46 protein-coding genes, 2 tRNA genes and 2 pseudogenes (1 of these 50 running past the window's edge) are annotated in these 57,671 nt (G+C 66.9%); 17 read left to right on the plus strand and 33 right to left on the minus strand.

What is annotated here, in order from left to right; translation table 11 throughout:
* Positions 1-669, plus strand: a pseudogene (locus tag BUC15_RS04280) (conjugal transfer protein TrbL); the annotation flags it as partial.
* Between the two features lie 3 nt (positions 670-672).
* The gene (locus BUC15_RS04285; protein ID WP_026926266.1) at positions 673-2,142 is read left to right on the plus strand and encodes a PrgI family protein; all 1,470 of its coding nucleotides are present in this window, start codon (positions 673-675) and stop codon (positions 2,140-2,142) included.
* 2 nt (positions 2,143-2,144) lie between these two features.
* Here the strand turns inward: BUC15_RS04285 and BUC15_RS04290 are convergent, their stop codons facing one another.
* Positions 2,145-3,206 carry a CHAT domain-containing protein gene (locus BUC15_RS04290; RefSeq protein ID WP_026926265.1) on the minus strand — a complete coding sequence of 354 codons (1,062 nt, stop codon included), beginning with the start codon at positions 3,204-3,206 and terminating at the stop codon, positions 2,145-2,147.
* Between the two features lie 115 nt (positions 3,207-3,321).
* Between BUC15_RS04290 and BUC15_RS04295 the strand changes: the two genes are divergently transcribed.
* The 8 genes from BUC15_RS04295 (at position 3,322) to BUC15_RS04330 (ending at position 11,114) form a co-directional block, all read left to right on the plus strand.
* Positions 3,322-4,152 (plus strand): hypothetical protein, encoded by an 831-nt coding sequence (locus BUC15_RS04295; RefSeq protein ID WP_026926264.1) that lies wholly within the window; start codon positions 3,322-3,324, stop codon positions 4,150-4,152.
* Positions 4,149-5,633, plus strand: a complete 1,485-nt coding sequence (locus tag BUC15_RS04300) for an ATP-binding protein (RefSeq protein WP_026926263.1) — start codon at positions 4,149-4,151, stop codon at positions 5,631-5,633. The genes BUC15_RS04295 and BUC15_RS04300 overlap by 4 nt, the downstream gene beginning before the upstream one ends.
* Positions 5,630-6,178 carry a hypothetical protein gene (locus BUC15_RS04305; RefSeq protein WP_026926262.1) on the plus strand — a complete coding sequence of 183 codons (549 nt, stop codon included), beginning with the start codon at positions 5,630-5,632 and terminating at the stop codon, positions 6,176-6,178. Before BUC15_RS04300 ends, BUC15_RS04305 begins: the two co-directional genes overlap by 4 nt.
* Positions 6,175-7,953 (plus strand): type IV secretory system conjugative DNA transfer family protein, encoded by a 1,779-nt coding sequence (locus tag BUC15_RS04310; RefSeq protein ID WP_026926261.1) that lies wholly within the window; start codon positions 6,175-6,177, stop codon positions 7,951-7,953. Before BUC15_RS04305 ends, BUC15_RS04310 begins: the two co-directional genes overlap by 4 nt.
* An 82-nt stretch (positions 7,954-8,035) precedes the next feature.
* Positions 8,036-8,473, plus strand: coding sequence for a single-stranded DNA-binding protein (locus BUC15_RS04315; RefSeq protein ID WP_026926260.1), 438 nt, complete (start codon positions 8,036-8,038; stop codon positions 8,471-8,473).
* A complete protein-coding gene (locus BUC15_RS04320) occupies positions 8,470-9,048 on the plus strand; it encodes a hypothetical protein (RefSeq protein WP_026926259.1) in 579 nt (192 codons plus the stop codon). Before BUC15_RS04315 ends, BUC15_RS04320 begins: the two co-directional genes overlap by 4 nt.
* A 3-nt stretch (positions 9,049-9,051) precedes the next feature.
* Entirely contained in the window at positions 9,052-9,258 is a 207-nt protein-coding gene (locus BUC15_RS04325; RefSeq protein ID WP_026926258.1) for a hypothetical protein, read from the plus strand.
* A 176-nt stretch (positions 9,259-9,434) separates the two neighbouring features.
* Positions 9,435-11,114: a recombinase family protein gene (locus BUC15_RS04330; RefSeq protein ID WP_073186318.1), complete on the plus strand. Its 1,680-nt coding sequence runs from the start codon at positions 9,435-9,437 to the stop codon at positions 11,112-11,114.
* On the opposite strand, the gene BUC15_RS04335 is transcribed toward BUC15_RS04330, so the two are convergent.
* The 3 genes from BUC15_RS04335 to BUC15_RS04345 all read right to left on the minus strand — a co-directional run bounded on the left by BUC15_RS04335 (position 11,107) and on the right by BUC15_RS04345 (position 13,567).
* Positions 11,107-11,182 (minus strand) — tRNA-His (locus tag BUC15_RS04335). The genes BUC15_RS04330 and BUC15_RS04335 overlap by 8 nt on opposite strands.
* A gap of 61 nt (positions 11,183-11,243) precedes the next feature.
* A complete protein-coding gene (orn, locus tag BUC15_RS04340; RefSeq protein WP_073186319.1) occupies positions 11,244-11,885 on the minus strand; it encodes an oligoribonuclease in 642 nt (213 codons plus the stop codon).
* A 44-nt stretch (positions 11,886-11,929) separates the two neighbouring features.
* Entirely contained in the window at positions 11,930-13,567 is a 1,638-nt protein-coding gene (locus BUC15_RS04345) for a DUF222 domain-containing protein (protein WP_073186320.1), read from the minus strand.
* Positions 13,568-13,693: 126 nt separating this feature from the next.
* On the opposite strand from BUC15_RS04345, the gene BUC15_RS04350 reads away from it, so the two are divergent.
* Positions 13,694-13,766: transfer RNA gene (locus BUC15_RS04350), tRNA-Arg, on the plus strand.
* A gap of 559 nt (positions 13,767-14,325) precedes the next feature.
* Here BUC15_RS04350 and BUC15_RS21195 read toward each other — a convergent pair.
* The 25 genes and pseudogenes from BUC15_RS21195 to BUC15_RS04485 form a co-directional block, all read right to left on the minus strand.
* Positions 14,326-15,462 (minus strand): annotated as a pseudogene (locus BUC15_RS21195) (recombinase family protein); the annotation flags it as partial.
* Between the two features lie 38 nt (positions 15,463-15,500).
* A complete protein-coding gene (locus BUC15_RS04370; RefSeq protein ID WP_073186321.1) occupies positions 15,501-15,920 on the minus strand; it encodes a sulfate permease in 420 nt (139 codons plus the stop codon).
* Positions 15,921-16,130: 210 nt separating this feature from the next.
* A complete protein-coding gene (locus tag BUC15_RS04375) occupies positions 16,131-16,733 on the minus strand; it encodes a hypothetical protein (protein WP_073186322.1) in 603 nt (200 codons plus the stop codon).
* Positions 16,734-16,746: 13 nt separating this feature from the next.
* On the minus strand, positions 16,747-17,205 hold the full coding sequence (locus BUC15_RS04380; protein ID WP_073186323.1) for a single-stranded DNA-binding protein: 459 nt from the start codon (positions 17,203-17,205) through the stop codon (positions 16,747-16,749).
* 62 nt (positions 17,206-17,267) lie between these two features.
* Positions 17,268-22,283 carry a helicase gene (locus BUC15_RS04385; RefSeq protein WP_217652110.1) on the minus strand — a complete coding sequence of 1,672 codons (5,016 nt, stop codon included), beginning with the start codon at positions 22,281-22,283 and terminating at the stop codon, positions 17,268-17,270.
* 59 nt (positions 22,284-22,342) lie between these two features.
* Positions 22,343-22,876: a hypothetical protein gene (locus BUC15_RS04390; protein ID WP_245787885.1), complete on the minus strand. Its 534-nt coding sequence runs from the start codon at positions 22,874-22,876 to the stop codon at positions 22,343-22,345.
* A gap of 239 nt (positions 22,877-23,115) precedes the next feature.
* Positions 23,116-24,906 carry a TraM recognition domain-containing protein gene (locus BUC15_RS04395; RefSeq protein ID WP_073186325.1) on the minus strand — a complete coding sequence of 597 codons (1,791 nt, stop codon included), beginning with the start codon at positions 24,904-24,906 and terminating at the stop codon, positions 23,116-23,118.
* On the minus strand, positions 24,903-25,373 hold the full coding sequence (locus BUC15_RS04400) for a hypothetical protein (RefSeq protein ID WP_245787886.1): 471 nt from the start codon (positions 25,371-25,373) through the stop codon (positions 24,903-24,905). The genes BUC15_RS04395 and BUC15_RS04400 overlap by 4 nt, the downstream gene beginning before the upstream one ends.
* A gap of 88 nt (positions 25,374-25,461) precedes the next feature.
* The gene (locus BUC15_RS04405) at positions 25,462-25,737 is read right to left on the minus strand and encodes a hypothetical protein (protein ID WP_073186327.1); all 276 of its coding nucleotides are present in this window, start codon (positions 25,735-25,737) and stop codon (positions 25,462-25,464) included.
* Positions 25,734-27,233 carry an ATP-binding protein gene (locus BUC15_RS04410; protein ID WP_073186328.1) on the minus strand — a complete coding sequence of 500 codons (1,500 nt, stop codon included), beginning with the start codon at positions 27,231-27,233 and terminating at the stop codon, positions 25,734-25,736. The genes BUC15_RS04405 and BUC15_RS04410 overlap by 4 nt, the downstream gene beginning before the upstream one ends.
* The gene (locus BUC15_RS04415; protein WP_073186329.1) at positions 27,230-27,727 is read right to left on the minus strand and encodes a hypothetical protein; all 498 of its coding nucleotides are present in this window, start codon (positions 27,725-27,727) and stop codon (positions 27,230-27,232) included. The genes BUC15_RS04410 and BUC15_RS04415 overlap by 4 nt, the downstream gene beginning before the upstream one ends.
* A 66-nt stretch (positions 27,728-27,793) precedes the next feature.
* Positions 27,794-29,266 carry an SCO6880 family protein gene (locus BUC15_RS04420; RefSeq protein ID WP_073186330.1) on the minus strand — a complete coding sequence of 491 codons (1,473 nt, stop codon included), beginning with the start codon at positions 29,264-29,266 and terminating at the stop codon, positions 27,794-27,796.
* Positions 29,267-29,272: 6 nt separating this feature from the next.
* A complete protein-coding gene (locus tag BUC15_RS04425) occupies positions 29,273-30,634 on the minus strand; it encodes a conjugal transfer protein TrbL (RefSeq protein ID WP_073186331.1) in 1,362 nt (453 codons plus the stop codon).
* 38 nt (positions 30,635-30,672) lie between these two features.
* The gene (locus tag BUC15_RS04430; RefSeq protein ID WP_061942653.1) at positions 30,673-30,942 is read right to left on the minus strand and encodes a DUF6112 family protein; all 270 of its coding nucleotides are present in this window, start codon (positions 30,940-30,942) and stop codon (positions 30,673-30,675) included.
* A gap of 109 nt (positions 30,943-31,051) precedes the next feature.
* Positions 31,052-31,318: a DUF6112 family protein gene (locus BUC15_RS04435; RefSeq protein ID WP_073186332.1), complete on the minus strand. Its 267-nt coding sequence runs from the start codon at positions 31,316-31,318 to the stop codon at positions 31,052-31,054.
* Positions 31,319-31,328: 10 nt separating this feature from the next.
* The gene (locus BUC15_RS04440; protein ID WP_245787887.1) at positions 31,329-32,960 is read right to left on the minus strand and encodes a M23 family metallopeptidase; all 1,632 of its coding nucleotides are present in this window, start codon (positions 32,958-32,960) and stop codon (positions 31,329-31,331) included.
* A 13-nt stretch (positions 32,961-32,973) separates the two neighbouring features.
* Positions 32,974-33,699, minus strand: a complete 726-nt coding sequence (locus BUC15_RS04445) for a hypothetical protein (RefSeq protein ID WP_073186334.1) — start codon at positions 33,697-33,699, stop codon at positions 32,974-32,976.
* A gap of 36 nt (positions 33,700-33,735) precedes the next feature.
* The gene (locus BUC15_RS04450; protein WP_073186335.1) at positions 33,736-34,713 is read right to left on the minus strand and encodes a ParB N-terminal domain-containing protein; all 978 of its coding nucleotides are present in this window, start codon (positions 34,711-34,713) and stop codon (positions 33,736-33,738) included.
* Entirely contained in the window at positions 34,710-35,558 is an 849-nt protein-coding gene (locus tag BUC15_RS04455; RefSeq protein WP_073186336.1) for a hypothetical protein, read from the minus strand. Before BUC15_RS04455 ends, BUC15_RS04450 begins: the two co-directional genes overlap by 4 nt.
* A gap of 91 nt (positions 35,559-35,649) precedes the next feature.
* Entirely contained in the window at positions 35,650-36,111 is a 462-nt protein-coding gene (locus BUC15_RS04460) for a hypothetical protein (RefSeq protein ID WP_073186337.1), read from the minus strand.
* On the minus strand, positions 36,108-36,785 hold the full coding sequence (locus BUC15_RS04465) for a DUF2637 domain-containing protein (protein WP_073186338.1): 678 nt from the start codon (positions 36,783-36,785) through the stop codon (positions 36,108-36,110). Before BUC15_RS04465 ends, BUC15_RS04460 begins: the two co-directional genes overlap by 4 nt.
* Positions 36,785-37,750, minus strand: a complete 966-nt coding sequence (locus tag BUC15_RS04470; protein ID WP_073186339.1) for a bifunctional DNA primase/polymerase — start codon at positions 37,748-37,750, stop codon at positions 36,785-36,787. The genes BUC15_RS04465 and BUC15_RS04470 overlap by 1 nt, the downstream gene beginning before the upstream one ends.
* Before the next feature lie 232 nt (positions 37,751-37,982).
* Complete coding sequence (locus BUC15_RS04475) at positions 37,983-38,843, minus strand: helix-turn-helix transcriptional regulator (RefSeq protein WP_073186340.1); 861 nt, start codon at positions 38,841-38,843, stop codon at positions 37,983-37,985.
* Between the two features lie 128 nt (positions 38,844-38,971).
* Entirely contained in the window at positions 38,972-40,240 is a 1,269-nt protein-coding gene (locus tag BUC15_RS04480) for an MFS transporter (protein WP_073186341.1), read from the minus strand.
* A complete protein-coding gene (locus tag BUC15_RS04485; RefSeq protein WP_073186342.1) occupies positions 40,237-41,892 on the minus strand; it encodes an ABC-F family ATP-binding cassette domain-containing protein in 1,656 nt (551 codons plus the stop codon). The genes BUC15_RS04480 and BUC15_RS04485 overlap by 4 nt, the downstream gene beginning before the upstream one ends.
* Before the next feature lie 460 nt (positions 41,893-42,352).
* Here BUC15_RS04485 and mobF point away from each other — a divergent pair, with 460 nt between their 5' ends.
* A complete protein-coding gene (gene mobF, locus BUC15_RS04490; RefSeq protein WP_245787888.1) occupies positions 42,353-45,916 on the plus strand; it encodes a MobF family relaxase in 3,564 nt (1,187 codons plus the stop codon).
* Positions 45,917-45,962: 46 nt separating this feature from the next.
* On the opposite strand, the gene BUC15_RS04495 is transcribed toward mobF, so the two are convergent.
* From BUC15_RS04495 to BUC15_RS21200, 3 genes are all read right to left on the minus strand, one after another.
* Positions 45,963-48,524: a DEAD/DEAH box helicase gene (locus tag BUC15_RS04495; protein WP_073186344.1), complete on the minus strand. Its 2,562-nt coding sequence runs from the start codon at positions 48,522-48,524 to the stop codon at positions 45,963-45,965.
* The gene (locus BUC15_RS04500) at positions 48,517-49,497 is read right to left on the minus strand and encodes a HamA C-terminal domain-containing protein (protein ID WP_073186345.1); all 981 of its coding nucleotides are present in this window, start codon (positions 49,495-49,497) and stop codon (positions 48,517-48,519) included. Before BUC15_RS04500 ends, BUC15_RS04495 begins: the two co-directional genes overlap by 8 nt.
* Before the next feature lie 326 nt (positions 49,498-49,823).
* On the minus strand, positions 49,824-50,201 hold the full coding sequence (locus BUC15_RS21200) for a helix-turn-helix domain-containing protein (RefSeq protein ID WP_425443330.1): 378 nt from the start codon (positions 50,199-50,201) through the stop codon (positions 49,824-49,826).
* On the opposite strand from BUC15_RS21200, the gene BUC15_RS04510 reads away from it, so the two are divergent.
* Positions 50,160-52,007 carry a M48 family metalloprotease gene (locus tag BUC15_RS04510; protein WP_139280087.1) on the plus strand — a complete coding sequence of 616 codons (1,848 nt, stop codon included), beginning with the start codon at positions 50,160-50,162 and terminating at the stop codon, positions 52,005-52,007. The genes BUC15_RS21200 and BUC15_RS04510 overlap by 42 nt on opposite strands.
* Here the strand turns inward: BUC15_RS04510 and BUC15_RS04515 are convergent.
* Complete coding sequence (locus BUC15_RS04515) at positions 51,994-52,593, minus strand: 2'-5' RNA ligase family protein (protein ID WP_073186348.1); 600 nt, start codon at positions 52,591-52,593, stop codon at positions 51,994-51,996. The genes BUC15_RS04510 and BUC15_RS04515 overlap by 14 nt on opposite strands.
* 56 nt (positions 52,594-52,649) lie before the next feature.
* On the opposite strand from BUC15_RS04515, the gene BUC15_RS04520 reads away from it, so the two are divergent.
* The 4 genes from BUC15_RS04520 to ettA form a co-directional block, all read left to right on the plus strand.
* The gene (locus tag BUC15_RS04520; protein ID WP_084189357.1) at positions 52,650-54,215 is read left to right on the plus strand and encodes a PrsW family intramembrane metalloprotease; all 1,566 of its coding nucleotides are present in this window, start codon (positions 52,650-52,652) and stop codon (positions 54,213-54,215) included.
* A 5-nt stretch (positions 54,216-54,220) separates the two neighbouring features.
* Positions 54,221-55,936 carry a GTPase family protein gene (locus BUC15_RS04525; RefSeq protein WP_139280088.1) on the plus strand — a complete coding sequence of 572 codons (1,716 nt, stop codon included), beginning with the start codon at positions 54,221-54,223 and terminating at the stop codon, positions 55,934-55,936.
* Complete coding sequence (locus tag BUC15_RS04530) at positions 55,933-57,531, plus strand: GTPase (protein ID WP_073186351.1); 1,599 nt, start codon at positions 55,933-55,935, stop codon at positions 57,529-57,531. Before BUC15_RS04525 ends, BUC15_RS04530 begins: the two co-directional genes overlap by 4 nt.
* Positions 57,532-57,598: 67 nt before the next feature.
* Positions 57,599-57,671: the 5' end (the start) of an energy-dependent translational throttle protein EttA gene (gene ettA, locus BUC15_RS04535; protein WP_073186352.1), read on the plus strand. It continues 1,607 nt past the right edge of the window; only the first 73 of its 1,680 coding nucleotides appear in the window; the start codon lies at positions 57,599-57,601; its stop codon lies off the right edge, out of view.

Here is a 57,671-nt window from a genome sequence, read left to right on the forward strand (position 1 = left end):
AAGCTCGTGCTCGTCGTGATGTTCCTCGTCGCGATCACCCAGGTCTCCGCACCGATCGACGCCGACCTCGCCTCGGTCAGCGATCCCATCGCGGGGATCGTGCTGATGGCGATGGCCGCGTTCGCCCCGTATCTCACGTACAAGTTCATCGCGTTCGTCGGGTTCGACATGTACCACGCGATCGGCTCCGAGCAGGACGCCAAGAGCGCACTCAACCGCCCGATCCCCGTCCCGACCAAGCCGCAAGGAGGCGGCGATCGGAAGAAGGTGCTCGACGGGAGCAGCAGTGGCGGCGGGAACGCGGGCGGAGGCTCCGGTGGAGGAAGTAGCACACCGCCACCGCCGAAGACCCCGGCACCGGCACCCGCCGCGGGTGGTGGAGGTGCCGCCGCAGGCGGGGGCGGCGCGGCCGCGGCCGGCCCCGTGGCCGCAGGGGTGGTGGTCGGGGCGAGTGTCGCCAAGGGTGCCGCGACCGCCGGGCCGAAGGCCGGAACGGCGCTGGGAACCCAGGGCGAGCACGCCGCCGACGCAGCCGCGCAGACAACGCCACCGCCCGCCGCCTCACCTGCGGCACCGCCGTCAATCTCGGCACCACGACCGCCGAGCACCGACCCGTCACCGCCGCCGAAGCAGCCCCCGCCGCCCGCGCCACGCCCACCAAAGGAGTAGATGATGAGCAGCACGAACCAGGACCGGCCCACTGCGGGTGAACTCGTGCCGGTGAAGTTCTCCCGCCTCACCCGCCGCGGCGTCCTCCTCGGCCTGTCGCTGACCCAGCTCATCACACTCGCCATCGGCGGAGCCACACTCATCGGCGCGTTCTACGCCGGAGGTGGGATGCTGCTCGCCTACAGTGCCCCGATCTGGGTACTCGCCGCCGCGCTGACTTGGATACCGATCGCGGGCCGGCCGATCGTGGAGTGGCTGCCCATCGCCTGCTGGTGGCTGTGGCGTACCACCGGCGGACAACTGCTGTACCGGCGCAGGATCGTCGTCCCGCGCCCCGTCGGCACCCTCGCACTGCCCGGCGACATGGCGCGACTGCGCGAGTACACCGACCCCGACACCGGAGCGGGGATGATCCACGACCCCCACGCCGCCACGTTGACCGTGGTGTGCGAGGTCACCCATCCCGCGTTCGTGCTCCTCGATCCCGGCGAGCAGGAACGCCGCGTCAGCTCCTGGGGCCGGGTGCTGGCCACCGTCTGCCGCTCCGGGCGGATCGCGACTCTTCAGGTCTTGGAGCGGACTCTGCCGGACTCCGGCACCGGACTGGCCGAATGGTGGGCCACCCACGGCACCCCGGACGGATCATGGGCGGCCGACACCTACGCAGAACTCATCGACCGTGCCGGACCCGCCGGCGAACGCCACGCCACCACCCTCTCGCTGTCACTGGACATGAAGACCAGCGCTCGGCAGATCAGGACCGCGGGCGCCGGGATGCGCGGTGCTGCCGCCGTGCTGCGCCAAGAGATGAACACTCTCATCGCGGCGCTTCGCTCCGCCGACCTCTCGCCGTCGGGATGGCTGACACCAGGGCACATCGCGGTGATGCTGCGTTCCGCCTACGACCCAGCGATCGCCGCCACGCTGGAACGGCACGGCAGGCTCGGCCAGTCCCTCGCGACCGCAGGGCCGGTTGCGGTCACCGAGACCTGGGGCAAGCTGCGCACCGACTCCGCCCACCACGCGGTGCTCTGGGTCAGCGAGTGGCCCAGGTCGCTCGTCTATCCGGGATTCCTGTCGCCCGTGCTGCTGTCCACCGGCATCCAGCGGTCGTTCTCGCTGATCTGCACCCCGATGCGCTCCGATGCCGCTGCTCGCGACATCCGCAGGAAGAAGGTCGAGCACATCTCCGACCAGGCCCAGCGCGCGAAGATCGGCCAGATCGAGGACGCCTCGCAGACCGCCGAGTATCACGACGTGCTCCAGCAAGAAGCCGACCTCACCGCCGGCCACGGCATCCTCCGCTACACCGGCCTCATCGCCGTCTCTGCGCCCACCGGCGAAGAGCTCGATGCCGCCGTCGCCGCGATCGAGCAGGCCGCGATCCAAGCCTCCTGTGAGACGCGGCTGCTCGTCGGCCAGCAAGCCGCCGCCTTCACCGCCGCCGCGCTCCCGCTCTGCCGGCGGGTCTGAGTTCAGCCTTCAGGGCTGACGAGGATCGTGGCTGATGGATCGACATCGGGTGCCCAAGCAAGGGTCGGCAGGTCAGCGCTTTCCAGTCCCGCGAGTTCGAGCGCAGCCTGTCCCGACAGATGCGAAGAGATGATGGACTGCCCGTTTGCGACTGCCGCGTAGAACTGTGCGGCGTAGTTGATCGCATCGGCGTCTTCGATGCTGTCGGCCATCCCGATCGCGAACGGCACGACTCGAGCCACCAGGTCGTCGATCTGGGCTGCGGAGCGACACGAGTTCAGCAGGACGAGGAGCGGAGGATCGTCGGTTGCGCTGATCGCGCGTGCGAAGGCTAGCGCCGTCACGATCACTCCCTCGTGGGGTTCGTCTGCTTCATCCTCAAAGACGATCAGGTCGTCGTTGCTGTGGCCCGAGAAGTGGACCACGTGAGGACGGAACTTCGTGATGCCGTCCAGTAGGTCAGCCGTAGTTGCTGCTGGCCGCACATCGAGTTCGATCTGGTCACGGTGCAAAGCCGACTCGACCGCTGCCCGGATGCGCTTCTGCTCCCTTCCAACGCGGAGGTCACCTTCGGCCGAAGCACCCAGCATGAGCACTCGGAGCTTCTCCGGCTTGGGCGCTGGGAGCTGACGCAGCGCGTGACTGACGGCTACCTCGGCACCGCTGATCCGCGATTCAAGCTGGGCACGTTCAGCCGCCGCCCGCCGGTCGGCACGCTGCTGCTCGCTCTTTCGGCGTCTCTCGGCGGCATCGGCCTCCGACTGTTCGGCACGGGAGAGCTTGGTCTGTAGCGCGGCCTCGTCCTTCGCGTAGCCGGCTGCCCGGGTCTGCCAGCGGCTGGCCTCCTTGCCCGCAGTCTCCGCTTCCTTCTCGCGGCGCTCGGCGTCCCGCAACTTGCTGCTGCGGGTGGAACTGCTCGTCGTCTTTGCGGCAGCCTGCCGCGCCTTGGCGGCATCGGCTCGCTTCGAGGACTCCTTCGACCGGTACTCACCCGCCTTCTTGTCCGCGTCGATCCGCTGTTTGCGCTTGCGGTCAAGCTGTCCTCGGTACTGACTTGCGCTCACTCTGTCGGGCTCCTGCCTCGTTTGCCCTCGTGTCATCTACAACGCTAGGCCGCACCACCGACATTTTCCGTTCGCTGGTGCGCACCTCCCCGTCATACGGCACCAGGAGGTCACCATGCCTACGTTCTTCGATTCGACTGCCGACGCCGCCGAGGCGTCCGAAGCCTTGCGCGGCCTCGCGCACGCGAGCCGGGGCTTCGATCAGCCCGCCGAGATGTACGGGGTGATCGGTGATCTGTCCTCGGGCATGCGCTCGCTGCGGCAGGCGCTCGACCAGATCGCCGATGTTCACGAGCGCAAGGCCGCGCACGCGTTCAACGACGCCGGAAGCCACGAGGCAGGCGTGCGGGAGGCGCTCGCTGCTGCGGAAGAGTTGCGTCAGGCCGCGAACCTCGTCGACCGGGCCCACGACCGGCTCGCGGAAGGCTTCATCGCCGCGGGGCGGATCGCCTGGCACCCCGAGCCCGCCGTCGAGGAGGTCATGCCGTCGCGGTGGGTCAGCGTGGTGTTCCTCCAGGGCGAGGAGGCCGACCGGCCGTTGCACATCCTGGGCGAGCTGGGACACGTGGATGCGGTGGACTTCCTCGCGCAGTGGGACTACGGCGACGAGACCACGCAGGCCGCGCTGGAGAACGGGTATGTCTACGACAAGCCCGGCGAGGGCACCAACGATCGGGTTGCGCTCTCGGGCGACTACGCGCTGGTCGTCAACCCGCATATCGGCTACGTCTCGCTGCTGCGCCGCTACACCGAACCAGAGGCCGAGCCCCAGGATGCCGAGCTGGTCGAACCGGCTCCGGTGCAGCCGGGGCCGGAGCTTCTGGTGTCGTACTCGTCGCCGGGCGCTCCGAAGCGAGCCGACCCGCCGACCCCGAAGCGGGATGGGTCGTGGTTCGAGCCGGCCAAGATCACGGCGGTCAAGCAGTCGCGGGGGCTGGTGCGGTGACCGAGGATCGCGCGCGGCTGCATACCGCTGTCCTGGTGGCACCGTCGAAGGAGCGGCGGAAGCTCCGCAAGCAGCGCCGCAAGGCCGAGGCCCGACTCCACGCCGAGCAGCGAAGGACCGCGCTCGCCGCCGCGAAGGCAAAGGCCGAGGAGGAGCGTGCCGAGCGCCGCGCGACGGTCTACCTGCCGAAGGCAGGCGAGTCCGGCGCTGCGCGGCTGCGCACTCCGGGCCGGTTCCATCTGACGCGGCATCAGGACACGTCGGCGACGCTGGCGGGTGCGTACCCGTTCGTCGCCGAGGGCGGTCTCGGCGCCGATGGCGTGTTCGTCGGCCAAGACCTCTACTCGGGCGGGAGTTTCGTCTACGACCCGTGGGTGCTCTACGCACGCGGCATCATCACCGCACCCAACGTGGTGCTGGCCGGGATCGTCGGCTCCGGCAAGTCATCGCTGGCCAAGTCCCTCTACACGCGCTCGCTACCGTTCGGACGGCGCGTATACGTGCCCGGCGACCCGAAGGGCGAACACACCGCCGTCGCCAACGCCGTCGGTGGACGTGCCATCGTCCTCGGTCACGGACTCAACACTCGCCTGAATCCGCTCGATGAAGGCCACCGGCCCAGCGGTCTCTCGGATGAGCAATGGGCGTCCACTGTCGCAGCCCGACGGCGTGACCTGATCGGCGCACTCGCGGAGACCGTGCTCGCGCGGGGATTGTCGCCGTTGGAGCACACCGCGATCGACATCGCCCTGACCCAGACCGTGCGGGAGAACGATGTGCCGATCCTGCCGATGGTCGTTGACCGCATCCTCGCCCCGAGCGCGGATGCCGACGGCCGGTTGGCCGAGGACGGCAGGCTCGTCGGCCACGCGCTGCGCCGTCTCGTGGCCGGCGACCTGGCCGGACTGTTCGACGGGCCTTCGACGGTCGCGTTCGACCCGTCGCTGCCGATGATCTCGCTCGACCTCTCGCGCGTCACCGAGAACTCGACGCTCATTTCGGTGTTGATGACGTGCTCGTCGGCGTGGATGGAGTCCGCGCTGCTCGACCCGAACGGTGGACAGCGGTGGGTGATCTACGACGAGGCCTGGCGGCTCATGTCCCATCCAGCGCTGCTGCGGCGGATGGATGCGCACTGGCGACTCGCGCGGCACTACGGGATCGCGAACATGCTGATCTTCCACAAGCTCACCGACCTCGACAACGTGGGCGACCAAGGCTCAGCCATGCGCTCCCTGGCGAACTCACTACTCGCGAACGCGGAAACGCGGATCGTGTACCGGCAGGAGTCCGACCAGCTCGGACCGACCGCGACCGCCCTCGGTCTGACCGGCACGGAGCAGCAGCTCTTGCCGAACCTTGGCGTCGGCCAAGGGCTGTGGCGGATCAAGGCCAGGAGCTTCGTCTGCCAGCACCAACTCCACCCCGACGAACTCGCCCTGTTCGACACCAGCAGCCGCGCCGCAGGAGGACACCGATGAACCTCACCGGCCCGCGCCGATCCACCCCGAACGAAGACGATGCCACGGCTCCCGTCGAGCTGCCGCACGTCCTCGTCACCGTCGCTGCAGACGGCACCCTCACCGCCACGGTCGATGGAACACCGTTCGCGTCGCCGGACGCGGGCGACTGGACGCGCGCGACGTTCGGGCCGCTCATGGATGCCATCACCAACGACCGCACCATCGCAGTCCGAGTCGAGGTGCGCGAGAACGACGGCAGCGTCTTCACCGACATCCTCCGCACCCGCAAACCCCGACGCGCAGTCGCACCGTCCGAGACCCCTGCGCCGGAAACTCGTCGAAGTCGCCACGCCCGACGGGTGCCGCGCTTGGCTGAGGTCACCGCGGGCGGGTTCGTGCCTGGCGAGGATGTCGCTGTCGCGACGATCGTCTCCCACACCGACGCTACCGGGACCGGCGAAGCCCGGACGCTCATCGACCTCGACGACCTACCCGACGGCACACACGAGGTGATCCTGTTCGGGCGCATCTCGGGCACGCTCGCGGTGCGGCGGCTGACATGAACCAGCGGCAGGCCGGGGGCATGGGCGACGAACTCACCAATGCCGCCCTCATTGGGCTGATCGGCATGTTCGGGATCGCCCTCGTTCTCCGCGCCGGTGGCAGTGTCGCCGCGTTCCTCACCGGCACACCCCAGCCAGACGCCGGCGCAGCGGCGGGACTCGCCGTGCTGTTCAACCCCGGCGACCCGGCAACCGCGCTCGGTGCCGACGGTCTCAACCCGGTCGCCTACTGGCTCGTCAGCGCGGCACTGCTCGGCGGACTCGCCACCGGGATCGTCTGGGTGTGGATCGTGCTGCGCCGCCACACGCGGAAGACCGAGACCGACCCGCACCGCCTTGCCGGGATCGCGACCAGCCATGAAGTCAAGACCGCAGCATCCGCGAAGGCACTGCTGCACCGCGCGGCCACACTGCGCCCCTCCTTGGAATCACCAGCCCCGCAGGATGTCGGCTACCTCCTCGGTGCCAGTCGCGGGACGGAGGTCTGGGCATCTGTCGAAGACTCGATCCTGCTGATCGGCCCACCCCGCTCAGGCAAGGGCCTACATGTCGTCATCAACGCGATCCTCGACGCACCCGGAGCGGTCGTCACCACCAGCACCAGGCCCGACAACCTCACCGCGACCCTCCGCGCCCGACGCCGCAGGGGCGGACCGGTCGCGGTGTTCGACCCGCAACACCTCGCCGAAGGCATCCCCGCCGGGCTGCGCTGGTCGCCCATTCGCGGCTGTGACGATCCGCTGACCGCGATGATCCGCGCTAACGGCCTCGCAGCCGCCACAGGACTCAGCGCCGGAGGGGTCGAGTCCGGCGGGTTCTGGGAAGGCAAAACCCGCACCGCACTCCAAAGCCTGCTGCATGCCGCCGCGCTCGACGGCCGCCAGCCAGCCGAGCTGTTCAGATGGACCCTCGACCCCAGCGCCGCGTCCGAAGCCGTCGCCATCCTCAACTCACACCCGAACGCGGCGATGGGCTGGGACGACTCCCTGGCCGCGATGATCGACGCCGACCCCAAGACCCGCGACAGCATCTGGCAAGGCGTCTCCCTCGCACTGGCCGCACTGGCCGACCCGCGCGTGCTCGATGCCGTCACGCCAGGCCCGCACGAGCACTTCGACCCCGAGACCTTCCTCACCGAACAAGGCACCCTGTACCTGCTCGCCACCGGAGCAGGAGCAGGAGCCTCGGCATCGCTGGTCGCGGCGTTCGTCGAAGACCTCATCGAAACCGCCCGCCGACTTGCCGCCCGCTCGCCCGGAGCACGGCTCGACCCGCCGCTACTGCTCGCGCTCGACGAGATCGGGAATCTCGCACCGCTGCCGTCACTGCCGACGCTCATGGCCGAAGGCGGTGGCACCGGGATCACGACCATGCCGGTCTTGCAGTCCCTCGCACAGGCTCGCGACAGGTGGAGTGAACACCAGGCCGGCGCGATCTGGGACGCTAGCATCGTCAAGATCATCCTCGGCGGCGCATCCAACAGCCGCGACCTCCAAGACCTCTCCACGCTCATCGGAGAGCGCGACGAGTACACCGACAGCGTGACACTCGGCGACCACGGCACCCGCTCCAACCAGCGCTCGATCCGCCGCGTCCCGATCCTGCCGCCAGACCGCATCCGCACCCTGCCATTCGGCACCGGCATTGCGATGCTGCGCTCCGCGCCGCCCATCGTCACCGACCTCCGCGCCTGGCCGACTCGCCCCGATGCCGCGCAACTCCGCAGCGACCGCGACGAACTCGAAACACTGCTGCGCCACCGCCCCGTCACCTGACGCTGCGTCTGGGTGCCGAAGCGCACCTGCCTGACACAGCGGCCACACACGGCTGGTCGCCCGAGTTCAGGAGGACGCCATCATGGCCATTCGTACCCACCAGTCCATCTCCGGCTTTGTCGCCTCGGACCCGCAGCTCAGCTACACCGACCGCGGCGACGCACGGCTCTACATGAAGGTCGGCATCGAGCATTACCGCAAGGAGCCCGACAACTCCTTCACGCAACTGGAGACGACGTTCCACGACCTCATTGCGTATCGCGGTGCTGCCGAGCAGGGAGCCGAGCGGCTCGCCAAGGGCGACAACATCATCGCCGACGGACGGGTGCGCGACTACTCCTACGAGCGCAACGGCCAGCGGTACGAGGGCGAGGAGTTCATCGCGACGCGCATCGGACACGACCTCGCCCGCACCCGCTACGAGGTGGATCGCAGCGAACGCACTTCCGGCCGAGACGCCGCGGCGTTCACCGGACCTCAGCAGGCCGCGCCGTCCACCGCGGCTGCCATCGGAATGTGAGCGATCCCGCCATGAGCGATCAGTTCCACCCTGAGCACGACGACATGCCACCCGAGGCAGGTCTCGCGTCCCCGCGTTTCGACGTGCCCGAGCCGCCGCATCCGGTCAACTGGAATCTGCTGACCGCCAACGATCTCGAAGCCGAGTTGCTCGAACTGAACCGTTGGGTGGACTGGCTTCGCCACACCTACGGACTTCCGGCCAGCGTCGTTCCGCCCTACTGGCACCGTCACCCCGAGCTCCTCTGGGAACTGTCGGCGCTGCACCTGCACTGGCTGTGCGCATACGACCCCGAGCAGAATGGGTCGGCACCGCTCGGCTGGCACCGCGACTTCGCCGATGCCCGTGCCCGCCTTCGTGATTGGGTGTCGGCCTGCGGTACGCGGCTCGACCGAGACCGCCCGACTCGCCAGACGAGCTGGCCCGGTGAAGACCCCACTCAGCCCATCGAGGACTCACCGATCACGGATCGCGACGAAGACTTCGTTCGGTTCGTGATCGACATGGTGGATGCGCGCCAGGAAGCAGAGGATGCCTTCTTCGCGGGCATCGACCCGGAGACGGGCGAGGTGTGAATCGTGGCGCGCCGCTATGAACGGAAGACCGGGCAGCGTCAACAGAGCGAGCGCGAGCTGACGATCCGCGCCGAGTTCCACGAGCCGCCCGACCTGGACAAGCTCTGCGAGCTGCTGATCCGCCTGGCGCTCCAACAGTCGGGAGCGTGCCGTTCGGAGGGATCGACGCGACCGAAGCGCCCTCGTGCCTCCGCGAGCGCGTCGTCGTAGAATGGAGGCATCCGTCGCGGATGGCGGATGTTGTGGTCCTAGCGCTTCGCCGCCACGGCGAGGCAAAGTAAACGTGGCCGACTCGGCCTAGTCCTACAGCCTTCGGGCTCTTCTCACGATCAACATCCGCTCTCACAAGTCCGCGTCGGCAGGACCAGTGACTGTGGAGAAGAGCCATGACGATCATCGACGCGGACCGAACCGCGATAGACAGCCTCGTAGCGCCCACCCCGTTCCCCGGATCATTCGCCGTCTCCTACCTACGGGTCTCCACGAAGGAGCAGGCGGAGAAGGGCGGCCAGGCGGAGGGCTTCTCGATCCCGGCCCAGCGCGAGGCGAACCAGCGCAAGGCCGACCAGCTCGGAGCAACGATCATCGAGGAGTTCGTCGACGCGGGCGAGTCCGCGCGCAAGGCCGACCGGCCCGAACTGATGCGGATGATCCAGTACGTCGCGAAGCACAAGACGAACTACTGCATCGTCCACAAGGTCGACCGGCTCGCCCGCAACCGAGCCGACGACGTGACCATCCACCTCGCCCTCAAGGACGCCGGCGTCACGCTGGTGTCGGCCACGGAGAACATCGACGAGACCCCGTCCGGGATGCTGCTGCACGGCATCATGTCCTCGATCGCGGAGTTCTACTCCCGCAACCTCGCCACCGAGGTCGTCAAGGGTCTGTCGCAGAAGGCCGCGCAGGGCGGCACCGTGACGAAGGCACCCATCGGCTACCGCAACGTCGGCGTGCGCGACGAGTTCGGGCGGGAAGTACGCACCGTCGAGATCGACGAGGAGCGAGCCCCGTTGGTGCGGTGGGCGTTCCAGGTGTTCGCATCCGGCGACTGGACGACGAGCCAGCTTCACCAGGAGCTCGTAGCGCGCGGGCTCACGACAGCGGCGTCGCCGCGGCGACCGTCCCGACCCATCGGGAAGTCGTCGGTGCATCGGATGCTGACGAACCCGTACTACAAGGGCAGCGTCCGCTACCAGGGCGTGACCTATGCCGGAGCGCACGAGGCCATCGTCCCCAACGAGGTGTGGGACCAGGTGCAGACCGTGCTCGGCACGCACCGCTCGGCAGCAGATGCAACGCAAGTCCACGAGCACTACTTGAAGGGGACGGTGTTCTGCGGCCAGTGCGGCTCGCGGCTACTGGTGTGCAACGCCAAGAGCAGCCAGGGCACGATCTACCCGTACTTCGTGTGCGCGAGCAGGCATGGTGGCAGAGGCGACTGCACCCGGCAGGCGATGCTCATCGAGCAGGTCGAACGGCTCATCGAGCGCTTCTATGCCAAGGTGCAGCTCGATCCCGAGACGACGCAGGCGGTCTCGGCGATGATCCATGCCCGGTTCGACGAGATGATGGCCGAAGGAGCCGCCGAACTTGCCGACCTCGCGTCCCGGAGAACCCAACTCGAAGGCGAGCAGCAGAAGTTGCTGCAAGCCCACTACGCCGGAGCCATCCCGCTCGACCTGCTCAAGAAGGAGCAGGACCGGATCACCGCGTCGCTGGAGACCATCGAGCACCGGATCACCGCGCACCACGGCCACTACGCCGACGCGAGAGCGAACCTCGACGACTCACTGAAACTGCTGTCCAACGCCGCCGACATCTACGAGCACGCCGACGATGCAAACCGTCGGCTCCTCAACCAGGCGCTGTTTAAGACGATCTACATCGACGAGGACAACGACGTGCGCGTCGGCTACCGCAACCCGTACGACGGGCTGAGCATCCCCGGCCTCCATGCCGACGCACTGAGTTGGGCCGCGGAGGCAAAGAAGATGGGCCAGGCTGAACCCTCGACCAAGGGTGGCCCCTTGGTCGAAAGTTCAAACCTGACCCGTTTGGGGTGAGTAACGGGACTTGAACCCGCGACATCCTGGACCACAACCAGGTGCTCTACCAGCTGAGCTATACCCACCATCGTCACCGATCAATCGGCGACCCGGAAAGGATAGCGCACCGCTGACAGCGGTGGGAAATCAGGCCTCCGTCGGCTCGGTAGGGGCCGCGTCGACGGCACCGGTGAGTGCCCCGCCATGCCTGGCGGCGATCTCCCGAAGCTCGGCCTTGGTCGGGCCTGGGGGAGCCACGAACATCGCTTCGCGGTAGTAGCGCAGCTCCTCGATCGACTCCTGGATGTCGGCTAGGGCCCGGTGGTTGCCCGACTTGTTCGGCGCCTGGTAGTGGATCCTGGGGTACCAGCGCCGCGAGAGTTCCTTCAGCGACGACACGTCCACGTTGCGGTAGTGGACCCACCCCTCCAGCTCGGGCATGTCACGCGCCAGGAAGGCACGGTCGGTGCCGATCGTGTTACCGGCCAGCGGCGCCTTGCGTTGGATCGGCACATACTCCTTGATGTAGTCGAGCGCGATCTCGGTGGCCTCCGCCATCGTCAGGCCATCGGCCAGTTCGTCGAGCAACCCCGACTTGGTGTGCATCTCCCGGACGAAATCGTCCATGTTGGCCAACTGCTCTTCTGAGGGTTTGATGAGGACGTCGACGCCATCGCCGAGCACGTTCAGATCACCGTCGGTAACCAGTACCGCCACCTCGATCAGGGCGTCCTTGGCCAGGTCGAGGCCGGTCATCTCGCAGTCGATCCACACCAGTTTTTCACTCATGCCCCCAAACATAGGGCCCCCCGAGCCATACCTGTCGAATCGGCTCAGAGCCGCAGCGTGCCAAATGGTGTGACGGCGTAGCGGTAGCCGAGGGGGCTGGTCCAGAAGAGTTGGCCGGGCTCGGGCTGTTCGAGTCGCCAGAAGCCTGCGGTCTTCGCTCGGTGCGCCCCGCGGCTCAGCGGTGCGAGGTTCCCGACGCGGGTCTGGCAGGGGCGCCCCTGCTGGTAGGCGATGGTGTGGTCGAGGTCGAGACCCGCGCTTGGCCGGTTCGAGTAGGGGAACGGCTCGGCGTCGAAGATCAGGTTGACCGCGCGGCGCAAGACCGGGCTTGGGGTGTACCGGTCGGACGGGTCCAGGTTTGGCAGGTCGATGACCGGGTGGACCTTCACGTTGATCCCGTGTCCTTCGCCGATGAGTTCGGCGAGCAACCTGGTGGTGATGTGGTCGGCCTTGTCAATGCGGGCGGGGCCGGTGAGGTTGCCGAGTGAATCGGTGTGGAGGTGGACGGCGATGCCGAGCGTGGGGCGGAGCTTGTCGATGGGCACACTGGTGCCCGCGCCGCTGGGCTGGTCCGTTCGTCGGCAGGTCGGGCAGGCGGGCGGGAGCCAGCGCGGTAGATAGTCGTTCGTCGGGAAATAACCCTCGTCGTCGGGTGGAGGATGCAGCGGCTCGTCCTCTGGCGGCTCCTGGTCTGGTGGCTCGGGTGCGGTTGGCCAGCCGGTTTCCGGCCAGCACCAGTGATCCTCGGGCTGTGAGCCCGCATCGGTGCCAGAGCCCGCCTCGCCGTCGCGTGCCTCAGCGGATGCGCCCGGAGCCACGGCTCGATCGTCGGCACCGACAGGTATCGACTGCTCCTCGGGTGGGGGTGAGCCGCAGTTGCCCCCTGGTGGCTCACCCGGCGCGACCGGACCGGTGGGGATGGGCAACTCGCATTGAGCGGCCTGCTCCATCAACGCCAACGCCAACGCAGGGTTGGCCAGCAGCCCGAGCGCCTTGGCCCGACGCTGCTGAAGATCCAGCCCCGGAAACTGTCCCTTCAGCAGCTCTGCCAGCTCCGTGAGCCGGGCATCAAGGAACCGGCCATCCAGCACATCGACCTTCCCCGTCAGGTTCAACACACCCTCGAAGAGGCCCCAGAGCCACACTCCGCGGTCCTCCCGCGCCTTCCGCTCCCGTTTCGCGGCCAGTTCGGCATCGGCCTCGATGATCAACTTGTCCAGCAGATTGAAAGCCGCCGTCCAGCCAAGCCCGGCCTGCCGACGCAACCAGCGAGTCGTCACCTGATCGGTGACGATCGCTGACAGCTCGTGGCACCGGTTTGCCGCCCTCAACGCCCGCGAGGCGTCGATCTGGAACAACTGGACCGCCTCGAAGAGCCTCGGATGGCGATACTTCAAGTTGATCGCATCAGCGACCCGGCTACCGGCCGCCTGCGGAGTGCAGCCCAGTAGGCCGGCCACCTCGCGGGCCAGATGCTCAGAAACCGTCGGTGTGCCCTCGCCCCCGAGATGGATCGTGCGCTCGACCAACTCCTGGATCAACTCGCCCTCATCCAGCCGGTAGCAGGCAGCCAGATCGCACAACGCCTCAATGACCCGGGCCTCACCCTCACGCCGCTGACGATCCCCAGCGAGCAGCCCGGTGGCCGCCTCCCGCGCGGTGTCCAACGCCATCGTCTCCATGGTTTAACTGTAGAGACCCCCTCAGACATTTTTCGAACGAACGTTCGAGTCGACCGACGGTCCGGACAAGGCCGGGTTTCCTCCGTGAGAAGTGGGGCGCTCCACCGGATACACTGTTTGCCGCCAGCCCCCGTGGCGCAACGGATAGCGCAACGGCCTTCTAATCCGTCGGTTGCAGGTTCGAGTCCTGCCGGGGGCACTCTTTCGGACGTACTAGAACCTGACACATCGAGAGATGCCTCAGGTGAGGTGACCGATGCGAGGGGGTCGGCGAGGCGGATCTTGGCCTCGCCGTCCTCCCCAAGCTCGATGCCGCCCGTGAGTGCCTGGTTCGCCAGGCGCTTGCCTTGGTCGTCGGTGCGTGCGTACATGGTGGCGCAGTCGATCAGGAGGCGAAGCGCAGCGGTGAGGTGCTGTCTTGCGCCCTCGCTTCCTTCGTGTTCTTGGGCGAGTCGCCGGTCGATGTCGGCGAGACCGGCGCGGATGCGATCTTGGTGCCGTTTGAGTGTGTCCAGGTCGATGGCATCAGCGAAGTGGGCTGCGAGCAGTTTGTCGCTCTCGTCTTGGAGTCGCTTGCGGTTGGTCGTGAGTTCTGCGATCTCCGACGACTTCGAGGCGAGCCGTTCGTCGAACGCTACCTCGACCTGTGCCGCGAGGGCGGCGTACTGCTCTTCGGTGATGGAGATGTCTCGGTAGCAGTCCGCGACCAGCTGCTCGGCGATGCCGACGGGCACGGCCCGCCGGGTGCAGTTCTTCCGTTTGGAGGCCCGCCCGGAGCAGACGTAGTAGGCGTAGCGCACGCCCTGGCTGTTGGCCGGGAAGTCGAGCTGCATCCGCGATCCGCAGGTGCCGCAGAACAGCGACCCTTTGAGGTAGTGGTCGTGGGTGCGGCGTCGTTCGGAAGCAAGCTTGCGGGAGTCCAGAAGGCGCTGCACTCGTTCCCAGACCTCGACGTCGACCAGTGGTTCATGCGTGCCGGGGTGTTCTGCGCCTTTGTAGCGGACGATGCCGATGTAGTAGGGGTTGCGGAGCATCGTGAAGAACCCCGAGCGGGCTACAGGCTTCGGCGGTCGGCTCGGAGTCGGCAGCGTTCGCAGCCCACGGGTGGTGACGTCGTCGAGCAGCTCGACCACGGTGCGGTCACCGGTGGCGTACTGTTCGAAGACCCAGCGGATCATGGGGCCGCGTTCGGGGTCGATCTCGACGGTGCGGTACTCGCGGCCCTTCTCGTCACGTTTGCGGACGTTGAGATAGCCGATCGGCGCCCGCATCGGGGTTCCGCCGGTCGTGACTTTCTGCGTCAAGCCCTTCACAACCTCGTTCGCGAGGTTCTTGGAGTAGAACTCCGCGATGGAGGACATGATGCCGTGCAGCAACATCCCTGAGGGCGTCTCGTCGATGTTCTCGGTCGCGGACACCAAGGTCACCCCGGCTTCGACCAGACGACGGTGGATCTCCACATCGTCCACGCGGTTGCGGGCGAGACGGTCGACCTTATGGACGATGCAGTAGGCGACCTGATGCGTGGCGATGTACTCCAGCATCCGTTGCAGGTCTGGCCGGTCGGCGGAGCGGGCGGACTCGCCCGCGTCAACGAACTCGGCCACGATCCGAGCACCGAGTTCCTCGGCCTTGCGCGTGTTCGCCTGGCGCTGAGCGGGGATGGAGAACCCCTCGTCACGACCTCCCTTGGTCGCCTGTTCCTTAGTCGAGACCCGTTGATACGTCACCGCTGTCAGAAGCGATGACGTATCGGTGTCTTGCATCGGCATCGTTAGAGTCATGGTGGCCTCCTTGTTCGCCCGACGATGAGTGGGCGTGCGTCGTGTTTGCGGTGCTATGTCGATCACCGATGCGACGCTGGTGCTCATCAAGCTCCTGGGCGTGAAGTCCATCCGCGATGTGCAGAACCAGCGCGATCAGTTGCTTGTTGTCAGGTGTGGAGCGCTGCCGAGGTTCGGCCGAGATGCGTCGGCCCGTGCTGGTCACCCGGTAGTGCCTCATGCCCGCTAGGTGAACGGCCCTGACCCGCAGCTTCCCGCGCCCTCGCGGCCCGCTCGTGGTGGCGAGCCTTGAGGAGTCGGGCGAGGCTGAGGGGGCCGAAGATGAGGAACTTGAAGGCGTTGTAGATGCACAGGAGCACGATCAGGTGCAGCCAGCCGGGGCCACCGAGATCGATGAGGGTGGTGCACCAGTAGGCGATGGCGAGGTAGCCGATCGAGAGCAGCATCGCTGGTGCGCCCCAGTGCAGTCCACGCCTGGTGCGCAGGGCGTCGAGCAGGATGTTGGTGGGCATCCAGACGCGCAGGAATGTGCGGATGTGGATGCTGAGGTTCCAGATGAGTCGGAGCATGGCCGAGTCCTCCCAAGCGGCGACGCCTTGATGGGATGGACTCACCTGGGCGGGATGCCCGGCTCGTCATGCCGCCTCCACGGAGGGTGACGGCCTAGCTGAAGTGATGTCGCCTGTGCCCTTAATTCTACCGGGTCAGCTGACGCTCGGGAAGGGCATGCGTGTGGGGCCGAGCTGTGTGGCTCGACCCCACGAGTGTTCTTTGGAGTTTCAGGCGATTTCGCCGGTCTCCGGGTTGAGGCTGGCGTAGTAGTCGTGTTCGATCTGGCGGCGTCGTTCGACGTCGGCGATGACGAACGCGACGAAGTCCTCGTCTCGGTTAGTGATCGGGGTGTCTTCGATCGGGGCGGCGTCCTCTTCTCCGGGCCATCTGGTTTGCCGGGTGGGGCGGTCGCGGTCCAGTCGGGTGCCGGAGGCCGCTACCCAGTCGCGTAGGCGTTGGCGGGTATCAGCGAAGTCGCGGAGCCACCCGATGGGGGCGCTGCCGTTCTGCTGTGGGTCATAGGCGTTGAGCCAATGGGTGTGCAGCGCGGACAGTTCCCACAGCAGCTCGGGGTGCCGGTGCCACATGGGAGGGATCACTGCGGCGGGCAGGCCGTACGTGGCGCGCAGCCAGTTGACCCACTGGTTCAGTTCCAGCCAGGCGTGCTCGGCGTCGTGGGCGCTGAGCAAGTTCCAGTTGATCGGGCCGGGCGGTTCCTCCAGCACCGGACCGATATCACCGCGAGGCTCCGGTGCCGAGACGGGGTCGAGGTCGGGGTCGGGCCTGTCGTCGGGCTCCTCGCCGTGTGCGCGGGTGTCGTCGTCGCTCATGATCTGTTCCCGTTCAGCGGCCCAGCGTCGCGGTCTCGCGGGCTGGTGACGACTGCTCGGGCCGCTCGAATGCCTGACTGCGGTCAGCCCCGAGCGCTTGGCGGGCAGGCCCGTTGCGTGGTTCGCGGTCGATGCTCAGGCGCGTGCTGACGGGGTTTGGGGTGAGGGTGTCGGCGCGGAACTCCTCGCGTTCGGCCCCGGTGGTGGGGTCGGTGAACTTCTCGAACCGTCCGGTGGCGATGAAGTCGTCGCCCTTCTTGAATAGATCCATCGCGGCTTCGGCGGCCTTGTAGCGCACCGCAAGGTCGTGGAAGGTCCGGTCGGTCTTGGTGAAGGTGCCGTCGTCCTCGCGTCGCCAGTGGTCGACGCCGACGCGGGCGTAGAACCGGGGTGTGCCGGTTTTCTCGCTGTGGGTCAGTCTCGGGTCACCGGCGATGTGGCCGATCATGATCGTGCCGTTCTTGATGCCCATCACGTATCCTCCTGTCCTCTCGCACCGCCGCTGATGTGGCCGGTGTGACAGGACAGGTGCTCTCACATTCCCCGTGGGGAAAGGTCACGCGAGTCTTTGCCAGCGGTGACGAACGCTCCGGTGCTGCTCGGGGTCCGGGCGGGATCGGCTCGCACGCCGAGCGCGGGTCGGTGCGCTCGGATCGTTTCGACGGTCAAGGCCGTTTCCGGGCGTTGCGCGGCGGGTGGAGACGCGTCAGCTTCGGTCTGGTCGATGTCTTCTTGCATTGCGGCCAGCTGCGTTTCGATTCGGGCGAGGTCTTTCTCCGCGTCGGCGAGGGCCTGGGCGTGGCGGAACGGCTGGCCGATGCGCTGCTCGGCGTCATCGCGTTCGGTTTCGGCGCTGGCGAGGTCGCTGCGGGCTTGCTCGAGTAGCGAGGGGATGCCGGAGGCACGGTTCTCAATGCGCTGGATGAGTCCGATGCCGCCGTCGAGGAACGACTGGCGGGTCATGATGAACCCGCTGCGCGGCACGCCGTCGAGCCGGATGTTCACCATCGGCTCGCCCCCGAGCGCGTGGCTGGTCGAGACGATCACGTCGAAGCCGCTGAACTGGCCGATGGTGCCGTAGTCGCGGGAGGCGTAGCGCGGTGCCCATTTCAGATCGGAGTCGTGCGCCCAACTGCTGAGCGCGTGCGCGGCATCGGCACGAGACGTGTAGGTGCTGCCGCGTAGCTCGATGCGGAACTTGTCACCGGAGGTATCGGTGACGCGCGGCAGTACTGATTCGAGGGCTTCGATGTCGGATGCGGCACACCGCGCGTGATCGCTGGCGCGGTCGCGGGCGTGGAAGAGCATCGACTCGTTGCGGTGATAGGCGCGTTCGAGGCGGCGGAGCCTTTGGACCTCGGTGTGCACAGTGGAGTGCTCCAGCAAGAGCGGGTTCCCCGAGGAGATGGCCTTGGCTTCGGCGGCTGACAGCGCGGATGAGTCGATTTCCTCGATCTCACGGGAGTCGAGGTTTCCGCGCATGAGTTGCGCGATGAACGTGGCTTTGCGCTCGACGCCCTGCCACATGTAGGAGTCGAAGGATCGCTCGGTGACGAAGCGGACGATGCCGATCTCGGCGTTCTGGTTGCCCTGCCTGAGAATCCTGCCCTCGCGCTGGGCGATGTCGCTGGGTCGCCACGGACAGTCCAGGTGATACAGCGCAATGGCCCGGTTCTGGACGTTGGTGCCGACGCCCATCTTCTGCGTGGAACCCATCAGCACCGCGACGTGCCCGGCACGTGCGGCAGCGAACAGGCGGGCTTTGTCCACGTCGGTCTTGGCTTCGTGCATGTACCGGATGGACTCGGGCGGCATCCCGCGCGCGATGAGTTGTGCCCGCAGTTCGTCGTAGGCGTTCCACTGGGTCGGGTTCGGGGTGCCGATGTCGGAGAACACCAACTGCAAGGCGCCCCGCACGGGCGATTCCTGCCCGGTGACCGGGTCGAGGTAGGTGTTGTCTTTCGTCTGCTCCCAGACCCGGTGGATGCTGTCGGCGGCAAGATCGACCTTGGTGGGCCCGGAGGGGTCGGTGGATGCGATCATACGAATGTCGAGCGCGGCCTTGCGCCCATCGGTCGAGATGGTGAGCATGTTGTCTTCGCTCGGCGACACCGACCGGGAGGCGACTTTCTCGGCCCGTTTGCCGAGGGCCTCGATGAACTGCGCCAGCTCGACCGTGGGCTGAACGGCGACCGTGGCCGGTGCCCGCCGCCCGTCCTCGCGTTCGGCGATCTGGGGGGTGGGCAGTTGCAGATCCTCGGCGGTCTTCACATCGGCGAAGATCGACCAAAGTTTCAGCATCTCGGGCACGTTCTGGAACTTGGCGAACCGCGTCTTCATGCGGAACGTGTTGTTGCCGGTCGGGGCCATCTCCATCTGCGTGACCGTCTGCCCGAACGTGGCCGCCCACGCATCGAACGTGCCGATCCCGGCGGTGTCCAGCAAGTCCGGGCGCAGGTACTTCTGCATCACGAACGCCTCGGTCACGCTGTTCGAGATCGGTGTCGCGGTCGCCCCGGTGACGACCCGTTCGCGACCTTGGGAGCGCAGGTATTCGAGCTTCATGTGCAGATCGCTGGCACGGTTGGAACCCTCGATCGCGGCGTCTTGGATGTTCGAGTCGGTGGCGAGGTTCTTGTACATGTGCATCTCGTCCACGACCACGTAGTCGATGCCGGTGTCCTCGAAGCACACCCCGGCATCCCGGCTGGTGTCGATGCGGGCTTTGACCTTGTTCTCCAGCTGGAGCAGCTTGCGCTGGATGCGTTTGACGCTCATCGCGTTCTCGCCCGTCGCGGTGGCGAGCACTTCCCGCATCTGGTCGACCTGGGCCTGGACGTACGCCTGCTGGGTCTGGGCGCGCAGCGGAATCTTCTCGAACGCGCCCTGCGTCATGAGCACGCCATCCCACTCGTTCGCCGATGCCCGCGCGACGAACAGACGGCGCTTGTCGGCGGTGAGGTCTTTGCTGGACGCGGCGAGAATCCGGGCCTGCGGATAGATTTGCAGCCACTCGCGGGAGAACTGTTCCAGCATGTGATTCGGAATCACGAGCACGGGCTTGTCGATCAGCCCCATGCGGCGCATCTCCATGACGCCCATAATCATCTCGGCGGTCTTGCCCGCCCCGACCTCGTGGAACAACCCGGCAGCCGGCTCGGCGATCATGCGTGCGACGGCGGAGCGCTGGTGCGGGCGCGGGGTGAAGTTCTCCGCCAGCCCCGGCAGGCTCAGGTACTCGCCCGCATCGGTGTAGTCGCGCAAGACGATGGAGTTGAAGCGCCGGTTGTACTCGGCCACGAGCGTGCGGGCACGCTCAGGGTCTTCAAACACCCACTCGGCGAACCGCTCCTGTAAGGCGTCGGCTTTCTCCTGCGCGGCGGTGGTCTCCAGCGGGTTGAGCACGCGACGCTTCTTGCCGTCAACGTCCTCGATCTCGTCGTAGACGAGCAGTGTCTTCTGCTCCATGATCGCCTGGGCGATGCCCGGTGCGGGGCGACGCTCAGTGCCCCACTCGCTGGTGGCCAGCAGCCCTTGACGGCCTCCCCGGACTTCCCACATGCCCGGCAGCGGGTTCTCCACGTTCACGTCGCGGGTGCGCAGCAGCTCGTTCAAGAACTGCGCGTGCACGTCGGCGCTAATCCACACCGCGCCCATGCGGGCGCTGATCTCTTCCACGCCGAGCGCTACGGGGACGACCTCGGTGAGCGCGTCGACATTCGCCTGAAACGCCGGGTCGACTGCGGCGCGCTCCGTGGCGTGCTCCAGCTTCACGCGCACGTCACCGGACAGATACGCAGGCGCGTGGATGAGCTCGTCGGTGATCGGATCGGCGAACACCAGCCCGCCCAACGACTGCCGGGCTTCGGTCTCGTCCATGCCGAGCATGTCGGCAATCAACGGCAAGTCGATCCTGCCGGTGCGGTCGAGGCTGACCGCGATCGCATCCGCAGGGGTGTCCACGCCTTGGGGTTCGGTGCGCGGGGAAACGACACGGCGCGTCATGATCGCCGCCGGGGTCGCCGTCTGGTCGGTGTCGTCGAACTGCTCCAGGGCGAGCACGAGGGCCCCGAACGGGTCAGAGCGCAGCAACCGGATCGGGGTCGGCACCGTGCGGGCATAGGTGTCTTCCCCGGCATCGTTGGTGCGTCCGGTGCGTCGCAGCGTGTACCGGTTCAGCGGCGCGTACCTGCCGACATACTTCCGGTAATCGCGATGCAGGCCCTCTCGTGCCGCGTTGATCTCGTCGGTGTCATCAACGGTCGCGGCCTCCAGTTCGAGCAGCCGGTGCGCGCCGTCGCGCAACCCCAGCAGGGCGCGCAGTTCCGGTCCCGCCGACTTCGGCACGTCCAACGCCTCGACAGAGCCTTGGACGACGGTGCCGAACCCGGTGTCGGTGGCGACGATGCTGCCATCCCATAACTGCGGCGCAGAAGGTACGCGAGCGGCCTGCCGCGCCTGATGCTCCACCGTGGGCGCGGTGAACGCCAGATTTCGGCGGCGGGCGCTGAACGTGATCTGGTCGAGCACATCGGCCAGGTCGGCTTCCAGTCGGTCGAGGTCCCCGTCGACGGTGACCGCTGGCCTGCCATACATACCCTGCCGGATGCTCAGGGTGCCGAGGACATGCTCGGGGTGGTGGTCGAAGTAGGCGTTGATCTTCGCGGCCTGTCCGTCCACGCTGATCGGGGTGACCGTCTCCCACAGATCATCCGCCGGGGGCTGCCCGTCCTCGCGGCGGCGCAGGATGAGCAGATCCGTCACCACCTCGGTGCCCGCCGTGCGCCGGTGCGCCCCGCCGGGGAGCCTGACCGCGCCCACAAGGTCAGCGAGCATCGCCATTTCTCGGCGCGCGCCGGGGTTCTGCGCGTCCATCGTGTACTGCGAGGTCAGCACTGCGACCATTCCGCCAGGTCGCGTCAATCTCAAGGACTTGAGGATGAAGTGGTTGTGCATCGAGAGCCGGGTCGGGTTGTGCACCGGGTCATGCAAGGTCACGTCGGAGAACGGCACGTTCCCGATCGCCGCATCGAACGACGCTTCGGGCAGTCGGGTGTCGGCGAACGACTCAGCCCGCACCTCGGCATGCGGGTACAGGGCACGGCTGATCGCGGCGGTCACCGGGTCGAGTTCCACCCCGGTCATGCGCGCGGTCTCGGGGGCCATGCCGAGGAACGTGCCCAGCCCTGAGCCGGGTTCCAGCACCTCGCCGCCATCGAAGCCGAGCGCGGCCATGACCCGCCACATCTGCCGCACGATCAACGGGTCGGTGTAGTGCGCGTTGATCGTCGTGCGCGCGGCGGCATCCCACTCGTCCGGCGTCAGCAGGCTCCGCAGCTGCTCGCGCTCGGTTGTCCAGTCGGTCTTGGACTCGTCAAACACGTCCGGCACGGCGCCCCAGCTCGACCAGCGCGCGAGCGTCTGCTGCTCATCGGCGGTCGCCGGGCGCTCTTGCTCGGCGAGCAGCCGGGCGGTTTCGATCGCGGCGATGTTCGCCCGGAACCTGGCTTTCGCGCCCGAGGGAGCGAGGTCGTCGTGCGTGGCGGGCACGAACCGCAGCCCCGGCGCGGCAGGCTCCGCGTCCAGGCCGGTGGTGTCGGCGGTGGGGGTTAGTAGACTTCGCGCAGGAAGCGGATCGTCGCGGCCTCCGCCAGCAGGCTCTGGTGCTCTTCCAGATACCGCCTCGGGATCTCCGCTTCGACCAGACCCTCCAAGAACCAGACCGGTACGGCCCAGTCTTTGGCTTTCTGCTCCAGATCGACCGTCGAGGGCATCAAGTCGGGGGCGTCCTGCATCCGCTCGGCCCACATGATGAGGTTCTCGTCGTTCGGCGTGGTCTGGTTCCACTCCTGCCGGGCTTCGTCCAGCGGCAGGCTCGGGTCGCTGACCCAGGCGAGTTGCTGCATCACGACCTCCTCCGCGATCCGTAGCGCCGTCATCCGGTGTGCCACGTCTTGCAAGTAAGTCTGCTCCGAAGAGGCCGTCTTCGCCAGCACCGATGCCGGTGTCGTCTCGATCTGTCGCGCCAGTTCGGTGATCTGGCCCTGCGCCTCCAGGCCCAGCTCGGTGAAGAACCGGGTCGGGTTCTCGATCAACTGGAACCGTTGCGGCGCGTGGGTCTTCCAGTGCCGCATCGCCTGCATCCCGTACTTGTTCACGCCTCTCTCCCTCCACGCCGGTCCCAGTTGCGGCTGCTTCGTTGATCTGCTCGTCGGCGGTCTGCTCGGCCAGCCCCCACAGGTCGAACTCCAGCTGACCGGACGGCGCTTTGCGGCTCCTGCGGGCCATCAGCCATCACCTCCACCACACTCGTGCCGTTGTCGTTGCCGCCCGTGACCACAGGGCGCGGCCTGGGGTCAGCGGTCGGTGAGATAGGTGCGGCTCAGGTGCCATCCGTGCCTCGTTCCAGCAGCGCCTCGATCTCGGCGCGATCGGTCTTGAGCCGGTCACCGTCGGGTCGTTTCGGCCACGCGCGCAGGTCGGTGATGATCGGCGGGGCCGAGCGCAGCATGGTGACGGCGGTGCCGAACGGGAGGGTGCGGATACGGTCGGGCGGCATGATCGGCACTCGCCTGATCGAGCGCTGATTCGAGCGGGTGCCGTGATCGCCCAAGGTCACGCTGTCGGTGAACTCGTCGCGTTCGCCGATCAGCGCGGAGAGGTCTTGCAGATCGCGGGAGTTGGATGCGCCGCCGAGGATGATCTTGGTGATCGCCGCATCCCAGATCGCGTTGGCTTGGTTCTCGCTCCAGCGGGCACGCGCTTGGGCGAGGCTCTGGAGCACCGGCATGGTCGTGATGCCCGTGCCGCCGCCCTCGGCCATGAGAGTCGGCAGGCTCGGGAGCGGGCTGAGGTTGGCGATCTCATCCAGGGCGAGCAGCATGGGCGGGTCCAGGCGTGCGCCCGGAGAGCGTGCCGCCACCCGGCGGGCAGCTTCAACGAGGTCTTCCACGAACGCGGCCACCAACGCGGCGCTGGCCCCTGCTCCAGCGCCGGTGGCGAGCAGGTAGAGGGTGCCGCGCGAGCCGATGAACGTCTCCGGGTCGAAGTCCTCGCCCTCACCGGGTGAGACCGCATCGAGCACGCGCGGGTCCGCCAGCGCGGACAGTGACAGCGACACGCCTTGCCAGATCGAGTCGCGCGTCCTGGGGTCGGCGTCGATCATCGCCTCCAACGATTCGGCCCAGCCGCCCGCCGCGAGCGGGCTGTTCGTCAAGATCGCCACCGCATCGGCGGCGGCGGTCGGATCGAGCGTCCACCGGAACAACTCCGAGGGCGGCCGGTGGTCGATCGCGGCCGCATGCAGCAGCGCTTGTAGAGCGGAGCGGGTCTTGCCCTCCCAGAACCCGCCGCCCTCCACGCCTCCCGAACTCAGGCCGGTCGCTGATGCCAGGCCGGTGGCGCGAATCATCGCCGTCAGCGGGTCTTCGCAGCCCCTGATCGGTGACCAGCGCAGCCCGGCGGGGATGCCCTCGGCCAGATGCTGCGGGTCGAACACAGCTGTCGGGCCGACGCGCTGCCGCGCGCGCAGGCTCGCGGTGAGGTTGTCCGGGCGGGTCGAGGTCACCACGACCGAGCCGGGCGCATCCAGAATCGAGGGGATGACAATGTGCAGGCCCTTGCCCGAGCGGGGTGGACCGATCAGCAGAATCGAGTCCTCCACCGACGCCCACACGTCGCGTCCGTGGGAGGTGCCGAGCCGGTAACCCACATCGGCAGGTGCCGGGCGTGCCAGCGAAGGGCGCAGGTTCGCAGCCCGCCCCAGCAGCGCCTTGGTCGACGCGGCTGCGGCGACATCGTGTTTCGTGGCGATGCCGACCAGTCGGTGCGGGTCGTGCACACTCTTGCGCGACTGGCGGCGCAGCAGCGTCCAGACCCAGATGATCGCCGCCGCCAGCAGCCCCAGCAGCACGACCGCAACAATCCAATAGGCGACGACGTTCAGACCCTCGGCCTCCAGCGCGGTCGCCGGGTCGCCGGGGTTGAACAGCACACCGACCCCGGCGGCGGGGCCGGCTACGGGCTGGGCGGTGCCAGTGAGGAACGCCGCCACCGACCCGGACCCGCGCAGCAGCAGCGCGAGCGCGAACACCCCGATCAGGGCGATCATGACAGCGTTGGTCAGCTCGTCACCGAACGAGCCGGTCTGCCTGCCCGGTGCCGGGGTGCTCATGACAGGCTCCGCACGACGAACGTGCCCGAGACCCGCCCCACGAGCACCACCTCGCAGCCGAGGTCGAGATGATCGTGGGCCAGGTCGATGAGCGCGCGGGCCGTGCCGGTGCCGGTGGCGTCGGTATGCCGGAGGATGCGGCATACCGCAATGTCCTCGCCGGGCACGAAGCCTTCCCCGGTCACTTCCAGCAGCCGGGGCACCTCCGCCGGTTCGGGTTCCGGCAGGGCCTGCGCGGGAGTGTTCTTGCGGGCGGTGGGCGTGATGATGTCGGTGAACGTCGAACCATCGGCCTCGGTGACCTCGACCCGCGCCGGAATCATCCGCTCAGCGGTGACCTGATCGACAATCCGCGCAAACGAACCGCGCCGCCATGCACCCTCGGCGACCGGCGGGGCAAGAGGCTCCCCGTCAACCGTGGCGCTCATCGTGCCGTCCTCATGCACGGTAAGGCGGATCACCGGCATCGACACCGGAGCGGGAACAGGGGCATGGGCGGATGGTTTCCTCATGCGTGTGAGGTGCGCTCCGCCAGCCCGTTCAGGTGTCTGAGGCTCAGCGGGGGTCGATGTAGTTGAGCGTTCCGGTGTCGTATCCGATGAGCGCCAGGGCTTCCCAACGAGGTGGAAGGTCGGCGGCAGTAATGATTGCGTGAACCTCGCCGTGTCGGTCGGCCTCGGCGCTACGGAGCAGAACGGCGACGCCGACGGTCTCCCCAGGCTCGAACATGCGCCCTTCGATCTCGTAGGGCGCAGCAGGGCGAAGAGAGAACGCGGATGCTGAGTCTTGTTTCATGACAGTCAGGTGCGTCAGCGGTTCGTCGTTGTTCATGGGGTGCCGCCGGGAGTCAGCCCCGATGCTCTGGCGCTCGTGTCGAACAGTTCCAGCTCGGCAGGGTGCAACTGCTGCTGCACGACGAAGCTGCGTTCCTTGATGCGCCACAGGCCCTGCCCGACGCCGAGCGAGGGCAATAGCTTCCGCTCGGTGGTCGTCAGGCCGAGGGTCTTGGCGGTGACGCTCAGCTGGTCGCTCTCTTGCCGGTAGATCACGCGCGTCTCTGCGTTCGCGAGCAAGCTGTTGGCGAGCGAGCGCATCGCGGAACCGGCGTCGCCGACGTTCTCCAGGTCGGTCAACTTGTGGAAGATCAAGGCGTTGGCGATGCCGTAGTGCCGGGCGAGCCGCCAGTGCGCGTCCATCCGCTTCAACAGAGACGGGTGCGACATGAGACGCCACGCCTCGTCGTAGATCACCCACCGTTGCCCGCCCGCCGGGTCGAGCAGCGCTGATTCCATCCATGCCGAGCAACAGGTCATGAGTGCGCTGATGAGCGTGCTGTTCTCCGTCACCCGCGACAGGTCGAGGCTCATCATCGGCAGCGTCGGGTCAAACTGCACGGTCGAGGGGCCGTCGAACAATCCCGCGAGGTCACCGGCAACCAGCCGCCTCAAGGCGTGACCGACGATACGGCCATCCTCAGTCAACCGCCCGTCGCTGTCGTCGGACGGAGTGAGGATGCGGTCAACGACCATCGGCAGAATCGGCACCGCGTTCTCGCGCACGGTCGCGGTCAGCGCCGTGTCGATCGCGGTGTGCTCCAGCGGTGTGAGGGTACGGCCCAGGACGACCTCGGCCAGCGCGCCGATGAGGTCGCGGCGGCGCGCGGTCACGGTGCTCTCCCACTCGGTGTCGGTGAAGTGGGAGGGCCGGTAGCCCTCGTCCAAGGGATTGAGCCTGTTCGCCATGCCGTGCCCGAGCGCGATCGCACGTCCGCCGACGGCTTCCGCGACGGCGGTATGTTCGCCTTTCGGGTCGCCCGGCACATACACGCGCCGCCCGAACGGCAGGCTACGTGTGTAGAGCGACTTGGCGAGCGAGGACTTGCCCGAGCCGACGATTCCGGCCAGCACGACGTTCGGTGCGGTGATGACGCCGTTGGCGTAGAGCACCCACGGGTCGTACACGAACGAACCGCCGCTGTAGAGGTCTTGACCGACGAAGACGCCGGACGAGCCGAGGCCACCCTCGGCGACGAACGGGTACGCGCCGGACAAGGTGGCACTGGTGTCTTGGTGCCGGGGCAGGTGGAAGCGGCCCGGTGTGCGCAGCATCGACGGGCCGGGTTCGCCTGCGGCGGGCAGATACTGGCGTGCGGCGCGCTCGGCCTTCTCCGCTTCCGCTCGGGCCTTAGCCTCGTCCATGCGCTGCTGCCGCTGCTCGCGGTGCAGCTGGTTCGCGGCCTGGCGTCGCTGCTTGCGGTAGCGTCGCCGCTCGCTGGCGGGGGCGACCAGCACCGAGGCGTGCAGCTTCTCATCATCGCTGCGGCTCATCGCCCCAGCCCCCGGTCGCGCTTGATGTCCGCGATGCGGTCAGGGGTGAACCATGACTCGTCGCCGCGCACCCGGTTCCGGCGCTCATCGAGCGCACGCCGCGCGGCCTCGGCGTTCACCGCGTCCTGCGCAGGGCCGATGCTCTGCGGGCGCTGCCAGGCGATCCGACCCAGGTGCCCGGATGCCTGATCGAGTGCGCTCTCGGCGGCGCTGACATGCCCTGCGGCCTGACGGAGTGCGTCGGCGGCGGCCCACGCGTCGGCAGCGCCGAGGCCCAGGTCACCGTCGTCGTGGGCGGCGCGATCTTGATGGGTGAGGCTGGCCCCGCCGAGTTGGATGAGCGACTGTTCGAGCGAGCGCGTCGCGCCGAGCAGTTCCCCGACGATGCCGTAGAGCTTGTCGGGGTCGTCGATGCGCAAGGTGGCGTGCGCGAGACCTCGCAACGCTTGACGGGCTTCGGCCGCGTCGGCGGTCGGGTCGTTGAACGTGGGCATGTCGGGCCTCCTGAAGTATCGGTGCGGATGGTTGGGAGGTGCGCTCGACGGCTCAGACCTTGCGGCTCATACCTTTCGGCACAGCGGCAGCGCGGCGGCGGTGAACGCCTGTGCCTGCTGGCCAACCAGCACGCGGGTCTCGCAGGAGGCTTGGATGGCGGCCTGCTCGATCGCGGCGACCGCCGCTTCCAGTTCCTCGAGCGAGTGGGCCGAGACGGAGATCAGGCCGGTGTAGCGGAGCACGCCATGCCCGGCGGTGAGGTCTGCCTCCTGCTGGAGCACGTCGTGGTACTCGGCGGTCTGGGAGGCGTCTTCGATCTGCCCGATGCGGGCACGCTGGGCGGCGTCGCTGATGTACTCGGTCTTCTTGCGGCGAATGTCGCGCGCGGCCTGATCGGTGCGCAGCGGGGTGCAGATCAGCGAGAACGCCCGGTGGATGCCACTACTGAGCAGCACGGGTGAGAGGAACCCCGGATGCACCATCGAGCGCGGCCACTCCGAAATCCAGACCACACAGTGATAGGCCGAGTCGCTGCGCAGATGCCCCCATGACTCGGTGACCGCGACCGGACCTGCGGTGGCGAGGTCGTGGCCGAGGTCGCCGTGGCGTTCCAGCGTCGCGGCGATAGCCGGGTCATACGCCGAGCGCAGGATGACCGCGATCTGCCCCGTGCCCAGCCACCCCTTGCTCGTCAGGTCTGCCGAGCGCAGCGCCGCCGACAGGGTGCCCATCTCCTGCCGCAGCACGGCGGCTGCGCCCTTGATGCCGCCGCCAGCGGTGCGGATCTGGCGGGCAGCGGCGCGCATGTCCAGGCTCAGGCTGAGCGTTGTCGCGTGACGCTCCCCGGCAGGCCCGGCCCGGTCGATCAGCTCCTGATAGGTCGTCGCCGCCCACGAGCCGTCAGCGGTGCCGTGCGCGGCCCACCACTCGGCCAAACCCTGCCCGGAGTCCGGCAGGGTGCGTTCCAGCACTTGCAGGGTAGCGATCCGACCCGAGCGGCACACGGTCGCCAGCACCCGGCCCCACGCGGTCACCCGGCGTTCCTGCTCGCCGGGGTCGAGCAGCACGAATGCCGGATGGGTGATCTCGGTGACGACGGTGAGGGTTCCGGCGGTCGGGTCGTGCACCATCCCGGCCCCGGTCTCGGGGTCGGTGTACTCGCGCAACCTCGCCATGTCGCCGGGCAGCGCGAGCGTCCCGGCAGGGCGTGGAGTGACGATCCTGCGCCGGTAAGCCAGCTGCCTCCCGGTGCTACGCCACAGCCACCAGCAGGCCACCGGCAGCCACTCGACCAGCGGGCGGCCCGCGACCGGAATCCAGGTGATCGCAGCCGCCAGCACCCAGATAGGCGCGGTGATGAGGAACAGGACACCGCCGCCGCCGTAGAACGCGGCCACGAGGCTCGCCCCACCGACGCCGAGGGTGATCAGCTGGCTCAGCGACAGGCCGAGCAGGATGCCGCGCCTGGTGAGGCGGGAGAACTTCACGGGAACCAGCTCGCCCCCGCTGTGCTCGTGGGCCGTTTCAGTGCTGGGCATGGCAGGTCACTCCTTCGTCGGCGTGGGCTTCGGCGGTGGCGGGGAACTGGTCGGGGTCTTCGGCAGCGGTTGCGACGGCGGCGGCGCGTGCGGGGTGACCGGGGCCTGCCCTGACTGCTCGGCACCGGACGCGGCTTGATCGGCTTGACCAGCGAGCGCCTGGCCCGCTTTCGGCCCGGCGGTCGCGGCTGCTTTGACCACAGCGGCACCCGCCACGACTCCGGCAGCGATCGGCCCGGCCGCCGCCGCACCACCACCGGCACCTGCTGCTCCGGCGGAACCACCCGAACCTGCGCCAGCACCGCCCGCCGAGGACGGCGGAGGCGTGGGCTTCGCCTTGGGGCCACCCCCAGCTCCGCCGCTTCCGCCGCTGGGTTTCTTGTCGCCGCCTTTGCTGCCTTCGTCGAGCACCTTCTTCGGGTCGCCGCCCTGCGGCTTGCCCGGCGTCGGCAGGGGCCGGTTGAGTGCGCTCTTGGCATCCTGCTCGGTTCCCATCGAGTTGTAGAGGTCGAAGCCGATGAACGACAGGAACCGGTACGTCATGTACGGCGCGAATCCGGCCAGCGCCATCAGCACGACCCCGGCGAGGGGGTCGGCGATGTTCGACAGGTCGCCGTCGATCGGGGCCGACACCTGAGTGACGGCGACCAGCAGGATCACGACGAGTACGAGCTTGGACAGGATCAGCGCGATGACGAACATCGCCCACTTGGAGATCCACCCGCGTGTGGCATCCCACGAGGCACCGGCGAACGCGAACGGGGCCAACACGACCGCGACCAGCAGCAGCGCCTTGCGGATGAGCAGGCTCAGCCAGACGATCGCGGCGGCTGCGATGGCGAGGGAGGCGAGGAAGATCGTCAGAATCGCTCCGACACCGGGAGCGCCGACGTTTAGCGCGGTCAGCCCGGCAACGAGGATGGCGATCTTGTCGCCCATCGTCTCGGTGGTCTCGCCTGCGGCTTGGATGATGCCGACCGCGAGCTGGTCGGTGATCTCCAGCAGCAGGGCTGTGAGGGTGATGACCACGAAGGAGCCGAGCACGCTCTTGGCCAAGCCCAGGGCGGCTCGGGAGAGGGCGGCGGGTTCTCGGCGGATCATGCCGGTGATGAGTTGCAGGCAGAAGAACAGCAACATGACGAACACGGCGATACCGAAGATCAGGTTGTACACGCCCACGTACTCGCCGCTGGTGACGTCGACCAGCGTGGTTGAGTCGAAGACCGTCCACACGGCCTCGAAGAGCCAGCCGGCGGCTTCGCCCATCGCGCTGGCGAGCCAGTCGAATGGTGCCGAGATCAACGACGCGGCGGCTTCACCGGCAACATCGCAGACGCTGGAAATGACGGGGATATCGCACACGCCCATCACGAGCCTCCTTGTGGTTCGGAGATGGATGGGCCGGGTCAGACGGTTTGGCCGACGCCCCAGAAGAAGTTGATGAGCGTGACGGATGCGCCGCAGACGACGGCGGCACCGCACGAGACCAAGACGCCGATCTTGCCCCGGCCTGCCAGATGCGGGTTGGAGGAGTTGGAGCCGTAGGCCCAGATGATCGCGGAGACGATCAGCGCCAGAACGGACAGGATCAGGCCCACGGTCATGACCGCGCCGACGATGGTGCGCAGCTGCTCGATTCCCGGCAAGCCGCTGGAGTTAGGGTCGATGTCGATCACGGCAGTTCTCCTTCACGAGGCGATGGATGGTTCTGCCATCAGGTGCTCCCCGCTGCCACACACGAGAAACGCCCGCCCGGACGGGGCGGGCGCTCAGAAGCCGGGCGGGTCAGAGTTGCTGGCCGACGCCGATCAGCCAGTTCATCCACGCAACTCCTGCACCGGCGAGCACGGCCCCGCCGAGGGAGACCAGCACTCCGACACGGCCCTTGGAGGCGGCGGAATAGTTGCCGGTGCTCGATGAGACAGCCCAGATGATCGCCGAGACGATCAGCATCAGCACCGCGATCACGAGCGCGAACATCAGCAACGCCCCGACGACCTCCCGTAGGTCGCCGATACCAGCCAGTCCGTCGAAGTCGGGAAACACATCCATGACCGGCCGCCTATCTCACCGTGACGTGCAGGTGATCGTAGTGCCCACCCGTCACGTTGTCGGGGTCGTGCATCCCGCCGCCGTTGTACGGACGCCACCCTTCGGCATCACGCCCGGGCGACCAGATCTTGCCCTGCCAGATCAGGTACTCGACGCCGAGAGCTTCGGCGTGAGTCTGCATCCAATCGGTGACCTGCCATCCGTAGGCAAGTTGCTCGCTGGTCGGGTATTGACCGATCGCGTTGCCGAACGTCAGATCACAGGCACGCCCCAGGGGATGCTCCGATTGCGTGCCGGGCCGGGGCGAGTAGCAACCCCACCCGATGTCGGGGAACTGGGCGAGGGTCTGCTCATACAGGTGCAGCATCCGGGCGGTGATCTGCCCGTTCGAGGTCGGATCGTCGACCATCCGGTTCGGGTCGTCGCCGTCGAACGGTGCCAGGTCACCGGCGGTTCCATTGGTGCCCCCGCAGCCGTTGGGAGGCCCGACCTCGGCTTCGGGGAGGTCGGCGGCGTTGTGCTGGTTCAGCCACGCGGCCGGGTCGATCTGTTCGCCGTTGGTGCCGCCGGGTCGAACCTCGAAGTGCAGATGTGCTCCGGTGCTTCGCCCACTCGATCCGACGTCGCCGATGTGCTGGCCAGCGCTCACGCGGTCTCCGACCGAGACGTGGATGCCGTGCTGCCACATATGCGCGTAGGCGGTGGCGACGCTCTGCCCGTTGATGGTGTGCTCAATGATGATGAGACCGCCGTAACCGCCCGAGAACTCAGCCACAGTCACCGTGCCGTCAGCGGCGGCCAGGATGGGGGTGCCGTCAGCTGCGCCGAGGTCGAGGCCGGAGTGATAGGAGGTCTCGCCGGTGAAGGGGTCGCTGCGATGCCCGAACTCGCTGGTGACGACCCAGGTGCCCTCGGGCAGGGGGAACACGACCCGCGAGGACTCCGTGACCTGCCCTGCTGTGACCAAGTAAGGGTCGGTCGCAGCTGCTGGGCCACCGGAGCCGATGAGCGTGGTGAGGATCGTGGCCGCTACAGGCTCGTAGTTGTTGTACCTGTCGGGGTAGGCCGAGACCTCCACGGCCTGCGCCGCTTCGCCCTTGCCCATCTGCTGCCAGCCGGGAATGTCGAGCAGGCCACGCGGCGACGGGTAGTTGGGGCCGTCCGGCCCGCCGTAGAACGCCCGCGCTTGATACGTGGAGTCCATGAGTTCGGCGACCGTTCCCCAACCCGACTGCGGACGCATCTGGAACAGACCCAGGCTGTCGTGGTCGCCGCCATTGCCGTCGTTCGGGTAGTCGGCACTCTCGGGATAGGCCGAGGTATTCGACAGCATCCGCAGGGTGGATTCGGTCAGTGCGGCCATGAGCGCGATCTGGATGCCGTCGCGCCCCACCCCGTCGATGCCGGAACCGATCTCGATGATGGTGGCCGCGTGCGTGAGTTGCTGCCGGTTCAGCGTGATCCTCTCGCCGTTCGCGGTGGTCGCGGTCAACTCATCGGGGATGTTCCCCACGGTGATGCCGGAACCGTCAATCGTGCAGGCGGCGTTCGCGGCAGGGTTCATCAACACCCCGATCCCGACCAGCGCGATGAATGGGCCGAGCAGAAGCAAGGCAGCGAGGGCGATGACTGCTTTCTTCATCATGTCCTCCGTTTCAGCGCAGCGGCTGGTCGAGCATCGACAGGCGCAGCAGGTAGCAGGACGGCACCGCACCCGCCTCGGGTGTGCCGGTCTTGTTGCGGCTGCCGGTCGGCGGGTCGTCGGGTGGACAGGCGAGGAAGATCGTGAACGCCACCGGATGCTCCGACGTCACGGGTTCGTCGTTCCAGATGCCCTCGCGGTGCCGGGTGCCTTCGATCGTGATGGCGGTCGCCCCGACCGGGAGTTGGCCGGGCCGGGCTTGCTCGACTGCCTGCGCCCACTGCTCGGGCACGTAGGCGTCGGTGATGGTCAGGTGCTGGCTCGTGCTGTACTCGCGCAGATCCACCCAGGCGTCACGCGACGGCAGATAAGCGGCGAGGTCAGAGGCCAGGCCCGCCTGCTCGTTCCCGGTCGGGTCGCCCACATCCAGCAGCACGGCGGTGTAATCCAGCGGCAGAAACCCACTGGCCGTATCCCAGGTGAACAGTGCGTGCGCGGCATCGCGCGCGAACTCTTCTGCGTCAGTCGACGGGGCGATCACCGGCAGACGCGGAAGCAACGAGTCGGGGTCGATGCGAATCGGCGACGGTGGCTCATCGGGTGACGGGGCGGCGTCGTTCGGGCCGGTCACCAGCCCGTAGATGCCGATCGCGGCCAGGACGAGGAACGCGACCCCGGCGCAGACGAAGGAGATCAGTCGGCGGCGGGTGCGGGCGGGATCATCGGGAGTCGTCTTCATGACTCCCAGGTGCGCCGCCCGCGCACCCGACAAGGGTTAAAGCGCCCGGAGATGTCTGCGTGGGCTGTCCAGCGACTGGCGCGCTGTGCGTAGTTCGTCGGCGAACGTGCTGGTGCCGTCAGCGGTCGCCAGGAACGAGGCGATCTGCTCGTCGGTGAGGTCGTTCGCCAGGATTTCGGCGTCGTAGTGCGTCCACCAGTCGTCAAGCTCGCTCCAGGTGGCGACGAACGCGCGCACCGGCCATCGCGCAGGCTCGGCCTCGCCTGCTGGGGCCGGGGCAGGGTTGTTCTGTCCTGCCTGGGCGCGGGCGATGGACTCACGCGCCACGGACTCCAGATCGGCGTCCTCGTCTGCGGCGTCGGTGACAGCGGCGCGGATGCGCTCGAAGCCGGGATGCACCGGGGCACCGGCGTCGATGCGTTTCAGTTCGGCAGCGGCGTCGCCGCGCACGGTAGCGGGCAGGGCGGCGTCGTCGGCGACGTGCCGCAGGTAGTCGATCTTGTCGAGCGTCTTGTAGGACGCGCCGCCGGGAATCATCGCGGCGGCTTGCTCGCTGGCCCGCCCGGTCTGCTCTGACGGTGCGGGAAACTTTCCCGCACCGTCAGTTCCGGGCTGGTTCTCCGCGCTGAACCGTGTCGCCGCTTGCCTGCGCGCGGCATCCTCGGCCATCAGGGTCTTCAGTTCCCGGTACAGCGCCGTCTTCTCGCTCGGGGTGAGGTCTTTGTGGAGCATGTTGTCGTCTTGCTCGGCCAACAGGTGACCGAGCCTGCCCGAGACGCCCGAGCGCACCCACACGCTCACCGTGCGCCAGCCGAGCAGCTTGATCGCCGCCAGCCGCCGCGCCCCGCACACCAGCACCCCGTCGATGGTGACCGTCAACGGTTGCAGGAGGCCGTCACGGGCGATCGACTCCGCCAACGCGGTCAGGTCGCCCAGGTCGGTGCGGTGACGGTTGCCGACGATGATGGACTCGACGGTGCGGTCGAGTTCGATGTGCCCGGTGTGCCTGCTCATGACCGGCCCCCACGCTTTGGGGCCGCGAGCGAGATCATCAGCACGAGATCGTCGTCGCGCAGCAGGACGCGCAGGTTCTCACCGATCAGCAGCCGCAGCAGGATGCCTCGCCCGGCAGCGGTCGCGGCGTAAGCCGGGCTGGGATGCCCGAGCAGCGCTTTCAGCAGCGCTGTCCACGCGGTGCTGTTCACGTCGAGCAGGGCGCGGGCGTGCTTGTCGCGTCGCAGCGCTTCATAGGCGCTTTGGCGGCTTCCTGCTCGGGCGAGCGCCTGGCAGATGTGCTCGACCCCGGCTCGGGCGATATGCGGGGGCCAGCCCAGCAGCGTAAACAGTGCGATGGCGTCTTCGACCGCTGAGCCCGCCGAGCAGCACGCCGTCGAACTCGATGGTTCCTCGGTGCTGAGCGGGTCGGGGTCGGTGACGTGGAACGCCGAGTGGTAGTCCGTCAGTGGGTTCTCCCGATCCGACAGCCGCTCGGCGTCGTGGAACGCCGAGTAGTGCGGACGCCGCGCTTGATGCACCGAGCACAACAGGCCCTGCCCACGTTCCTCGGCGATGCAGGTGATCTGCACCGCGTGGGTGACCACGCCCCAGGGGTCGTTCGCGGTGCGCGCGGCCTTGGTGCGCATCACATCGAACGCGGCACTGGCTGCCTCCCACGGGTCGAGGCCGTGCTTGCGAGCCAGCGCCCCGTACTTGTCGGCGGCGTAGGCCATCAGGTCAGCGACCACCGGGTCGGACTGCCACGCGCCGGGGCCGCCTTCGTGCAATCGGTTCAGCAGAGTCCGCAAGCCCTCGCTGCGGGTGAAGTCTTCCGGTTCACAGAATGCCGTGCGGGTCGTCATGATGGCACCTCCTGATGGTGAGGTGCACAGGGCTGGCCGTCGTGTCGGGGGCGGTCGGGCGTTAGTTGTCGAGTCATCGCCATTCACCGCTTCACGACTTCCCGACCGCAGCCCTGATCGGCGCGTGGTGCTGGGCGCCGTGCCCGAACGCCGACAGCGGCGACAGCCGCTTGGCCCGGTCACCGAGGTTCCGCATCCCGGCCACGAGTGGTTCGCGAGCCTTGCGCGACATCTCGACTTCCATGTCGATGCCCCGCCCGGCCAGCGATGCCGTGTTGCGGGCGATCAGATCGGTGGGCCGCACCCACTCGATACCGCGCGCCCGGTGTTCCTCGAGTTTCTGCTCGACCTCTGCCGCCTCAGCTGCATCGGCCGTCTCGTCAGTCGTGGGGGTCTCGACCGTGGTGTTCTTGCGCTGGGTCACGTCGGCGGCGGCGACCGCCTCGGGCACCTGCCGAACCTCGCTGCGGTCTTCCGGCATCTCCGGTTCGGGCACATCCTCGACGCGCCAGTCCTCGTACCCGTGTGCCTGCTCTCGCGGGTCGATGTTCATGATGTTGTCTCCATCTCTGTTGTGGTTTCCGGTTCCTCGACCGGCGGGGCAAACCAACGGCCCACCGTCGAGGCGTGTACGCCGAGCTCGTCGGCGATGGCCTTGTTCGACCACCCGGCCTCGCGCAGCCAAGCGGCACGTTCACGCCGCCCCAGCACCAGCTCGGCCTCCGGCTCGGCGTCCGGCGCTGCTTCGGACTCGATCGCGGCCAGGGGTTCTGTCGCAGCGGGTAGCTCGGACGGTGCCTGCGCCGTGCTCGGCGGCGCGGCGGTCGAGCGGGTGAGGACGACGGTGAGGTGCGTGCTGGCGAGCAGCACCAGCGGCGGCACCGCAGCGACTGTCGCGGCGAGCATCGCGGGCACGCTGGCATCCGCAGCGACGACCGCGTGCAGAGCGTTCGCAGCCACCGAGACGAGTGCCCCGCAGATCAGCAGCGCCCACGGATACCAGGCACCCCTGCGACCATCGAGAGCGACAACTGCGATGGTGGAGACCACGATCAAGCCGTCCACGAGCAAAGGCCAGATCCACGCCTGCCCCGGCGCGATACCCGACCGGGCCGCGAGGTCTGCCAGAGCCATGAATGAGAGCCAGAACGCGCCGATACCAATCAGCACAGTGCCGGTCGCGGCGGTAACTACCGCCCAACCCCATGCCGGTCGTCGCGCGCTCATCACAGCCCCCGACCACTCACCGAGACCGGCGGCTCGTTGTGGGCGAACCCGGAACCCGTCTGGCGTACCGGGGCGCGACGACGCGGCCCGTAGGTGCTGACGTGGCGATACGCCGAACCGACTGTTCGGGTGATCTCGTGCTCGCCCAGACCGGACTGGCCCGCTGCCGGGCCGAGCGCGTTGAGCGCTTCGCGGGGCGAGTGGCCGTGCTCGGCCATACGGCACGCGGCCTTGAACAACCCCAGGTTGCGTTCGCCCTCGGGCCTGCGAGCCACCTGCGAAGCGAGCCGAGCAACGTCCAGCGGACAGCCGCCCGGTGGTTCCGGCGCGGGCACGTACTTCGGGCGCGGGTCGAGGAAGTCGCGCAGCCGCTGCGCCGCCAGCGGCACCACCAGCCCTCCGGCAACGGCCTCGACTCGGTATGAAGTCGGGTGACCGTCGATCGTGCGCTGCGAGGGAGGCACGATGATGTAGCCGCCGTCACCCCGAAAGTCGATACCCGCTCGGCCCACTTGCCACGACCGCTGCTCGCGCCCAGCGTCCGCGGGGTAATACAGATGCCTGCCGCCAGTGGGCGTGGTCACGACCGCCAACGGCTCCGGCAGCAGCCCGGAGCGTGCGGCGCGTCCGAACGCGGCGTACCCGTCGACCTTGTGTACGTCAACGTCGACGACGACCACACCCGAGGCTGCACCGGTTGGGATGGCAAGGTTCGCGCGAGGCCGCTGCCGCCACCACGCCTCCACTTGCCCGGCATCGGTGATCGCCTCGTGGAAACCGCGCTCGGGAATCGGACGCTTCCCGCCTTGCGCGCACGGGAACACCGGCACATCGAGACGGGCCAGCTCGCGCGCGACGAGTGGCAGCGGCACACTCTCGCCGAGCCGGTAGAAGATCGCAGCGACCGCCGAGGCCCGACGCGCGATCAGATCGTGCGCCGCGCGAGCGTCGCGTACCTCAGCCATCGCCAGGCCTCCCTTCCGCCGGATGCCACCCGCCAGTGGGTGGCCGTACGACCGTGAGGTGCGTCGGGAGGTTCAGGAAGACGAGACGGACAAGGAATCGAGACTGTGACCATCAGGCTTCGTGAAGAACCCGACGAGTCTGTACCGGACTACCAGGCAAAACCGGCCCGGAACGGGCGAGCGCCGATGGTCTCGATAATGCGGCTCAGGGTTGGGTGATCGAGTACACCGCTCAGGCGGTGAACGCCCGCCGCATCTGCCTGTAGTAGCCCGGTGTGACGCCCACGTACTCGCGGAAGAGTCGGGTCGCGTGACTGCGGGAGTGCCAGCCCACGCGCTGTATCGCGGCGGCGACGGTGAGGTCGGTCTCTCGCAAGTATTTTGCCAGAAGCTCCGCCCGAATCATCGTCAAGAACGCCAACGGTGTCTTGCCGTATGCCTCGATGAACACGCTGCTTAAGCGCGAGGGCGACAGGTGAACCTCAGCAGCGAGGTCGTCGAGCGACCACCGCTGCTCCGGTCGCTCGCGCAGCAGCTGCGCGACGTGGCGAACCTCAGCCCGCAAGGGGGCGAAGCGTCGATCACGAGGGAGGGCGGGCCGGATATGCGCACGCTGAGATGCTGAGAGGCGCACAGGTGAGACCTTGATGTACGGGGCAATCACGTAGGCGATCTGGAACCACAGCGCCTGCATCCGCAAGTAGTGGCGTACGGGGTGCCCGTCGACGCTGAGCCGCACCATCTCATCGAGCCACGGCATCAGCATCCCCGCCCGGTCTTCGCCGAGGCGCAAGATCTGTGCTGGCTCGGTGTAGATCGTCTCGGCGAACCCTTGCGCGCTCAGCCGGTCATCGAGGAATGCCGCGTATTGCCAGCGCAGTTGGTCAAGCAGGAAATCGGTGTCGGCGTAGATAGTCGTGACCGTGACGTGGCCCTCGGGTTCTGACCCGCAGAGCACGTTCGCGCCCAGCATCACCACGTCACCGGCCTTGACCGGTTGTTGCCCGAACTCGGAGAACAGGAACGCCGAGCCATCGCGCACGATGATGAACTTCACACAGTCATACGCCACCGGCAGCACAGGGCGATACATAGTTCGAGTTCGCGCCACCAAAGGCGCGTACGGTCCGGCCTGAGGCTCGGACGAACGCGCTCGTCGAAGTTCTGATGCCCTCATGTATGCCGACTGATGGCGGAGATCGACGCTATCTGTTCCGTGGTCTACATGGCATCCAGCGGACGTCCCGCTTCAGCTTGTCTCATACGTCCCGCGGTCAGCGCGATCACAGCGAGCAGAGGGGGAAGCACTCCCGAAACCACGAAGATCACCGGAACTGGGACGAGTAGAGATAGCGGGCCTGCAATAGCTATGGAAACGGGCATGAACGCGATCGAGACGAAGAAGTCAAGGCTTGCGACGCGACCGATCATGTCGAGGGGAACGAGCCGTTGCAGCAGGGTTCCCCAGATCACGACCCCGGCCCCTGTGGCGGCTCCGACGATGAACAGGGCCGCAAGCATCACGATCAGACTGTCGGCTATTCCTATTGCCACGAGGGGCAAAGTGCCGCCGCCCCAGCAGGCGATCATGAACGTGAGGTAGCGGCGCGGGAGTCTCAGCGATGACACGACCAACGAGCCGACAGCTCCGCCGATGCCGAATGCGGCCAGCAGGAAGCCAAAGGTCGCTTCGGCGTCCTCGAATCGGTCGCGGGTCAGGAACGGCAGGAGCACTTCGATCGGCCCCTGAATGATGAGCGCGAGCGAGGAACCGAAGATCAGTGTCCACAGTAGCCAGCGGGTGCCGACCACATAGCGAATGCCCGCACGGAGATCGCCCCACATGCTGGTTCGATCCTCTGGCGCTACCGGTTCGTCCAGATGTTCACGGCGGCTGAGGAACAGGGTGATGATGAACGCGACCGTGTACGAGGCCGCAACGATCACCGCTCCGATGGCGGGGAAGAACAAGCCGACGACGATTCCGCCGAGTGCAGGTCCGAGGCCCTGCCCGAGGGTCGGCCGGAGCGCACCTTCGAGGCCGTTCGCGGCGAGAAGCTGCTCAGGTGGAAGCACCTGGGGCAGATAAGAGCTGTAAGCCGGGTAGAAGAACGCGCTTCCGGCACCCATCGCGAACGAAGCGACGGCGACGTGCCATAGTTCGATAGTCCCAGTCAGCGACAGGGCAGCTACCGCGGACATGATCGCGGCGGTGCCGCCTTGCACGGTGATGATGATGCGGCGCTTGGAGAAACGGTCGGCGACCACTCCGCCAAGCATGGAGAACACGAACAGGCCCAGGCTCATCCCGGTTGCCACCGCTGAGAGCGCTAGCGGACTGTCGTTCAACGCGATCACCTGGAAGACCATCACGATCGTCCACACGCCGGTGCCGAAGACCTCGATGCCGACGGCGGCGAACAGGAGGCGGTAGTCGCGCGTCGCAAGAGGCCGAATGGAGCGCAGCAGGTTCAGCTTCTTCTCGGTCATACCGGCACCGCGCTTCCGGCCATCGCCGACAGGTCGATGCTCGGCCAGTCGGCCACATCACGCAGGAGTTGCCGGTCGTGAGAAGAGACGACGACGGCTGCTTGGGTTGCCCCCAGCGCTTCGGTGAGTTCGTCGACGAGGGCGATGGAGAGATGGTTCGTCGGTTCGTCCAAGAGCAGGACATGGGGGCGCGCGGCGAGTACCAGCGCCAGATCGAGACGTCGTTGTTGCCCCATCGACAGCTCGCCCACCCGCTTGCTCAGCTCTCGCGGTTTCAGGAGGCCGAGCTGCGACACCCCGACCGCATCCGAGGACGGCACGATCCCGGCAGCAACGAGCGCATCGAGGTACGTTTCGTAGACCTCGCTCGCTCGCCGTTCGGGCGGCAGGTCGGACTCCTGGCGAAGAAACCCCAGGCGCGTCGTGCGGGGTTTGCGCACCACGCCGGTGTCTGGCGCAAGGTCTCCGCCAGCAACTTTGAGAAGGGTGGATTTTCCTGTTCCGTTTGGGCCGGTCACGACGAGCCTGCCGCGGTGCGACAGTGAGAACGACACTGGACTGCGAAGCCGTTCAGTGACGCTGACGTTCTCGACGCTTAGCAGCGCCGCGCCGGTTCGGGTGCGCAGTTCGGGGAAGCGGAACACCTGGGGCGGCTCGGGCACGGTGATCGCGTGCGCTTCGAGTGCCTCTCGGCGTCGGTGGACGTTCTGCACGAGGCCACCGGCTCTCGTGGCGCGCCCGTGCTTGTTGGTGCCCTTCTCCGGGCGCCATCCTGAGACGAGCCGGTTCTGGGCGGCGCTGAGGCTGTCTTGCAGCCGCGCACGCTCGGCCTGCTGCTTGTCGTACTCCTGTTCCCAGCGCTCCCGCTCGGCCAGTCGTCCTTCCCTGTAGCCCAAGTAGCCGTTCCCGTACACGCGCAACCGCTCGTCCGGAGTTGGATCAAGATCGACGATGGTCTCGGCGAAGTCCGACAAGAGTGCCCGGTCATGGCTCACGACCACGACACCGCCGTTGCGGGATCGCAGCTGGGCGGTCAAGAACTCGAGCCCGCTGCGGTCGAGATGGTTTGTCGGCTCATCGAGTAGCAGGAAGTCGTCGTCAGCGCCCAGAAGACAGGCCAGGCGCACGCGGTAGCGTTGCCCGACTGACAACTCCGCGAGCGGCCTAGTCGTGTCGGTTTCTGCGTCGAGTGCTTCGAGTGCGATTCGGACGCGTCTCTCAGCATCCCAGGCGTCGAGTGCTTCGGCGTGCTCCAGAGCGGACGCGTATTCCGCTTCGGCGTCTGCGGTGCCGTCGACGAGTGCGTGGCTAGCAGCGTCGAGTCTCGCCAATGCCGCAAGGGGCTCGGCGATTGCTTCTGCGATGGCCTGCCCGACGGTGCGCTGGTCGGAGGCATCCATCTCCTGCTCCGCGACACCGATCGTGCCGATGCGCTGCACCGTGCCGCTATCGGGAGTGAGCGTGCCTGCAAGCACGTGCAGAAGGGTGGACTTGCCTCGTCCATTTTCCCCGACGATCGCGACACGCGAAGCGGGGGTGACGGTGAGGTCAGCGTGACTAAGAACCGGGGTGACGCCCCGTAAGACGGAGACGTCGGAAGCGATGAGTTGCGCGCGAGCGCGCGCGGGAACAGGGTGAGTAGCGGTGTGCATTTGAATCCTTGAAAAGGGCGCACCACAAGCCGAGAGCGTCAGCAAATGGGTACACGAAATGACGGCGACCCGAAAGGGTCAGAACGAGTCGCTTCCGCAGGCCCGGAGATACTCAACGAGCGCGGTCAGCTAGCTCAGCCGTCACAGGAAGTACAAATGCATAGGGCTAGTATACCCCACGTCCTTCTCGCTGTGCCTCGCGGGCTTGCGCGGGCCGATGAGATGTGCGTTGAGAAGACGGACGGGTATGAGCCGCTCGGAGTGCGTCGTTCTGTCTGACCACTTTCTAGCTGTCGCTGACTTCGGCGGCGCGACTCACCTCGGCGACGCGCGCCCTTCCGCCGCGTGCCAGGATCCCCCACACGTCTGGCACCAGGGTGCCTGGCCCGGGCGCGGAGCGCCCACCTGACCCCTGAGGCGGCCCCTCCCGCACCCGTCTCGGGGAGGGGCCGTCGTGGTGATGACTATCCGGGTCATGTCGTCCGGCAAGGGGTACGAATACCTGCTGAAGTCGGTAGTCGTCGGCGACGGCGACCGGGAGATGAGCAGCCCATTGACCCGGTACTACACCGAGACCGGGAGTCCGCCCGGCACCTGGGTCGGCACCGGCCTTCTGAGCCTCGACGACGGGCGCACCCCGGCATTGACCGAGGGCGACACCGTGACCGAGGAACACTTGGCCCGGCTCCTGGGTGAGGGCATCCACCCGATCACTGGCGAACGACTCGGCGCTCGGTTTCCGTCGTTGCAGCCTCCGCGCGAGCGGATTGCGGCCAGGGTTGCACGGCTCGACCCCGACTTGCGTGGCGAGGCGCGAGAGCAAGCGGTGCAACGCATCCGGGAGGAGGAGATTGCGAAGAAGCCGCGCACCGCCGTTGCGGGGTTCGATCTGACCTTCTCGCCGCCGAAGTCAGTGAGCGCGATCTGGGGCGTGGCTGATGCGGGCACGCAAGCTCTGATTGCGCAGGCGCATCACGCCGCGATGCGTGACACGATCGCGTTGCTGGAGGATCGCGTTGCGGTGACTCGGGTCGGCCGGGGCGGTGTGGCGCAGATGCCGATCGTGGGCGTGATCGCCACCGCGTTCGACCACTACGACTCCCGAGCCGCTGACCCGCAACTGCATACGCACGTCGTGGTGTCGAACAAGGTGCAGGGTCAGGATGGGCGCTGGCGCACCCTCAACTCGCGCCGCCTGCATAAGGCCGCTGTCGCTCTGTCGGAGTCGTACAACGCTCTTCTCACCGATCACACCGCGCGGCTGCTCGGCGTGACATGGGTGCCCGTCGACCGGGGCAAAGACCGCAACACCGGCTGGGAGATCGAGGGCGTACCAGCGACGCTGATCGCGGAGTTCTCCCGCCGCACCACCGGAGGCAGCGACGCCGGCGAGGGCATCGAGCAGGTCAAGAATCGGCTGATCGAGCAGTACGTCGCCGAGCACGGGCGGCAGCCCTCGGCGGCGACGATCGCGAAGCTGCGGCAGCAGGCGACCTTGGAGACGAGGCCTGAGAAAGAACTGCACTCGCTGGCTGAGCTGACCGCCGATTGGCGTGCGCGGGCCGAGGTTTTGCTCGGCGAGGACGCACCCACATGGGCGCAGCACCTGCTCGACCGGGGTGCGAGCGAAGCGCGGCTGCGTGCGGACGATCTCGGGATGGAGCAGATCGAGGATCTCGCCTCCGTGGTGCTGATAAGCGTGGCGAACCGGCGCGCAACCTGGGGGCGATGGAACCTGCACGCTGAGACGATGCGGCAGATCATGGGCGTCCGATTCGCTACCACCGATGACCGTCTCCGAGTGCTCGATCAGATCGTCGCGCACGCCGAAGCCGAATCGCTCAGACTCACCCCGGAGTACGACCGCGCCGTGCCCGCTCATTACGTCGAGGGTGAGGGCAACAGGTTCCAGCCGGTCGATCAGATCGCCTACTCCTGTCAGGACATCCTCGACGCCGAACGGCGGCTCCTCACGCACAGCCAAGATGACGGTGGCCCGGTGCTTACCGCGCGGCTCGTCGCGCGGCACACTTCCCGCAAGATCGGGGGCGTAAGGCTCGATCCCGACCAGGCCGTCGCTATCACGCGCATCGCCCGTTCCGGGCTGACCCTTGATCTGTTGGTCGGCCCGGCGGGTTCCGGCAAGACCACGGCGCTGCGCGCCCTGCACCGGGCGTGGACAGCGGCGCACGGCCGCGACTCGGTAATCGGCCTTGCACCGTCAGCGGCTGCTGCCGAAGTGCTCGGCGAATCGCTCGGTGTGCGAGCGGAGAACACCGCGAAGTTCCTCTACGAACACCACCACGGGCGCTGGAACCTCGAAGCCGGGCAGCTCGTGCTTGTGGACGAGTCCTCCCTGGCCGGAACACTCGCACTCGATCGCATCACCGCGCATGCCGCCGAGGTCGGAGCCAAGGTCGTCCTCATCGGAGACTGGGCGCAACTCTCGGCAGTCGAGACGGGCGGAGCGTTCGGGATGCTCGTCCGCCACCGGCAAGGAGCACCCGAACTGACCGATGTGCGCCGCTTCTACAACGAGTGGGAGAAGGCTGCGAGCCTCGGCCTGCGACACGGGAACACGGACGCGCTGGAGGACTACCAGGAGCGGGGCAGACTGCTCGACGGTGACGCCGAGGCGATGCTCGACAGCATCTATGAGACATGGCGCACCGATCGCGACCAGGGCTTGCGCACGCTGATGATCGCGGGCACCGGCGAGATGGTCGCTCAGCTCAACGAGCGTGCCCACGCCGACCTCATCGAAGCTGGGCAGGTTCAGGAGGATGGTGTGCGGCTGCATGACGGCACCACCGCAGGCGTCGGCGATCTCGTCGTCACCCGGCTCAACGACCGCCGCTTGTCCACCGGGAGGACGTGGGTCAAGAACGGCGACCGCTGGCACGTCACCCACCGCTACGACGACGGATCCCTCGCCGTGCGCCGGTTGGGGCGCGGCGACAAGCCCCACGGCAAAGCTCTCGTGCTGCCCGCGAAGTACGTCCGCGAGGAACTCGAACTTGGCTACGCCTCCACTGTCCACCGAGCTCAGGGAGCCAGCGTGGACACCGCGCACGCGCTCGTCGATCCCGAAGCCTCGTCGCGGGAGTTGTTCTATGTGGCGATGACGCGCGGCAAGCACCGCAACCACGCCTATGTCATCGTGCCCGACCCGCACGAGATCGAGGCGCATCTCGACCAGCCCGAGCCACTGACCGTGGCGGACCGGCTCGCCAAGATACTCGCCCGCACTGACGCTGACCTCTCCGCCACCGAAACCCTCGAGCTCGAGGTCGACCGACACGCCTCGCTGTCCACGTTGCTCGCCGAGTACGAACTGCTCGCCCGCGAAGCGCAGACCGAACGATGGGCAACTCTCCTCGATGTTGCCCCCTTCCCCGAGAACGTGGCCGACGACGTGTTCACCAGCCCCTACTACGAACGCCTCGAAGCAGCCCTCGCCCGCCACGAGGCCGCCGGCCATCTCGCATCCGTCGCGCTCACCGCGCTCGCACCGAGGCTCACGCCCGGCGAAGACCGAGCCGACCCAGCCGCGCAGCTCGCCGCCACGCTCGACCAAGCCACCCAGCAACTACCGCCCGGCAAACGAACCAGAGTACGAGTCGCCGGACTCATCCCAACGCCCGCAGAGCCGATCGCGGAGGACATGCAGACCGCACTCACCCAACGGCAGGCACTCATCGAGACTGCCGCTCGCGGACTCGTGCGAGACGCCCAAGAAGCGGAAGCCGCATGGGTAGTGCGGCTCGGGCAACCCAGCGCCCGCCCCGAGGCGAAAGAACGGTGGGAAGTACACGCCTCCACGGTCGCGCTGTACCGCTACCGCCACGAGATCACCAGCGCCTCCCCTTTGGGCGAGGCCAAAGACGCCATAAGTGCAGATCAGTTCGCTGAATACCGTGCGGCACTGAACGCGCAGTCCCAAGCGGCAAGAGTTGTTCGGCAGCGTGAGCCAGAAGTGCTGCAAACTCGTTATCAGAAAGGAAAAGTGTCACGCCGTCGCTAGCTGGACGGAAGGAGCATGAGAGCAAACCATCACGCGCTAGACAAACTCACGAATCAGATGATGCTGCGCGGACCCGTGCCCGCCGTAACACCTCGTTCACCTCGCGCACAATCATCGCTGGGACGCCAATCGAGCTGAGATCCTGTTCTTTGAGCCATTCGAGGACTTCAGGCGTTGTGAGACTTCCATCGGCGATGAACTCGGATACTTGGATCGTTGCGGTACGGGATAAGCCCAAAGACATGAGGGAAACGTCGGTTGGCCTAGAGACCCCCAACTCAAGCATCATTGTAACGTCAGGACGTGCAGGCGAGTCTGCATCCGGTGGAGCAATCAAGTCAACGATATCTGCGTAACACGCCAAATACTTCGGGGCTCTGAATCGAGCGACTTGCTCAACGTCATCCAGCACAGCGCGGATACACTTCGCGCTACTAAAGGTGTCGGGCTTGTGATTCCGCTCATACTCAATTCGTTCAGACACGAGCCAAGGGATTGGACGACCCCTCATCCAGTTCAAGAGCAAGACCGACAGGCGCGCCCGATTCCCTGGAACTCCAAAACCAGCCAGCATGTTCCGTTCGCATCGAGCCAAGACACGCACAAGTCTTTCGAACGCGCCCTCGTCATGCGGAGAGAGGAGCGGCAAGGTATCTGGATCCTTTGTGCGGAGATCATTCAGCAGCCGCTGCATCGCTTGCGGATTAATACCGGGGTGCGATCTACGGATCTGTTCTGGGACTTGCAGTTCCGCTTCCTTGAGTTCAAACGCGCCAACTAGAGCCGTTGCCTCATCCGCAGATAGCGCTCGGAGAGCCACCGAGTCCTCTCCCCGGGCAGCCGCGTCAAACAGGTGCGCGGCCAGGGCCTCAAGATCCTCGTCCTTCTTGACCCCACGTTCATGTTCGCCGTCTCTCATAATGAACTCGGAGACCCGTCGAGAATCGATGATTTTGGCCTCAGTTGCGAACGTGATGCGACCGCTGGCTCGCTGCATCGGTGCAGGATTTGTCCAGCCTCCGTTAGCACGGGTGCCAATGCAGATAATGTTCCCCGCAAACTCGGCACCCCACCGACCTGCGCGACCGGCAAGGTTCCAGAAATCAAATGGCGTCATCGGGTTGCCCTTACCGCGCCGCGGATTCATGATCCAAATGTTCGTGCACGGCAAGTTCACCCCCTCCAGAAGCGTCGAAGTGCAGACCAGGAACCGGATCAATCCAGCCCGGTAGAGTTCCTCGACGCCTTGCCGAACCGGTTGGGGCATATTTCCATAATGGAAAGCGACTCCACGGGCTACTACCTCGGACAAGAGGTAAGTCGAATGGACTGACTTACGGATAAGGTCTTGGAGTTCTGATATTCGGGGATCGACCAGCTCTGCTTCAGGGCCGAGGTACTCGAAGATCTGCTTTGCACAGGTCTCAGCGTCGGCGGGAGTGTTCGCATAGACGATGTTCAGCGCCTGCGGGCCGGAGAGCTGGGCGGGAAGAGCAGCGAGACGCTTTGATCTTGGGTGAGGTTCTTCGCTCAGGGAGACTTCCGCAATCGTTCGCATCTCACCATTTTCCGCACGTTCAACTGTCCACTTCGGCGCGTGGCGGGGTATGGGATTTACCCAGTAGAGGTTCTGGCTGACGCTGGGTATTGGCGAAATGAACGCGTGTGTTCGGTCCTCATTGGTAGACCTGGTGAGAAGCTCCTCAGGGTTTTCCGTCATAGGGCTCGCGAAAACCGCTTTCAAGTCCGAGTTTCGACGCAGTGCCTCCTGAAGAACCTCTTCCAAAAGGATTCCTCGGTAGCCCTCTCCGATTTTCTGCGCTTCATCAAAGAAGACGGCGGTAGGCCTAAGGTCGGGAAAACGGTCAAGAGTAATCTGCGCCCGCTCTTGCGTCATCACCAGGATTCGAGAGCCATCGCTCGTAAAGCTGCTGTCCCAAGGAATGGAGTGAATATGTACTGAGTTTAGTTCGGGCTCGTCCAAGAGCTCCTTAGACACCTCGTCAACCAACGCTCTCGTCGGTATCACATATAAAACGACTGCCTCTTCGTCGGTGACTGCCTGGTCAATCACCCACCGCTTCACCACGTACGATTTTCCTGCGGAGGTTGGTGCCGAAACGCTCAGCCATCCGTTTGTCCGGGCTTCTCGCCAGAATCGCTTCTGAAAATCGCTACCAAGAAACGGTTCACCGGCCGCTGGCTGAATCGTATGCTCAAGCTTTGCAGCGATGGAATCGAGACGCAGAGGAAGAGGGAGCGCGTTCCGATAGGACTCGCTGATCCGCTGGCGCTTCATGGCTAGCGTGATGGATGGCCAGTTACCGAACCTTTCCAGAAGGAGAGCGGCTGCCGCCTTGTTCTCAGGAGTGCTGGCTGACGATTGCAATGCTCCAAAAGTAATCTCCATGACGGCTTGCTGAACCGAAGCGCTTCCGTCTTCATCAAGGGCGCTCGTAAGGAAGAGCGCCAAGTCCCAGTCAATATCAGATCGTGTTGACCCAAAAGTTGCGGAGGGGAAAGCTGAACGGTCAAAATCTTCCAGCACCGCGCGCCGAAGATCCTTGAAGACTTCTGAATCTAGTATTTCATCATTGATCTCAGTCATCGCTCGCCAGACCTAGTGCCGAAAGGGTCAACTTCCGAAACTGACTTACATTAGTGAATGGGACCATAAAGAAGTCTATTTCGAAACGTTCAAGTTTTTGGTTGCCGACGTGAGTACCTAGATGCTCCGACCACGAAGCAATCAGCTTATGGATGGAGTCATCATCTTTGATGTCACTGGACGCAACGTAGCCCGGGTACTGCGCGAGGTCGAACCCAACCAAGCACGATGCGCGCAGTTCCAGGAGATTCCATTCGGGATTCTTTTTGATGAAGAACCGAACCATTGTGTTCTTAAGCTCTTGGCCCTCGACATCAAGGTTGTCTCGCACCAAACCCAGATCCCTGGATGCGTTTTTCCTGCTGGGATCGGTCATGAAAGGGGCAACAGAGTCAAGGCATTCGCGTACGGCTGCCGCGCGATCCGCGTGGATCTTTGACTCGCCCCAATAGATTGCCAAGCCTCGTTCGGTCTTCTTAGCGTGTACGCCATCAGCGCCGTGGTAGTGAACCATGTTTGCGGTTTTCAGACTCATCTTGCTTAGGATTTGTGGCGCCCCTAGCACACGTTCAGTAAGCAAGTAGAGGAGGAGTTCGCCTGCTTCGCCGGAGGTCGTGCTCTCCACAAAGAGATCTACCGCTTCTTTTCGCAAGGCGTTGGAAGCTTCTTGGGAACCTGTTCTGATTTGTTCTTCGAGCGCTTCGGCACGCCGTTCACGAGGGATGCAATAGTCCGTCACGAGGTTCGCTAGAAACTCTGCAAGCTTCGACTCCTGAAATATCCCGTTAACGTCTGCTGGAATCAGATGAGTCCTCAGATGAGTCTTAATGTCGGGTAGGTTTACTGTCTCACCCACGGTGATCAGATAGCCTTCGAGGGTGTCCGCCCCCTGACGAGGCGCAAGACCCCGGAGGTCAAGTTCACCGGAGATCTGGGAGGTCGAGCCTTCGATCGGCTCCGTGGCTTCAGTCACTTGCCTAACCTGCTAAAGCTATTCGCAAGACAGCACATCTAGCCTTAAGCGGTTCAGGGGGCTCATCCGTGACCTTCTTCACCAACGTCTCCGTTCTGGCGAACGGCCACGACGTGTGCAGGTCGCCTAGCTCAATGAGAATGACATAGCACGTTCACTCTAGTTGCCCTGCCGCGCAACGTCCCGCCGACACGCTAGGCGTAGCGGCGACGGGACACAACCCTGCGCTCCTAGGCACCAAAGTCCGTGCGCTGTCTGGGGATCCGCCGTAGATCGTGTGGGTCACACCCGCGTATGCTGCGCCGCCAGCCGTGCCATGCCCGGTCCTATCGGATGTCCTTCGTGTACCGCCACACCGTGCTCCGGTGCTTGTCGAACCTCTCGGCGATGGAGCGTACACTCTCGCCGCTGGCCTTCGCGGTTCTAATAGCGTCCACTTCCTCCGGCGTGGGAGGCGTTCTAGGTGGTCTGCTCGGCTCTCTGACGACCTCAAAGTCGTCCTCCCGCTGAGGAGCTCCGCCGTCGCGGATGCCCAGCCTCGCTTGGTTCCACACCGCTTCTAGCCGATCGAACCGCTGCTGTACGTTCGGTTTGAGTCCAGCGGGGAGCGCCAACGGAGGGTGATGGGTCGCCCCCGGCCCCTCGCCGCTACCATGCTCCGCATGCACCAAGGCCGCAGACTCGCGCTGCTCTTCGCCTTCCATATCGCACCATGGCTTGCGGGCCTCGTCCTGCTGGCCTGCTTCTCCCTGGGCATCTACGGGCTCGTCACCGAAGAAGTGGGCGCCATGGTGGTCGGCCTACTCATCGGATTCAGCGGCTGGCAACTGTTCAACCTGGCTCGGCTGTTGTGGGCCAGGTGGCGTTCGACGCCGATCCCCGGGGTGGCGCTCGTGCCGAGCCAGCATCCGAGGCTGGTGCGGGTGGTTGAGGAGTGCTGCTCCGCGGCCGGCGTCGACGTGCCCGACCGGATGATCGTCATCCCGGGCGCCGGGGTGCTCGTGCAGCACAACGGACAGCGGAAGGAACTCGGTCTGCCCTTCTGCCTTCTGGTCGAGTTGAGCATTGACGAACTGCGCGCGGTGCTGACGGCCGAACTGGTGCTGCAGATCGGCGACGAAGGAGGTGCGGGAGAGCAGCTGCTTTCCCGCGTTCAGCGCCACGCGGAGGCGGCCGACGCCGTCGGCGGGTGGTTCGCCGGCCTCTACGCGGAGTGGCTGCTGTGGCTCGCGGCCCCGCTCATGGGGGCCCGGCTCAAAGAGGCGATGGCGGCGGCGGTTCGGGCCACCGACCTCGACACCGTCATCTCGGCCGCTGGAGGGGAAGTGTTGGCCGACCTGGTCTCTGACGACCTCGGCCGCGCCTTCGAACTGTTCGCCCTCGCGATGAAACGCGCATCCCTGAAGGAGCAGGCGAGCCGGATCGCGGCGCTGGAGCCCGTGCGCGAACTCGCCGCCGCCTTCTGGGAAGACGGGTGCTGGGCCCGCGAGAAGGCCGAGGCCGCGGCCGGCGACTCGCTGCATGCGCCGTCGCCGCGTGACTGGCCCTCCAACAAGGCGGCCGACCTGCTCGATAGCGACCGGGGCTGGTGGGAGCAACTCGAAGGCGCGTTGGGGGGCCGGGAGGTCGAATACGCATCCTGGCGGGAGTTGGCCCACACCGCGGGCCTTCAGGCCGACAGGCTGCGGCTCATGGCACTGGACAGTGAACTCAGGCACGCCGCGATGGGCCGGGCGAGCCTCGCCAACCTGCTTGCCCTGATCGAGGCGGGCTCCAGGCCACAGGAGTGGGACGGCAGCGAGGTTTCGCACATGTTCTACTACAACTTTGAGTTGGACCTCGCCGAATGGGACGAGTATGAGGACGAGGACCAGGACGACGACCCCGAGCCGATCGACCCCTGGGTAATCGGCTGCGCCGCCGCGGTGCGCTGTTGCCTGGCCGATTCCGGAACCTACCGGTTCGACGCCGAATCGGGGCTGCAGTTCATGCTGGAAGGCGAGGTCGTCGACATCGACAACGAGGCTGCCACGGCCATCGCATCCCGAGACACCACGAGGCTGCGCAGCAGGCTGGCCTTCCACGGCGTCGACCCGGGCGCCACGGTGGCTCCGGTGCCGGAGGGCATCTGGCTGGGGTGTCTCACGCATGTGCGTGGGCCATGGGCGGGGCGACGCGACATGCATGTGTGGAGTGACGGCGTCCTGTTCGTCCCGATCCCGCACCGCGAGCGGCTGCGCGATGAGCGCAGGCTCGACCCCGAGGCGCAGGCCGATCGTGTTTACCGGATCTTCGCGTCCGGTGAGACGCCGCGTCTGGCCGACGGCAACCGGTGGGTCCCTGCGTCTTCGATCACCGGTGGGGAGGTGAAGCGACGGTTCGTGTGGCTCTATGCCACGTTCGAGCAGGTCGAGGGTCCGCCGCTGAAGATCAAGGCCACGATCGACTCCGAATCCTTCGATTCGGAAGAGGCCGTGGTCTCATCCCTGCGCTGGCTCACTGCCCCCTGAGGTCCCAGTTGGCCAGCTCGGTCCAGTCGAACGTGCCGACCTCGGGTCGCACCGTCACCGAAACCAGGTGTACCGCCCGCACAGCGACCTGACCGACGGCGGGCACGTCGGCCAGCCGGCCCCGTACCTCGTCGTCGGAGACCTCGCCGGTGGCGTAGGCCAGTGAGACGTGCGGGCAGTGGGGTGCCTGGGGCAGCGGCTCGTCGCTGAACGCCGAGGCCGCATCCCGAACCGCCACGACCAGGCGATCCCAGGCGTCGGACGGCTCGGCGCTGCAGTTGACCGACTGGCCCCACACCTCGGGCGCACCGAGCCGCAGTTCGAAGGCGGGCACTTCTGCGATCCGTGCCCCGATCTCGTCGGCCAGCCTGGTCAGCCCGGCCTGGCCCAGATCGTCGTACTGTGCCAACCTCCCGACGGTGAAGTGCAGCCAGCTGCGTGGCATCCGGGGAAGTGCGGCCAGGCCGTCCAGTCGCTCGGATGCCGCCATGAGCGCGTCGGTGACGCCGTCGTCGGGAAGCGCATAGACGTGCAGGGACCCGTCGTTGCGGGCCCACGGGGTCATGGCGTCGAAGAAGCTGTGCATGGCCCCAACGGTATCGGCGGGGAACGGTCTGTGACGACCGGTACGCTTGGGCCATCATGACTGAAGCCAGAATCTCGAACCGCTTGCGGGTGCTCAACGGCCTGCCGAAGGCGGTTGTGTCGGGCTCGCAGCGGCCGTGGTACACCGACGCCAAGGTGTGGGCGACATTCGGGGCGGTGGCCGTCATGGTGGTGGCCTCGCTGTTCCTGGCCCAGTGGCGCCACTGGGTGTTGGCGCGGCCGGTCGCCTGGGTGCCGATCGTGGTGGTTGGGGTGGCGCTGCCGTTCTTCCTGAACTTCACCAGAGCGGGCAGGTGGGTCAGGGACAAACCTGTCTTCTGGCTCGCGCTCATCCTGCTTCCGCTCTACTTCGCCGGGCTCTACAGCGAGTACTGGATGATGCACCCGGACGTGGTTTTCGAGGACGGTTCCCGATCGCTCGGCATCTCAAACGAGGCCATCCGCAAGGGCGCCTTCTACGCGGTGTGGACGGCGCTGGCGTATTCGGTGCTGTTCATCTGGCTGGACCGTTTCCGGGCGTCCCAACCCATGGTCTGGCTGCTCGTCTTCGGGTGGGGGGCGGCAGCCTCGACCTGGTTCTCGCTCCACGTCAACACCTGGATGGGGCAGGCGATGGCGACCCGTGAAGCCAACGCCGACTCCGGGGCCCGCGCAGCCGTGTTCTCCGCCCCGTTCGTTGAAGAGTTCGCGAAGGCCACCGTGCTGATCCTGCTGGTGATCCTCTGGCGCAACCGGATCGTCTCCAGGCTCTCGATCATCGCGTTGGCCGGCCTGTCGGCCATCGGGTTCGCGTTCGTGGAGAACATCCTCTACTACTCGCGCGTCTGGATGCAGGCCACCAACGACATCACCATCGCCAACCCCGACGAGACGATGCTCGAGCTGGTCATGCTGCGCGGCGTCTACACCTCCTTCGGGCATCCGCTGTTCACGATCATGACCGGAGCAGGGCTCGCGATCGGGCTCGGCGCGCGCAGCAAGATCGTGCGCGTGCTCGCCCCGGTCGGCGGTTTCATGCTCGCCTGCTTCGGGCACATGCTGTTCAACGGGCTCTCATCGACCAACCCCATCGAAGCCCTCATGATGCCCTGGTACATGGCGTTGGCGCTGGTGGGGGTCATCACCATCTCACTGATCGTCAGCGTCGCAGGCAACGGCCAGATCATCCGGGCCCGGCTCACCGACTACCAGCGCGCGGGTTGGATTGGGCCCCGTGAGGTCGAGCTGTTCGGCGGGCCCCTGCGCCGCGCCCGTCTGCTGTTCTGGTCGATCTTCCGGGGCCCGAAGAAGTGGTGGCACACCGCGAAGCTCGTGCGCCGCTACACCGAGTTGGCCTACCTGCGCGACAAGATGACCCGCGGCACCGTCGGTGCACCCGGCGACGACCGCGCGCACGACATCCTGCACGAGATCGAGACGCTGCGCCCGAAGGCGCTGACCGACTACACGGGTCTGCCCCTCCTGCCGCCGCGCAGGAAGAAGCGGGCCTATCCTTCCGAGCTGCTCCCAGGCGAGAGTCCTGGGCCGCTGACGTCCCACTATCCAGCGCCCACCGCACCCGGCCCCGCAGGCGTCGGAGGAAACTGGCCGGCCCCGAGATGAGCGGGGTGCAACAGCTTATCGAGGCCTTCGACAACCTCGAACGGACGATTCCCGCAGCCCAGTTCCCGTTGCCGCTGGACGGCGCCGAGTCCCTCCGCTCCCTCGCAGGCTCAATCGGCAATGAGGTCCGCGACCACCTGGTGCCCCGAGCAAGCCGTCTCGATGCGCCGCTGCTAGCCGTCGTCGGCGGGTCGACCGGGGCGGGCAAATCGACCCTGGTGAACTCGCTGCTGCGGGTCGAGGTCAGCAGGCCCGGCGTGCTTAGGCCCACCACCAAATCGCCTGTGCTGGTGTGCCATCCCGACGACGAAGCCTGGTTCCGCTCTGACCGGGTGCTGCCCGGCCTGGTGCGCACCGACACCCAATTCCACGACTCCCGCGCGCTGCGCATCGTCGCTTTCCCGGAGCTACCGCCAGGCCTCGCGCTACTGGATGCGCCAGACATCGACTCGATCGATGACATCAACCGGGCGCTCGCACAGCAGTTGCTGCTCGCGGCCGACCTCTGGCTGTTCGTGACCTCAGCGGCACGTTACGCCGACGCCGTCCCCTGGGGCTACCTGGCGGCGGCCGCGCAGCGCAACACCGTCGTCGGCGTCATCGTCAACCGCTGCCCACCCGGTGCGCTGAACGACGTGGCAGGTCACCTGGCGCAGCTGCTCGCCGAACGCGGGCTCTCGTCAGCCAAGCTCTTCGCCGTCGCTGAACGTGCGCTCGCCTCCGACGGGCTGCTCCCCATGGGTGACGTCATCGCCATCCGGCAGTGGCTCGGCCACCTCGCGTCGGCTTCCGATGCGCGGTCGCAGGTCGCCGTGCAGACCCTTGCGGGTTCGGTGCGCTCGCTGGCTCCGCAGCTCGACGAACTCATCGACGGGGTGCGTCAACAGGAGGACGCGCTCAGCGCGCTGCGCTCGATTTCCGAAGCAACCTACCGCGATGCCGCGGCTGAGGTCGCCTTGGCCGCCAGCGACGGCACCATGCTCAGGGGCGAGATCCTCAGCCGCTGGCAGGATCTCGTGGGCACCGGGGAGTTCATGCGCGGCATAGAGGAACGTATCGGGGCGATCCGCGACCGCATCGTCGGCTGGTTCAGGGGCGAGCAGAAGGCCGAGGCGGTGCAGGGCGCGATCTCAGATTCGCTGTCCGCCGTCCTTGTGGAGGCGGGGGAGCGCGCCGCCGAGGACACCGCAACCGCATGGGGCCGCACCCGCTGGGGGCGTGAGATCGTTGCGGCCGAACCGTCCCTGAGCCGCGCGTCCGCTGAGTTTGGTGAGCGGGCCGCCGAGGCCGTTCGTGCCTGGCAGTCCGACATCCTCCGCCTCGTTGCGGAAGAGGGCCGTGGCAAGAGGATGAAGGCCCGCCTGCTGGCCATCGGCACCAACGTCGCAGGAGCCTGCCTCATCATCGTCGTGTTCGCCGCCACCGGCGGCCTGACGACCGCGGAGGTCGGGATCGCCGGAGGCACCTCGTTGCTGGCGCAGCGCCTCCTTGAGGCGGTCTTCGGTGAGGAGGAGGTGCGCAGGCTCGCGGTCGAGGCGCAGCGCCTGCTCCGAGACAGGATCGATTCGGTGCTGGCCGGCGAACTCGCCAGGTTCGGGGCGGTCCTCGACTCGCTCGCCGTCGACGGCGACGCCGCAGCCAAGTTGGGCGCCGCGGCAGCACAGCTGCGTTCGGCGGCGAAGGCGGCGTTCGACGACCTCACCGCGCCGGAGCTCAGATGACGACGGTCGAAAAGCTCGATGCCCTCGCGGAGGTGGTTGACCTCGTCGACGGCCGTGTAGACGGCGAACTGGTGCGCGATACCCGCCAGCTGCTGGCGCACGCCTCGCGTCGGCTAGCTGCCGGGCCGCAGACCACCGTCGCGCTCGCCGGCGCAACCGGTTCGGGCAAATCGAGCTTGTTCAACGCGCTCAGCGGCACCCGCCTGGCGGAGCAGGGCGTCCGTCGCCCCACCACCTCGAAGACGTTGGCCGTGAGCTTCACCGCCACCAATCCCGACCTGCTCGACCTGATCGGCGTCGAGCGTCGACGCGAGGCGAAACCGCCAATCCCGGGCCTGACGGATGTCGTGCTGTTGGACCTGCCCGACCACGACTCATTCTCTGGCCGGCACCGCGACGAGGTCGACCGGATGGTCGGGCTGGTCGACCAGTTCATCTGGGTCCTCGACCCGCAGAAGTACGCCGACGCCGCCATTCATCAGCGTTACCTGCGCCCGTTGGCCCGGCACCGTGACGTGATCACCGTCGTGCTCAACCAGGCCGACCTCCTGCCGCCGGATCAACTTGAGCAGTGCCTGGCCCACATCCGCAGGCTGCTGGACGCCGATGGCCTGCACGGGGTGCCGCTGCTGGCGACCAGCGCCCTGACCGGCATGGGGGTCGACGACCTCCGCGAACGACTCGTCGTCCTGGCCGGCGGTAAACGGGCGGCAGCCCAGCGGCTCGCCGCCGACGTCGCGGTTGCGGCCAGCCGGTTCGACCCGGAGGTCGGGCACGGGCCGACAGGGAAGGTCGAGAAGGAGACGGTGAGCAGGCTCAATGCGCAACTGTCGGCCGCCGCGGGGGTGCCCGTCGTCGTCGACGCCGTCAGAGACTCGGTGCGGTACCGTGGCCAGCTGGCCACCGGTTGGCCCCTGGTCAAATGGCTCGGACGGCTGCGCCCCGACCCGCTGAAGCGGCTGCGTCTGGGTGGCCCCGAGAAAACGCCGGGTGAGGCACCCGTGCTGACCCGCAGTTCGCTACCGCCGAGGTCGGTGGCCGCGGACGCACACCTGGCGACGGGGCTTCGGGCATTCTCGCAGGAGTTGGGGGAGGGGATGACGGCCACGTGGAGTCGGTCGATCACCGCCGTCGTCCACGCCGCGACACGTGGGCTGCCAGACGAACTCGACCGGGCCGTCGTGGCCGTCGACCTCAAGGTCGCCCGGCCCCCAATCTGGTGGGGGGTGATCCGGGCGCTGCAGTGGCTGCTCATCGCCGCCGTCGTCGTCGGCCTCGGCTGGCTCACGGTCAACGGGCTGCTCGGCTACTTCGGGTTGCCCGGCCTCGGCATGGTGCCGATCGGCCCCGAGGGTGGGTTCCGTGTGCCGCTTCCGACCATCCTTTCGCTCGGCGGGCTCCTCGCGGGGGTGCTGCTCAGCGTCTGCTCACAGCTGATCATCGGCGCAACCGCACTCGACGCGGCGCGTCGGGCCCGGAAATCGTTGGACGCCGCGGTCGCCGAGGTCGCACGGAGCCGGATCGTCGCCCCTGCCGAGGCCGAGATGGCACGCTACGTCGCCGCCCGGAAGGCCCTCGACCGCATCCTTCACTGACGCGTTCGGCCCCACGCGGGCAAGCTGGCATACTTGCCTGCGGTCAACCCGAAGGGATCTGCTCACAGTGGCTGAGTTCATCTACACCATGTACAACGTCCGCAAGACGGTCGGCGACAAGGTCATCCTCGACGACGTCA

This window comes from Tessaracoccus bendigoensis DSM 12906 (assembly GCF_900141915.1).
GTDB lineage: Bacteria > Actinomycetota > Actinomycetes > Propionibacteriales > Propionibacteriaceae > Arachnia > Arachnia bendigoensis.

What these genes read in the sequence shown, in the direction of transcription:
- BUC15_RS04415 (WP_073186329.1), bottom strand. Translation starts at nt 27,727, where the DNA reads ATGCCCACGTTCAACGACCCGACCGCCGACGCGGCCGAAGCCCGTCAA.
- BUC15_RS04425 (WP_073186331.1), bottom strand. Translation starts at nt 30,634, where the DNA reads ATGGGCGTGTGCGATATCCCCGTCATTTCCAGCGTCTGCGATGTTGCC.
- BUC15_RS04285 (WP_026926266.1), top strand. Translation starts at nt 673, where the DNA reads ATGAGCAGCACGAACCAGGACCGGCCCACTGCGGGTGAACTCGTGCCG.
- BUC15_RS04440 (WP_245787887.1), bottom strand. Translation starts at nt 32,960, where the DNA reads ATGAAGAAAGCAGTCATCGCCCTCGCTGCCTTGCTTCTGCTCGGCCCA.
- BUC15_RS04390 (WP_245787885.1), bottom strand. Translation starts at nt 22,876, where the DNA reads ATGCAGGCGATGCGGCACTGGAAGACCCACGCGCCGCAACGGTTCCAG.
- BUC15_RS04460 (WP_073186337.1), bottom strand. Translation starts at nt 36,111, where the DNA reads ATGAACATCGACCCGCGAGAGCAGGCACACGGGTACGAGGACTGGCGC.
- BUC15_RS04495 (WP_073186344.1), bottom strand. Translation starts at nt 48,524, where the DNA reads ATGACTGAGATCAATGATGAAATACTAGATTCAGAAGTCTTCAAGGAT.
- BUC15_RS04310 (WP_026926261.1), top strand. Translation starts at nt 6,175, where the DNA reads ATGAACCAGCGGCAGGCCGGGGGCATGGGCGACGAACTCACCAATGCC.
- BUC15_RS04400 (WP_245787886.1), bottom strand. Translation starts at nt 25,373, where the DNA reads ATGCCGGTGATCCGCCTTACCGTGCATGAGGACGGCACGATGAGCGCC.
- BUC15_RS04405 (WP_073186327.1), bottom strand. Translation starts at nt 25,737, where the DNA reads ATGAACAACGACGAACCGCTGACGCACCTGACTGTCATGAAACAAGAC.
- BUC15_RS04370 (WP_073186321.1), bottom strand. Translation starts at nt 15,920, where the DNA reads ATGCTCCGACTCATCTGGAACCTCAGCATCCACATCCGCACATTCCTG.
- BUC15_RS04305 (WP_026926262.1), top strand. Translation starts at nt 5,630, where the DNA reads ATGAACCTCACCGGCCCGCGCCGATCCACCCCGAACGAAGACGATGCC.
- BUC15_RS04410 (WP_073186328.1), bottom strand. Translation starts at nt 27,233, where the DNA reads ATGAGCCGCAGCGATGATGAGAAGCTGCACGCCTCGGTGCTGGTCGCC.
- BUC15_RS04345 (WP_073186320.1), bottom strand. Translation starts at nt 13,567, where the DNA reads ATGGAGACGATGGCGTTGGACACCGCGCGGGAGGCGGCCACCGGGCTG.
- BUC15_RS04375 (WP_073186322.1), bottom strand. Translation starts at nt 16,733, where the DNA reads ATGAGCGACGACGACACCCGCGCACACGGCGAGGAGCCCGACGACAGG.
- BUC15_RS04445 (WP_073186334.1), bottom strand. Translation starts at nt 33,699, where the DNA reads ATGAAGACGACTCCCGATGATCCCGCCCGCACCCGCCGCCGACTGATC.
- BUC15_RS04315 (WP_026926260.1), top strand. Translation starts at nt 8,036, where the DNA reads ATGGCCATTCGTACCCACCAGTCCATCTCCGGCTTTGTCGCCTCGGAC.
- BUC15_RS04510 (WP_139280087.1), top strand. Translation starts at nt 50,160, where the DNA reads ATGCACCAAGGCCGCAGACTCGCGCTGCTCTTCGCCTTCCATATCGCA.
- BUC15_RS04380 (WP_073186323.1), bottom strand. Translation starts at nt 17,205, where the DNA reads ATGGGCATCAAGAACGGCACGATCATGATCGGCCACATCGCCGGTGAC.
- BUC15_RS04470 (WP_073186339.1), bottom strand. Translation starts at nt 37,750, where the DNA reads ATGGCTGAGGTACGCGACGCTCGCGCGGCGCACGATCTGATCGCGCGT.
- BUC15_RS04475 (WP_073186340.1), bottom strand. Translation starts at nt 38,843, where the DNA reads ATGTATCGCCCTGTGCTGCCGGTGGCGTATGACTGTGTGAAGTTCATC.
- BUC15_RS04420 (WP_073186330.1), bottom strand. Translation starts at nt 29,266, where the DNA reads ATGCCCAGCACTGAAACGGCCCACGAGCACAGCGGGGGCGAGCTGGTT.
- BUC15_RS04515 (WP_073186348.1), bottom strand. Translation starts at nt 52,593, where the DNA reads ATGCACAGCTTCTTCGACGCCATGACCCCGTGGGCCCGCAACGACGGG.
- BUC15_RS04480 (WP_073186341.1), bottom strand. Translation starts at nt 40,240, where the DNA reads ATGACCGAGAAGAAGCTGAACCTGCTGCGCTCCATTCGGCCTCTTGCG.
- mobF (WP_245787888.1), top strand. Translation starts at nt 42,353, where the DNA reads ATGACTATCCGGGTCATGTCGTCCGGCAAGGGGTACGAATACCTGCTG.
- BUC15_RS04520 (WP_084189357.1), top strand. Translation starts at nt 52,650, where the DNA reads ATGACTGAAGCCAGAATCTCGAACCGCTTGCGGGTGCTCAACGGCCTG.
- orn (WP_073186319.1), bottom strand. Translation starts at nt 11,885, where the DNA reads ATGAGTGAAAAACTGGTGTGGATCGACTGCGAGATGACCGGCCTCGAC.
- BUC15_RS04450 (WP_073186335.1), bottom strand. Translation starts at nt 34,713, where the DNA reads ATGAGCAGGCACACCGGGCACATCGAACTCGACCGCACCGTCGAGTCC.
- BUC15_RS04330 (WP_073186318.1), top strand. Translation starts at nt 9,435, where the DNA reads ATGACGATCATCGACGCGGACCGAACCGCGATAGACAGCCTCGTAGCG.
- BUC15_RS04530 (WP_073186351.1), top strand. Translation starts at nt 55,933, where the DNA reads ATGACGACGGTCGAAAAGCTCGATGCCCTCGCGGAGGTGGTTGACCTC.
- BUC15_RS04395 (WP_073186325.1), bottom strand. Translation starts at nt 24,906, where the DNA reads ATGAGCACCCCGGCACCGGGCAGGCAGACCGGCTCGTTCGGTGACGAG.
- BUC15_RS04485 (WP_073186342.1), bottom strand. Translation starts at nt 41,892, where the DNA reads ATGCACACCGCTACTCACCCTGTTCCCGCGCGCGCTCGCGCGCAACTC.
- BUC15_RS04295 (WP_026926264.1), top strand. Translation starts at nt 3,322, where the DNA reads ATGCCTACGTTCTTCGATTCGACTGCCGACGCCGCCGAGGCGTCCGAA.
- BUC15_RS04455 (WP_073186336.1), bottom strand. Translation starts at nt 35,558, where the DNA reads ATGACGACCCGCACGGCATTCTGTGAACCGGAAGACTTCACCCGCAGC.
- BUC15_RS04465 (WP_073186338.1), bottom strand. Translation starts at nt 36,785, where the DNA reads ATGAGCGCGCGACGACCGGCATGGGGTTGGGCGGTAGTTACCGCCGCG.
- BUC15_RS04435 (WP_073186332.1), bottom strand. Translation starts at nt 31,318, where the DNA reads ATGGATGTGTTTCCCGACTTCGACGGACTGGCTGGTATCGGCGACCTA.
- BUC15_RS21200 (WP_425443330.1), bottom strand. Translation starts at nt 50,201, where the DNA reads ATGGAAGGCGAAGAGCAGCGCGAGTCTGCGGCCTTGGTGCATGCGGAG.